General features: G+C 43.4%; 50 protein-coding genes, 1 pseudogene and 1 other annotated feature (1 of these 52 running past the window's edge). Of the genes and pseudogenes, 15 read left to right on the plus strand and 36 right to left on the minus strand.

The genetic code is table 11. The features are described 5' to 3' along the window. Nucleotides 1-1,741: 1,741 nt before the first annotated feature. Nucleotides 1,742-2,230, minus strand: a complete 489-nt coding sequence (locus tag ACTQ45_RS12105) for an LURP-one-related/scramblase family protein (protein WP_441763897.1) — start codon at nucleotides 2,228-2,230, stop codon at nucleotides 1,742-1,744. 221 nt (nucleotides 2,231-2,451) lie between these two features. Between ACTQ45_RS12105 and ACTQ45_RS12110 the strand changes: the two genes are divergently transcribed. Then, nucleotides 2,452-3,003, plus strand: coding sequence for a DUF924 family protein (locus ACTQ45_RS12110; RefSeq protein WP_441763898.1), 552 nt, complete (start codon nucleotides 2,452-2,454; stop codon nucleotides 3,001-3,003). A 91-nt stretch (nucleotides 3,004-3,094) separates the two neighbouring features. Here the strand turns inward: ACTQ45_RS12110 and ACTQ45_RS12115 are convergent, their stop codons facing one another. Both ACTQ45_RS12115 and ACTQ45_RS12120 read right to left on the minus strand, forming a co-directional pair. Then, on the minus strand, nucleotides 3,095-3,517 hold the full coding sequence (locus ACTQ45_RS12115) for a VOC family protein (protein WP_441763899.1): 423 nt from the start codon (nucleotides 3,515-3,517) through the stop codon (nucleotides 3,095-3,097). 100 nt (nucleotides 3,518-3,617) lie between these two features. Next, entirely contained in the window at nucleotides 3,618-5,012 is a 1,395-nt protein-coding gene (locus tag ACTQ45_RS12120; protein ID WP_441763900.1) for a metallophosphoesterase family protein, read from the minus strand. A gap of 366 nt (nucleotides 5,013-5,378) precedes the next feature. Here ACTQ45_RS12120 and ACTQ45_RS12125 point away from each other — a divergent pair, with 366 nt between their 5' ends. Continuing rightward, nucleotides 5,379-6,548, plus strand: coding sequence for an ABC transporter substrate-binding protein (locus ACTQ45_RS12125; RefSeq protein WP_441750974.1), 1,170 nt, complete (start codon nucleotides 5,379-5,381; stop codon nucleotides 6,546-6,548). Nucleotides 6,549-7,741: 1,193 nt separating this feature from the next. On the opposite strand, the gene gloB is transcribed toward ACTQ45_RS12125, so the two are convergent. From gloB to ACTQ45_RS12150, 5 genes are all read right to left on the minus strand, one after another. Next, nucleotides 7,742-8,455 carry a hydroxyacylglutathione hydrolase gene (gene gloB / locus ACTQ45_RS12130; RefSeq protein WP_441750976.1) on the minus strand — a complete coding sequence of 238 codons (714 nt, stop codon included), beginning with the start codon at nucleotides 8,453-8,455 and terminating at the stop codon, nucleotides 7,742-7,744. A 126-nt stretch (nucleotides 8,456-8,581) separates the two neighbouring features. Beyond that, nucleotides 8,582-9,157, minus strand: coding sequence for a TetR/AcrR family transcriptional regulator (locus tag ACTQ45_RS12135; RefSeq protein ID WP_441763901.1), 576 nt, complete (start codon nucleotides 9,155-9,157; stop codon nucleotides 8,582-8,584). Between the two features lie 77 nt (nucleotides 9,158-9,234). Next, complete coding sequence (locus ACTQ45_RS12140; RefSeq protein WP_441763902.1) at nucleotides 9,235-9,621, minus strand: hypothetical protein; 387 nt, start codon at nucleotides 9,619-9,621, stop codon at nucleotides 9,235-9,237. Nucleotides 9,622-9,628: 7 nt separating this feature from the next. Further along, complete coding sequence (locus ACTQ45_RS12145; RefSeq protein ID WP_441750982.1) at nucleotides 9,629-10,162, minus strand: hypothetical protein; 534 nt, start codon at nucleotides 10,160-10,162, stop codon at nucleotides 9,629-9,631. Then, complete coding sequence (locus ACTQ45_RS12150) at nucleotides 10,152-10,709, minus strand: MotA/TolQ/ExbB proton channel family protein (RefSeq protein ID WP_441763903.1); 558 nt, start codon at nucleotides 10,707-10,709, stop codon at nucleotides 10,152-10,154. Before ACTQ45_RS12150 ends, ACTQ45_RS12145 begins: the two co-directional genes overlap by 11 nt. Before the next feature lie 246 nt (nucleotides 10,710-10,955). Between ACTQ45_RS12150 and ACTQ45_RS12155 the strand changes: the two genes are divergently transcribed. The 6 genes and pseudogenes from ACTQ45_RS12155 to ACTQ45_RS12180 all read left to right on the plus strand — a co-directional run bounded on the left by ACTQ45_RS12155 (nucleotide 10,956) and on the right by ACTQ45_RS12180 (nucleotide 15,363). Further along, complete coding sequence (locus tag ACTQ45_RS12155; protein ID WP_441763904.1) at nucleotides 10,956-11,753, plus strand: hypothetical protein; 798 nt, start codon at nucleotides 10,956-10,958, stop codon at nucleotides 11,751-11,753. 16 nt (nucleotides 11,754-11,769) lie between these two features. Then, the gene (locus ACTQ45_RS12160) at nucleotides 11,770-12,477 is read left to right on the plus strand and encodes a hypothetical protein (RefSeq protein WP_441763905.1); all 708 of its coding nucleotides are present in this window, start codon (nucleotides 11,770-11,772) and stop codon (nucleotides 12,475-12,477) included. A gap of 15 nt (nucleotides 12,478-12,492) precedes the next feature. After that, entirely contained in the window at nucleotides 12,493-12,879 is a 387-nt protein-coding gene (locus ACTQ45_RS12165) for a HEAT repeat domain-containing protein (RefSeq protein WP_441763906.1), read from the plus strand. A 70-nt stretch (nucleotides 12,880-12,949) separates the two neighbouring features. Next, the gene (locus ACTQ45_RS12170) at nucleotides 12,950-13,633 is read left to right on the plus strand and encodes a glycosyltransferase family 2 protein (protein ID WP_441763907.1); all 684 of its coding nucleotides are present in this window, start codon (nucleotides 12,950-12,952) and stop codon (nucleotides 13,631-13,633) included. Nucleotides 13,634-13,651: 18 nt separating this feature from the next. Continuing rightward, nucleotides 13,652-14,269: pseudogene (locus tag ACTQ45_RS12175) on the plus strand (glycosyltransferase); the annotation flags it as partial. Between the two features lie 410 nt (nucleotides 14,270-14,679). Next, a complete protein-coding gene (locus ACTQ45_RS12180; RefSeq protein ID WP_441763943.1) occupies nucleotides 14,680-15,363 on the plus strand; it encodes an MIP/aquaporin family protein in 684 nt (227 codons plus the stop codon). A 20-nt stretch (nucleotides 15,364-15,383) separates the two neighbouring features. Here the strand turns inward: ACTQ45_RS12180 and ACTQ45_RS12185 are convergent, their stop codons facing one another. Together ACTQ45_RS12185 and ACTQ45_RS12190 are read right to left on the minus strand one after the other, a co-directional pair. Continuing rightward, nucleotides 15,384-17,414 (minus strand): ABC transporter ATP-binding protein, encoded by a 2,031-nt coding sequence (locus tag ACTQ45_RS12185; protein WP_441763908.1) that lies wholly within the window; start codon nucleotides 17,412-17,414, stop codon nucleotides 15,384-15,386. A 20-nt stretch (nucleotides 17,415-17,434) separates the two neighbouring features. After that, the gene (locus ACTQ45_RS12190; RefSeq protein WP_441763909.1) at nucleotides 17,435-17,866 is read right to left on the minus strand and encodes a MarR family winged helix-turn-helix transcriptional regulator; all 432 of its coding nucleotides are present in this window, start codon (nucleotides 17,864-17,866) and stop codon (nucleotides 17,435-17,437) included. A 161-nt stretch (nucleotides 17,867-18,027) separates the two neighbouring features. Here ACTQ45_RS12190 and ACTQ45_RS12195 point away from each other — a divergent pair, with 161 nt between their 5' ends. Then, entirely contained in the window at nucleotides 18,028-18,957 is a 930-nt protein-coding gene (locus ACTQ45_RS12195; protein ID WP_441763910.1) for an ATP-binding cassette domain-containing protein, read from the plus strand. A gap of 1 nt (nucleotide 18,958) precedes the next feature. Then, nucleotides 18,959-19,747 carry an ABC transporter permease subunit gene (locus tag ACTQ45_RS12200; protein ID WP_441763911.1) on the plus strand — a complete coding sequence of 263 codons (789 nt, stop codon included), beginning with the start codon at nucleotides 18,959-18,961 and terminating at the stop codon, nucleotides 19,745-19,747. Nucleotides 19,748-20,994: 1,247 nt separating this feature from the next. Here the strand turns inward: ACTQ45_RS12200 and ACTQ45_RS12205 are convergent. The 12 genes from ACTQ45_RS12205 to ACTQ45_RS12260 all read right to left on the minus strand — a co-directional run bounded on the left by ACTQ45_RS12205 (nucleotide 20,995) and on the right by ACTQ45_RS12260 (nucleotide 35,777). Beyond that, nucleotides 20,995-21,927, minus strand: a complete 933-nt coding sequence (locus ACTQ45_RS12205; protein ID WP_441751003.1) for a 2-keto-3-deoxygluconate permease — start codon at nucleotides 21,925-21,927, stop codon at nucleotides 20,995-20,997. A gap of 258 nt (nucleotides 21,928-22,185) precedes the next feature. Further along, a complete protein-coding gene (locus ACTQ45_RS12210) occupies nucleotides 22,186-22,512 on the minus strand; it encodes a PTS sugar transporter subunit IIB (protein ID WP_441763944.1) in 327 nt (108 codons plus the stop codon). A 9-nt stretch (nucleotides 22,513-22,521) separates the two neighbouring features. Further along, nucleotides 22,522-23,697: a multiple monosaccharide ABC transporter permease gene (gene mmsB, locus ACTQ45_RS12215; protein ID WP_441751005.1), complete on the minus strand. Its 1,176-nt coding sequence runs from the start codon at nucleotides 23,695-23,697 to the stop codon at nucleotides 22,522-22,524. After that, a complete protein-coding gene (gene mmsA, locus ACTQ45_RS12220) occupies nucleotides 23,690-25,231 on the minus strand; it encodes a multiple monosaccharide ABC transporter ATP-binding protein (RefSeq protein ID WP_441763912.1) in 1,542 nt (513 codons plus the stop codon). Before mmsA ends, mmsB begins: the two co-directional genes overlap by 8 nt. 61 nt (nucleotides 25,232-25,292) lie before the next feature. Further along, nucleotides 25,293-26,387, minus strand: coding sequence for a multiple monosaccharide ABC transporter substrate-binding protein (gene chvE, locus ACTQ45_RS12225; RefSeq protein ID WP_441751009.1), 1,095 nt, complete (start codon nucleotides 26,385-26,387; stop codon nucleotides 25,293-25,295). 219 nt (nucleotides 26,388-26,606) lie between these two features. Beyond that, nucleotides 26,607-28,025, minus strand: a complete 1,419-nt coding sequence (araA, locus tag ACTQ45_RS12230; RefSeq protein WP_441763945.1) for an L-arabinose isomerase — start codon at nucleotides 28,023-28,025, stop codon at nucleotides 26,607-26,609. Nucleotides 28,026-28,031: 6 nt separating this feature from the next. Next, entirely contained in the window at nucleotides 28,032-28,730 is a 699-nt protein-coding gene (locus ACTQ45_RS12235; RefSeq protein WP_441763913.1) for an L-ribulose-5-phosphate 4-epimerase, read from the minus strand. 9 nt (nucleotides 28,731-28,739) lie between these two features. Continuing rightward, a complete protein-coding gene (locus tag ACTQ45_RS12240; RefSeq protein ID WP_441763914.1) occupies nucleotides 28,740-30,338 on the minus strand; it encodes a xylulokinase in 1,599 nt (532 codons plus the stop codon). A 294-nt stretch (nucleotides 30,339-30,632) separates the two neighbouring features. After that, nucleotides 30,633-31,733 (minus strand): GntR family transcriptional regulator, encoded by a 1,101-nt coding sequence (locus ACTQ45_RS12245; protein WP_441763915.1) that lies wholly within the window; start codon nucleotides 31,731-31,733, stop codon nucleotides 30,633-30,635. A gap of 1,405 nt (nucleotides 31,734-33,138) precedes the next feature. Next, nucleotides 33,139-33,453, minus strand: a complete 315-nt coding sequence (locus ACTQ45_RS12250) for a PTS lactose/cellobiose transporter subunit IIA (protein ID WP_441751016.1) — start codon at nucleotides 33,451-33,453, stop codon at nucleotides 33,139-33,141. A 44-nt stretch (nucleotides 33,454-33,497) separates the two neighbouring features. Beyond that, complete coding sequence (locus tag ACTQ45_RS12255) at nucleotides 33,498-34,937, minus strand: glycoside hydrolase family 1 protein (RefSeq protein WP_441763916.1); 1,440 nt, start codon at nucleotides 34,935-34,937, stop codon at nucleotides 33,498-33,500. A gap of 135 nt (nucleotides 34,938-35,072) precedes the next feature. Further along, nucleotides 35,073-35,777: a GntR family transcriptional regulator gene (locus ACTQ45_RS12260; RefSeq protein ID WP_441763917.1), complete on the minus strand. Its 705-nt coding sequence runs from the start codon at nucleotides 35,775-35,777 to the stop codon at nucleotides 35,073-35,075. A 332-nt stretch (nucleotides 35,778-36,109) separates the two neighbouring features. Between ACTQ45_RS12260 and ACTQ45_RS12265 the strand changes: the two genes are divergently transcribed. Continuing rightward, nucleotides 36,110-39,217, plus strand: coding sequence for a G5 domain-containing protein (locus ACTQ45_RS12265; protein ID WP_441763918.1), 3,108 nt, complete (start codon nucleotides 36,110-36,112; stop codon nucleotides 39,215-39,217). A gap of 85 nt (nucleotides 39,218-39,302) precedes the next feature. Here ACTQ45_RS12265 and ACTQ45_RS12270 read toward each other — a convergent pair whose 3' ends face one another. The 9 genes from ACTQ45_RS12270 to ACTQ45_RS12310 all read right to left on the minus strand — a co-directional run bounded on the left by ACTQ45_RS12270 (nucleotide 39,303) and on the right by ACTQ45_RS12310 (nucleotide 46,395). Next, entirely contained in the window at nucleotides 39,303-40,676 is a 1,374-nt protein-coding gene (locus ACTQ45_RS12270; RefSeq protein WP_441763919.1) for an FGGY family carbohydrate kinase, read from the minus strand. 32 nt (nucleotides 40,677-40,708) lie between these two features. Continuing rightward, the gene (locus tag ACTQ45_RS12275) at nucleotides 40,709-42,127 is read right to left on the minus strand and encodes a 6-phospho-beta-glucosidase (protein ID WP_441763920.1); all 1,419 of its coding nucleotides are present in this window, start codon (nucleotides 42,125-42,127) and stop codon (nucleotides 40,709-40,711) included. Then, nucleotides 42,128-42,466: a PTS lactose/cellobiose transporter subunit IIA gene (locus ACTQ45_RS12280; protein ID WP_441763921.1), complete on the minus strand. Its 339-nt coding sequence runs from the start codon at nucleotides 42,464-42,466 to the stop codon at nucleotides 42,128-42,130. A gap of 9 nt (nucleotides 42,467-42,475) precedes the next feature. Beyond that, nucleotides 42,476-42,616 (minus strand): hypothetical protein, encoded by a 141-nt coding sequence (locus ACTQ45_RS12285; RefSeq protein ID WP_441763922.1) that lies wholly within the window; start codon nucleotides 42,614-42,616, stop codon nucleotides 42,476-42,478. 407 nt (nucleotides 42,617-43,023) lie between these two features. Beyond that, complete coding sequence (locus tag ACTQ45_RS12290; RefSeq protein WP_441763923.1) at nucleotides 43,024-43,494, minus strand: SixA phosphatase family protein; 471 nt, start codon at nucleotides 43,492-43,494, stop codon at nucleotides 43,024-43,026. A gap of 109 nt (nucleotides 43,495-43,603) precedes the next feature. Then, nucleotides 43,604-44,110 (minus strand): pyridoxamine 5'-phosphate oxidase family protein, encoded by a 507-nt coding sequence (locus ACTQ45_RS12295; RefSeq protein ID WP_441763924.1) that lies wholly within the window; start codon nucleotides 44,108-44,110, stop codon nucleotides 43,604-43,606. A 51-nt stretch (nucleotides 44,111-44,161) separates the two neighbouring features. Continuing rightward, complete coding sequence (locus ACTQ45_RS12300; protein ID WP_441763925.1) at nucleotides 44,162-44,491, minus strand: four-helix bundle copper-binding protein; 330 nt, start codon at nucleotides 44,489-44,491, stop codon at nucleotides 44,162-44,164. Nucleotides 44,492-44,767: 276 nt separating this feature from the next. Beyond that, nucleotides 44,768-46,039 carry a competence/damage-inducible protein A gene (locus tag ACTQ45_RS12305; RefSeq protein WP_441763926.1) on the minus strand — a complete coding sequence of 424 codons (1,272 nt, stop codon included), beginning with the start codon at nucleotides 46,037-46,039 and terminating at the stop codon, nucleotides 44,768-44,770. A 137-nt stretch (nucleotides 46,040-46,176) separates the two neighbouring features. Then, a complete protein-coding gene (locus ACTQ45_RS12310; protein ID WP_441763927.1) occupies nucleotides 46,177-46,395 on the minus strand; it encodes a hypothetical protein in 219 nt (72 codons plus the stop codon). A gap of 169 nt (nucleotides 46,396-46,564) precedes the next feature. Between ACTQ45_RS12310 and ACTQ45_RS12315 the strand changes: the two genes are divergently transcribed. Beyond that, nucleotides 46,565-47,215 (plus strand): hypothetical protein, encoded by a 651-nt coding sequence (locus tag ACTQ45_RS12315; protein WP_441751037.1) that lies wholly within the window; start codon nucleotides 46,565-46,567, stop codon nucleotides 47,213-47,215. A 157-nt stretch (nucleotides 47,216-47,372) separates the two neighbouring features. Here ACTQ45_RS12315 and ACTQ45_RS12320 read toward each other — a convergent pair whose 3' ends face one another. The 5 genes from ACTQ45_RS12320 to ACTQ45_RS12340 form a co-directional block, all read right to left on the minus strand. Continuing rightward, nucleotides 47,373-48,788 (minus strand): LysM peptidoglycan-binding domain-containing protein, encoded by a 1,416-nt coding sequence (locus tag ACTQ45_RS12320; RefSeq protein ID WP_441763928.1) that lies wholly within the window; start codon nucleotides 48,786-48,788, stop codon nucleotides 47,373-47,375. A 1,306-nt stretch (nucleotides 48,789-50,094) separates the two neighbouring features. Beyond that, nucleotides 50,095-51,549, minus strand: coding sequence for a glycoside hydrolase family 32 protein (locus ACTQ45_RS12325; protein WP_441763929.1), 1,455 nt, complete (start codon nucleotides 51,547-51,549; stop codon nucleotides 50,095-50,097). Nucleotides 51,550-51,599: 50 nt separating this feature from the next. Further along, the gene (locus ACTQ45_RS12330) at nucleotides 51,600-52,970 is read right to left on the minus strand and encodes a PTS transporter subunit EIIC (protein ID WP_441763930.1); all 1,371 of its coding nucleotides are present in this window, start codon (nucleotides 52,968-52,970) and stop codon (nucleotides 51,600-51,602) included. A gap of 99 nt (nucleotides 52,971-53,069) precedes the next feature. After that, a complete protein-coding gene (locus ACTQ45_RS12335) occupies nucleotides 53,070-54,059 on the minus strand; it encodes a LacI family DNA-binding transcriptional regulator (RefSeq protein WP_441763931.1) in 990 nt (329 codons plus the stop codon). Between the two features lie 67 nt (nucleotides 54,060-54,126). After that, a complete protein-coding gene (locus ACTQ45_RS12340) occupies nucleotides 54,127-54,627 on the minus strand; it encodes a DNA-deoxyinosine glycosylase (protein WP_441751047.1) in 501 nt (166 codons plus the stop codon). Nucleotides 54,628-54,864: 237 nt separating this feature from the next. Then, nucleotides 54,865-55,090, plus strand: a binding site (T-box leader). A gap of 94 nt (nucleotides 55,091-55,184) precedes the next feature. Here ACTQ45_RS12340 and ACTQ45_RS12345 point away from each other — a divergent pair. The 3 genes from ACTQ45_RS12345 to fabV form a co-directional block, all read left to right on the plus strand. Then, nucleotides 55,185-56,015, plus strand: a complete 831-nt coding sequence (locus ACTQ45_RS12345) for a MetQ/NlpA family ABC transporter substrate-binding protein (RefSeq protein ID WP_441751049.1) — start codon at nucleotides 55,185-55,187, stop codon at nucleotides 56,013-56,015. A gap of 105 nt (nucleotides 56,016-56,120) precedes the next feature. After that, a complete protein-coding gene (locus ACTQ45_RS12350) occupies nucleotides 56,121-56,705 on the plus strand; it encodes a rhodanese-like domain-containing protein (protein ID WP_441763932.1) in 585 nt (194 codons plus the stop codon). A 509-nt stretch (nucleotides 56,706-57,214) separates the two neighbouring features. Continuing rightward, nucleotides 57,215-57,671: the beginning of an enoyl-ACP reductase FabV gene (fabV, locus tag ACTQ45_RS12355; RefSeq protein WP_441751053.1), read on the plus strand. 740 nt of this gene lie beyond the right edge of the window; the window shows 457 of its 1,197 coding nt (coding positions 1-457); its start codon is at nucleotides 57,215-57,217; its stop codon lies beyond the right edge, outside the window.

Raw genomic sequence — 57,671 nt, forward strand, 5'->3', positions numbered from 1 at the left:
AACAAGCTAGCCTTTTTATTAGTGTACAGATAATATATCTATCTTATTCCACGCTGTCTATATTTTTATGAGGCCGTAAAAATCACTGTCCATTCTATAGGGTCCATTTTATCTGGCAGAAGGTCGGCACTATCTAGGCGAGAGACTGACGACCCTGGCAGAAGGTCGGCACTATCTAGGCGAGAGACTGACGACCCTGGCGAATGGTCGGCACTATCTAGGCGAGAGACTGACGACTCTGGCAGAAGGTCGGCACTATATAGGCGAGAGACTGACGACTCTGGCAGAAGGTCGGCACTATCTAGGCGAAAGACTGACGACTCTAGCGGAAGGTCGGCTCTATCTAAGCGAGAGACTGACGACTCTAGCGAATGGTCGGCACTATCTAGGCGAGAGACTGACGACCCTGGCGAATGGTCGGCACTATCTAGGCGAGAGACTGACGACTCTGGCGAATGGTCGGCACTATCTAGGCGAGAGACTGACGACTCTAGCAGAAGGTCGGCACTAAACAAGCGAGAGACTGACGACTCTAGCGGAAGGTCGGCACTAAACAAGCGAGAGACTGACGACTCTAGCGAATGGTCGGCACTATCTAGGTGAGAGACTGACGACTCTGGCAGAAGGTCGGCACTATCTAGGCAAGAGACTGACGACTCTGGCGAATGGTCGGCACTATCTAGGCGAGAGACTGACGACTCTAGCGGAAGGTCGGCACTAAACAAGCGAGAGACTGACGACTCTGGCAGAAGGTCGGCACTAAACAAGCGAGAGACTGACGACCCTGGCGAATGGTCGGCACTATCTAGGCGAGAGACTGACGACTCTAGCGGAAGGTCGGCACTAAACAAGCGAGAGACTGACGACTCTAGCGAATGGTCGGCACTATCTAGGCGAGAGACTGACGACTCTGGCAGAAGGTCGGCTCTATCTAGGCGAGAGACTGACGACCCTGGCAGAAGGTCTGCACTAGACAGGCGAGAGACTGACGACCCTGGCGAATGGTCGGCACTAAACAAGCGAGAGACTGACGCCCCTGGCGAATGGTCGGCTCTATCTAGGCGAGAGACTGACGACTCTGGCGAATGGTCGGCACTAAACAAGCGAGAGACTGACGACTCTGGCAGAAGGTCGGCACTAAACAAGCGAGAGACTGACGACTCTAGCGGAAGGTCGGCACTAAACAAGCGAGAGACTGACGACTCTAGCGGAAGGTCGGCTCTATCTAAGCGAGAGACTGACGACTCTGCCGAATGGTCGGCACTATCTAGGCGAGAGACTGACGACTCTGGCAGAAGGTCGGCACTATCTAGGCGAGAGACTGACGACCCTGGCGAATGGTCGGCACTAAACAAGCGAGAGACTGACGACTCTAGCGGAAGGTCGGCTCTATCTAAGCGAGAGACTGACGACTCTGGCAGAAGGTCGGCACTAAACAGGCGAGAGAGAGCCGCCCCTGGCGAATGGTCGGCACTAAACAAGCGAGAGACTCCCCTCCAGAAACACTCAAGCTAAGTTCCCCCCCACTTCTACCTGGATTAGCCCTTTCTCGCTAGAAAAACCAAAGGTGTCCTTCACTGGCGTTCAGGACGATTTCAAAAGAAGCAGTGGTTTTATATAATCGTCGCGATGCGTAGTGAGCGACACCGACTGGCTTTTAAGGTTTAGAGTTTCTGGGCGAAAGTATCTAGATAAAAGAAAAACAGCTCCCACGATTTTGGGGAGCTGTTTGTGTGATTGCTTAGCTTTTGTTTTGTGACGCATCCATTGCGGCATCGATAGCTAGAACAATCGCGATAACCATTGCTGGATCGATATCATCTTGAACGATATTGACTTCAAAGGTATCAGACCAGGAGAATATTTTCTTGTTTAAGTCGGCGACTACTTGGCCGTTTGCGTCGTAAACTGTATAGTCATGAGCCCAGAAGTCGCCTTCAATTGACCAGCCGATTTCGCTAATTTCGTAAGTGGGTTTCATGAAAGTAAACTTCTTAGAAATTGTCGCAATGTGCTCGCCCTGGTAAGAGACATTCATTTTTGGCATGAAGGTTAAGAGTTGTTGCTTAACAAATGCTAATTCTTCTCCAGACGCAATATCAAACAAACGCAATTGGCGTCCTAATGAGATTAGTTTTCCTTCTACTCGGTAAACGGGGGTTTCGTTTTCATCGTAGATATTGAAATCTCCACGTAATGAAAACATCTTTTGTTTTAAATATAGTTTCATAATAAAGCCTCTTTTCTCATAATATAGCAACTGCGCGTGTCCAGTCCAAAGTCTTTACGAGTGGCTATCCACACCTAATTGAGTTATTTAATATTCCATAAAAAAATACGAGTTGTCAATTGTGACGACCGTTTGACCGAAAGTTTCTTTCGAATATTTTGAATAAAACACTTTAAAGTGCTAAGATTGATGCATCTAAACGATTGAATGGAGGAAATAATATGATGCCGCATTCACCGAAATCTGTTCTCGATTTCTGGTTTGATCCTGCCAATGAGGCCTTACTTTTTGAGAAGAATGACGCCTTTGATAAAGCAATCCGAGACCAGTTTGAAGATACTTGGCACGCAGCCTGTCAGGGTTTGTTGTATCCTTGGCGCTCGACTATTTATGGTCGACTGGCTGAAATCATTGTACTCGACCAATTTTCGCGCAATTTGATGCGTGATGACGCCCGCGCTTTTGCTCAAGATCCGATGGCTGTGGTTTTGTCACAAGAAATCATTAAGCACCCGGATTTTAGATACCTAACACCTAACGAAAAAGCATTCGCCCTCTTACCTTTAGAACACTCTGAGTCGGCAGAGATTCATGAGAAATTAGCCGAACCTTTATTCAAAATCTATACCGATGATTACACTTATCAATACGAAGTTGCCCATAAGGAAATCATAGACCGCTTTGGTCGTTATCCGCATCGTAATGCGATCTTAGGTCGCACATCGACACAGGAAGAAATAGACTTTTTGGAACAGCCAGGCAGTCGTTTCTAACAATCTGAGTCCGTGTAAGATGTAAAGCCGTCTAAAGTTCAGTCCTATTTTGTCCAAAAGAAAGTCAGCGTAATTTGCTGACTCTCTTTTTTTATTCGCCAGATAAAAGCCAGCTGACACCGAAGGGATCAGTGAACATGCCGAAAAGGTCGGTCCATTCAGATTTTCCGAGTGGCATGCTGATTTGGCAGCCGTTGGCATCGGCCTTAGCGAATAGATTGTGAATTTGTTCCACGTCGTCTGGGTCGTGTTGGTCAAAAGTGAAGCAAAGACTTGAGCCGGCATGGTCGACGGGCTGATTGCCCCATGAGTCCGAGCAGTAAATTTTCTGGTCGAAGATTGTGAAACTGGCGTTCATAACGAAGTCCGGATTCATCTTTTCTTCTTCGGGCATGTCGGCAAAGATAGGGTCCGACATCTTGGTGATATCTGTAGTCTTAGCGCCGAGTGTTTCATAGAAAGCAAGTGCCTCTAGAGTTTGTTGGAAATTGAGATAAGGAACGCTTTTAATCATGGTGTTTCCCTCTTTCATTTGCTTGACTTGTGCGGCGTGATTCATCATCAGTTTATCACGATTGCTGTAAGGAGCGTTAATGAAATGGGATGTGAAGAGCCTAATGCGCCCACTCAACCGTCAGCTCTGTTTGTGAATAGTCTTTAGTCGACAATAATAATTCGAGATAACCATTGAAAAAACGGTAATCCGTGCCTTCAATATAAGGCTGGATATTGGCCAAGGCGACTTCCAATGCCGGCCAATCTTCACGAATACTGCCCATAAAGAAGCTGAGATTTAACTGTTGGAAGACGTTTGAAATCTCTTGAGTATGGGGTTTCAAAGCCGTGTCATTATATAAGGTGTCAAATATTTTCACATGCGTAGAATTAGTTTGCAGGGCCTTCAGGTGTGCCAGATAGTCTGGGTATTTTTCAGAGCCGAGCCAATTTTCCATCTCCAAGTCAATTTGTTCATAAGTTACTTGCTCATTATCAAAGGTGATGGCACCGATCTTGCCTGGATAAATCGAAAAGGACGTCGTAACCACCTCATGTAAAGCTGTATCGTCGACCATCAGTGTCGTAATATGTTGAGAATGTAAATGGCCAGTCAAAGTCAGAGGGAGCTGATGTTGAGCAAGCAGCTTTTGTAGATTGCTGGCTTCGGCCGCCGTCGTTTGTTGAAACTCCCCTTGAAAATGTGATAGAGCACCATGATGCATCACCGGCAACACCAGCGCCTCCTCAAGCGTTTGGTCCAACAACGTGCCCGCCCATTCAAGCGTCTCAGCCTTGGTCTGCCCGCGGCTTTCGGACTGGCCTTTGCCTGGTTTGTCAGAATAGACATTCGTATCTAACATCAAGACTTGCCAATTAGGCGAAAGCTGCGCCAAATAACTCAAACTGTTGCTATCGCGCGACAAGGCCTCATTGTAGCCAAAGTCTGCAAAGATTTCTGCAAAATCTTCAGGACTCGTCTGCTTTTCCTTCACTGTTTTCTCACCCTCAAAGCGCACCGCCCAGCCATTATGAATATCATGGTTGCCTGGAATCACGAAGACTTGCGTTCCTATTTTTTCCATTTGGGCAAAATAGTCCGCCAAATCTAACATCGATTGGTATTCACCATTCGACGTTAAATCTCCCGCCACAATAACGGCCTCAGGTTTGTCACGTTCGATTTGAACAAGCAAAGCCTCCAGTCGCTCAGGGCCAAAATCATAATCTATGCCAGCTGCCTGCTTTTGAAAAATTTCATAACGCTTGCCATGATCACTGAGTGACGGCGACATATAGTGAATATCCGTAATTAACCAAATTTGTTGAGCGGCTTGTTCAGTTTGGTCTGCGGTTTGCGCGTGTGTGTGTGCCAGCCCAGAATGTAAAGGGAAAATAACTGTCAGTAATAGGATAAGACTCGTCACAAAGGCAGTGCGTTTATTAAAAGTTGGCGAGTTTAGGCAGTCTTCTGCTTCAAAACTCTTTAGTTTCGTCGATCGTTTAATTGTCATTCGCTCATCCCTTCTTTCTTATTCTTAGGCTTTAAAGTTACCAATAATGAGATTTAATCGCAAGTGATGATTTTACTTGCAATTGCTTTTCAAGTCTGTTAAATTAGATTTACATTAGAAAGACTAAATTTTAAGGAGAATCCCTATGCATCTGTTTACTCAAACGAAATTAAACAACGTCGTCGTCGACATTGTCAGGACTTAGCGTACTCGATTTTAATCGAAGATATGCTCAGTCCTATTCGTCATGAGTGACAGAATGGGATTTTTCTTTTTTAAAGCCCCATTCTATTTTACACAAAATAGAATGAGGCTTTTTGTTATTGTTAGGACTTTTTAATAGTAAAAAAAATTGGAGTGATAAAAATGAAGATTAGAAAATTCGCATATGGTTTATTAGCAACGTTAGCCTTAGGAACACACACAACAGGTGGCGCAGCTGTCGTCCATGCACAAGAGAATGAACCTATTCGAATTGGCGCTAACTTGGAACTTTCAGGTTACGGATCGGCATACGGCATTCCAATTCTCGACAATTTACGTTTAGCGGCTGATGAAATCAACGAAGCAGGTGGCCTTTTAGATGGACGCCCGATTGAAATTATTGAATACGATAATACCTCAAATAAAACTGAAGCTGCGGCCATTGCGACACGACTAGCAGGTGAAGATATCTCAACCATCATTGGACCAGCCACTTCTGATATGATTTTCGCCTCAAGGCCGACAGCCATCGAAAGTTTGATTCCGACGATGTATCCAGTAGGAACGTCTGATGAATTGACCTTGGATGACACGGGCGCGGTACTCGACAATATCTTCCGCCTAGCTTTTACTTATTCTTTCCAAGGGAATGCGGCCGCCAGATTTGCGACTGAGCACCTGAGCGCGACAAAGGCCGTGACCATCATTGATCAATCGAACGACTACTCAGTTGGTCTGGGCGACCCCTTTATTGCTGAATTCGAGGCTCTTGGCGGGACAGTTGTTGACCAACAATTTTACAATAGTGGGGATCAAGACTTTATGGGCATATTAACAGCTTTACAAGCACAAGAATTTGACGTGATTTACCTACCAGGCTTCTTTACAGAAGGTGGCAGCATCATCCGACAAGCACGTGAGATGGGCATTATGCAGCCAATTCTAAGTGGGCACGGTCTAGCCAGCGATACGCTAATTGACATCGCGGGTGCTCACAATATCAACGACCTTTACATCACATCAATGTTCTATACCGGCAGCGAAACCCCGGGCGCTCAAGATTACATCGCCCGCTTTACAAAGCGTTACGGCGAAGCGCCAGATACTTTCGACGCCCTAAGTTACGACGCGGCTCACCTGATTTTCTCGGCCATCGAAGCGGCTGACTCTGACGAACCTGAAGCGATTCGCCAAGCCCTTGAAGGCATCGAATACCAAGGTGTGGCCGGAAACTTCAAGTACGACGAATTCCACAGTGCCGTTAACAAGGCCCCAATGTTGAAATACCAGAACGGTGAAGTAACCGAAGTCTTCGAAGTAGAAGGTAATTAATCTCCTGACAAAATAGGACTGCCAGCCCTCACCGGGCTGGCTTTTCTTGTGCTCTGAACCTTAGACTGTGTTCAATTTTTACGGTTATTTCAAAAGCATCAGGTGTCGCTCTCTCTGGTTCGCAACGATCCTATTAAAGCCACCTGCCTCTTTAACTGTCGTGAAGTATACATTTGTTATTATCTTGTATTGACGCTTCTGTCAATAGTACATGCTAGAGAATCACTACACGCTCATCTCATCGTGCCAGCCGAGCCGGTTGGCACTCCTTTTGCTCTTGCATTTTCTAGGCGAAATTTCTTTTTAGGATTATTTGGCACGTTCTTCACTATTATTGACTGCCACGTCAAGATTGTCTATTTTATCGGAGACCCTCGTCATAAAGTGTCCATTCTATAAGGTCCACTTTTCTCACGACTGAAGAAATCTTCGCTCGTCACACCCACGACTGAAGAAATCTTCGCTCGTCACGCCCACGACTGAAGAAATCTTCGTTCGTCACGCTCACGACTGAAGAAATCTTCGCTCGTCAAGCCCACGACTGAAGAAATCTTCGCTCGTCACACTCACGACTGAAGAAATCTTCGCTCGTCAAGCCCACGACTGAAGAAATCTTCGCTCGTCACGCTCACGACTGAAGAAATCTTCGCTCGTCACGCTCACGACTGAAGAAATCTTCGCTCGTCACACTCACGACTGAAGAAATCTTCGCTCGTCACACTCACGACTGAAGAAATCTTCGCTCGTCACACTCACGACTGAAGAAATCTTCGATCGTCACGCTCACGACTGAAGAAATCTTCGCTCGTCAAGCTCACGACTGAAGAAATCTTCGCTCGTCAAGCCCACGACTGAAGATATCTTCGTTCGTCACGCCCACGACTGAAGATATCTTCGCTCGTCACACTCACGACTGAAGAAATCTTCGCTCGTCAAGCTCACGACTGAAGAAATCTTCGCTCGTCACGCCCACGACTGAAGAAATCTTCGTTCGTCACGCCCACGACTGAAGAAATCTTCGTTCGTCACGCCCACGACTGAAGAAATCTTCGCTCGTCACACTCACGACTGAAGATATCTTCGCTCGTCACGCCCAATCCAACAAAAATAGGCTCGCAACTCGCACGAACCTACCTTTCACCCTATTTATCGCCAAACCGTCGCCAACTATTGCCAGACAGCCAGACACCAACCTAAAACTGGTCGCGGGCTTGTCTTAATTCAATAAATTCTTCTAATGAGTCGGCCATCATAAATAGGTTGATGCCTCTCTCACGACTGATTGTTGTTGGCAAGCTTGCTTGACCTTCGTTTCTTAAGTCTTGTACGGTTCTAAGCGTTGCTTGCAATAATCGGTAGACACCATCACTTAAGCCGTCGACTGACAAGCCAAACTTTAAGTTAGTCTGTGTATATTCATGACCGGCAAAGACCACGACTTCGTCATCCAATGCTCGCAATTTGCGCAAACCGTCATAAGCTGCTGCGTAATCACCCGTAAAGACGCGACCGCAACCACCTGAGAATAAAGCATCTCCACAGAATAACATGCCGTCCGTTAAGAAGCTGACGTGTTCTTCTGTGTGCCCAGCTGTTTTTAAGACGCTGAATTTTTGACCTAATAATTCAAACTGATCGCCTTGTGCTACTTCAACCGTCACTAAAGACGCCACTTCAGATGGTCCATAGATTGCCACATCAGGAAATTGTGCGATCATTTCAGCCACTCCGCCGACATGATCGTCATGCTTGTGCGTCAATAATAGACCGACTAATTCTAACGCTTCAGCCGCCAAGTAAGCCAAGACACCGGCAGATTCACCTGGATCAACGACAACAGCTTGTCCGTCTGCTTCCAAGACCCAAATGTAATTGTCACTGAATGCTTTTACGTAATTCACTTTCACAAGCAACACCCCTTTTGTTTTCTAACTTTATTCTACCATTTTAGCGGCTAAAAAACTTCCTAAACACAAGAAAAATCTGCCGCTATGACAGCCACAGACTTTCTCGCCAAAACGTCTAATCCCAGGCTACTTGCGACTGGCAATTCCGTCAAACAACATTTTCTTCAAATAATGCACACGCTCGTTTGCACTCAAGCCTGAGCGATTCGGCAGCGTAATACTGTGAAAAATACTCTCGACCATAATCATTGGCGGAATCGTTTGGTCAAGAAAACCATCTGCTTGCCCTTCTTCAATCATCCCCTGAATAAAAGTAAAAAATTGAATGTGCAATTCCTTCGACCGTTGGACATCAGGACTGTCTTCGGTAGCCTTTGTCCATTTTTGTGCCGGCACCATATTAGAAATTCGGTGCGTATCCGCATAGTCAAAGACGATATCCAATAAATGCGATAATTTCGCTTGATATTCGAGTGGCCATTCAGCCGTTGAAAGGCGTTCGACAATTTCTTCCATTTGTTGGTTCAAATAGTCACGCAACAAGTCGGCCTTATTGCCATAATATTTATAGAGTGCGGTCCGCGAAACATCCAATTCCTTCGACAGCAATTGAAAAGAAAAACTATCGTAGCCAACCGCCAACATTAAATCGTGAGTCGCCTGATACAACTCATCCTGCGTAAATGTCTTTTTTCGTGCCATATCCTCACTCCGTTCGCCTCTATTATACCATTAACAAAATAGGGCCGTCAGACTTATCGTCCTATTTTGACCGGGAATTAAAGGGCTTCTGTTTCTTGGTAATCCAATTCATTGTGTTCCAAGACTCTGAGGACATCCTCGTATGTCGCCTTAATCGCTTGATTGTCAGTAACCGTGAACGTCACGTCCTCCTCGAGTTTGGCCACGCGGTTGACTAGCTCGTCGTACGAAATGCTCTCGCCGTTCCAGGAAATCTCGTTGCCGCTGATTGTCAAATTGACGACACCGGTCTCGCCGATAATATCGACCGCCTCATCGCCGCCCATAATATTCAGCCAATCGTCGCCAATCACACCGGCTTCATAGAGGCCAAAGCCGCCACCACCGATTAATAACAAGAGAGCCGCCCCCCAACCTAAAAGGCCGAAACGACCGCCACGCTTTTTACGCTTGTTTCTTTTCATAACTCATTCATCTCCTTATTAACTCTGGACTGACACTTTCCCCGTCAGACCTCAATTTTAAATCTGCCAGTACCTCTTGATAGACCACCGTTTTATCCAATTCCTGGTCAAGTCGCGTCACAGCGGCCAGGATGTTGCGGTAATCGCGTACGTAAATCGCGTTGTTATCGTAGGTAAATGACACAATAATCACTGCCTCGCTCATGCTGGTGACTTGGCCGTGTAGCCAACTAAATAAATCGAGCGTTTCGGGTTTCTCAACTTGCGAGCCATCCTCCAAAATCAAATACATCGGTTGGCCATCGAGACTTGATGGAAAGACAATATTCAATTTGCCAATCGATTCTTGAAAGGTCCGATACCAAGCCTGTTCAGACGGCGTGCCGGGCACTTGCGTCATTTCAAGTTGAGCCACTTGCGTTTCCAAGGCCACGATTTTCTCATCGGACGCTTGCGACTGACTGGCCAGCACCATAAATAATAAAATCAAGATGACGTCCAACAAAGGCGTCAAATCCACAATCATTTCTTTAATTTTCATGTGGCTGCTCCCTAAATGTTGCCTGGGCGCGCCTTTCCATGAAAGCATCCTTGCGCAGTAAATACGTCTGGACTAACTCATTATTCTCCTCGACGCGTGCTTGCAGAAATCCATTAAAGACCTTGAAAACAATCGCAAAGACAATTCCCCAGAAAGTCGACGTCAACGCCATGAAAAACAGATCCGTATCCATCTCGCCCACCATCGGAATCAGGGAAATCACGGTCCCCAATAGACCCATCAAAGGAAAAATTGCGACAACATTCGTGAAACCAACATACAGACTATTACTGTTGGCCCGCTTCGTCAGCAAGACATCCTCACCTTCTGGTGCGAAATAACGCTCATAATGTTGATTCATCTGCGCCTGATTTTGCTTACCGAGCGCCATATTGCCCTTAGGCTGCAAAATCTGACTCAGCTCCTTGCAGCTAGCCAGGCACCTCAAGTATAAAACCCAAGCACCCACCGCAATCAGTATAATCAGAAAATCAAATTTAAAAAAGTTATCAATAATCGGTGTTAACAACTGTTGGAAAAACTCCATAGGCTCCCCCTCCATTCTTGTGCTTCTATCATAACATTTCACTCCCAAGAAACGCAGTAATAACAATTTAATTTTACCTTTTCCTAACAAAATAAGACTAAAGACTGCCTCAAGTGTTGTAGACGGAAATGATACTGCCTCTCTCCTCAATGCTTAGTATAATGTGATATACACATTGTTCAAACAAGGAGATATATCAGGAAAAACAAGGGTACCAAATGGCGTTTATTGGGAGGTGTATTATTATTGGTTAGTCTTTTCGCATTAAATCGTTCACATCTGCAGAAGAAGCCTGCATCCTCTGTGTTCTCATGGTTTGCTTCTGAATTACTACATCCTGATCGTACTTTTAAGCAGTTAGATGAGTGGGACATCCAAACGATCTATCAATTTATTCCCTATCAAGCAAATGATGATGAAGTGATTCATCACTTTCTCCAGACTGCAGAACATTATAAAAAAGAGGTCTACTTTTTAACGGGAGAACCGGAGTGGGCTCTAGACGCCGAGGCTACTGAACTAATCGCTTATATTGAACGTGTCCAAACTTTCCAATATGAGAATGGCCCCTTACAAGGTGTCGTGATTGATGTCGAACCTCAATCTTTAGCTGAATTCCAGGAAAATCCGTCACGCGTACTGGAAACGTTTGTCAAGGGGATGACAAACGCCTCTCAAGTTGCTAAGCAAGCTAGATTAACCGTCATACTGTGCCTGCCTAATTCCTATGATACTTTAGGCTTTGAATATGAACTTGAACAACTTATAAGCGAGGCAACTGACCAAGTAGCAATCATGAATTACCATCGCGGACAAGAGATCGTTCGGATAGAAACAGAAGCAAAGCTTAGCTTGCGTCACAATCAGCCACTGATTAACATCTATGAAATGCAAGCTGCTGGTCAATTTGGTTTGCATGAAGCAAACACATACGACGGACATGGTTTTAAAGCTGTTATTGATAATTTCAAACAATTAGAGCGTGCATATCCAAAACATAATTTATCACTTTCATTCCATGAGTTTCGCTCATTAAAAGAATAAAAAGGAGTTTGTTTTAATGAACTATTTCAGTTTGATTTATTTTCTTCTGATTTTGTATACACTTATCAGTTTAGGTCTGATAAGTTTCGTCATCATTTACCAAGTTTATTTGAAGCACCAGAATAATAATCAGCAAGCAAATAAGATAAAATGGATGCTTTATTTTCAGAACAGTATTCTTCATCCCAAAGAGGGGCATTCGTTAAAAATAGAAGCGCGTGTTTGGCGAAAGTTACGCAACATAAAAACTTTAATTCATTTTCCAGATGCTTTCGCTGCATACTTAAATGGTTCACATCGAGACAAATTTATTCAAGTGGTTGAATTTAATTTACACGAGTGGATCAAATTAGGTGCTTACTATTCAAGAAAACCGTCCCTTGAGAAGGCTTATTATGCCTCTGTGTGTAATCGAATGCCTGTATCAAAGCATGAAAACTATCACGTCCTAGCCGATTTATTACTTACATATATAGATGACCCTTCTATATATTGTAAGGAGAATGTTTTAAAGGCGCTTTACCACTTTGGTCTTGCGAAACCAATCGTGAGTGCGCTTCATCATCTATCAGGCACTCGTCAGTTACATGATCCAAAACTCATTTCTGATGGCTTACTCACTTACTCAGGAGACAAAACAGAATTGATTGAACAGTTATATGATGAATTGCCATACTTTCAGACAGACTACCAAATTGCGCTTATTAATTTCTTTCGCTTGTAACCAGCTGCTGAAATATTGAAGGATCGTTTAATCACTCTAATCAATGACCATCAGACAAACATTGATCTTACATGTGCTGTATTGAGGTATTACACCAAGTTTCCAGTCACCGCTTACCAGTCCATTATCATTGCTTGCTTAGAGGGGGACGAGTATGAACTAACTGATTGGGAACCTCGTTCAGTAGCAGCTAGCGCTCTGGTTAGTTATCCAAGTCCTGAAACGGAGGAAGCTTTAATACGATCGATTTACTCTAAACACTGGTATGTTAGAAGAAATTCTGCGCAAGCACTTGCGGTCTTGAAAGTGCCTTTAGAAGAATTATCTGAAGTGTTTGAAGGCGATGATAGCTATGCAAAGAATCAACTAAATTACTTTTATAGAAAACAGGTGAGCGTATGACGGTCGAGCTTATTTTTGATATCGCTGGTGTTTTTTTGCCATCTATTTATTCTTTTACGCAACTTTCATATTGATTGGTAATGCGTCGGCAGTTGTAAACTTATTTAAAGCTCGACGCCGTAAATTATTAGACAATATTCTTAAACACCCATACTATTTCCCAGTCTCAATTATAGTACCTGCTTTTAATGAATCGTTCACCATACTCGGGACTGTTGATCATTTACTCCACCTGGATTATGAAATTTATGAAATCATTATTGTCGACGACGGATCAACTGACGATACCGCCACCAAAATCATCGACACATACCATATGGAAAAGCAAGAAGGTCCTTTACGAGTTCAAGTCCCATCTAAACCGATCCAAGAAATCTATACGTCACAATTTCAGAAACATCGCATTACATTAGTCCGCAAGGAAAATGGTCGAAGTAAAGCAGATGCAGTGAATGCTGGTATCAATGTCGCAACGTATCCCTACTTCATTACTATGGATGCTGATGAAATTTTACAGACTGATGCATTAAAAAACTCTGCACGTCTCGTATTGGAAGATGAAAATGTTGTCGCTGTGGGAGGCTTATTAAATATCTCAAATGGTGTTACGTTCAAAAATGCCCGTGCTGTAGATACGCCTTTAACTCGTAACCCTGTTGCGGCCATGCAATCACTAGAATACACCCGTGCCTTTATGGGGTCTCGAGTGTTCAATGATTCATTTAATGGAAATCTAAATGTATCAGGTGGTTAGGGTCTTTTCCAGAAAAAAGCAGTCATCGAAATTGGCGGCTATGATCCCAAAAGTGTTGGAGAGGATATGGACTTGGCCTTGCGTTTACATAAACACTTTGCTGGTAAAAACATACCTTATAGCATCAAGTTTGCTGCAGACGCAGTTTGTTGGACACAGGCACCTTTCACTTTAAAAGATTTAGCTAATCAAAGATCCAGATGGCATCGCGGACTAATCCAGTCTATGTGGAACCATCGTGATTTTTTTATGAATCGTCAATACGGACATATTAGTCTAATATCTTATACTTACTTCCTATTATACGAATTGCTTGCTCCTTTTGTTGAGTTAGCCGGAGTACTACTCATTGCTTTAGCGATCTATACCAACTATATCAATTGGCCTTTCACAATTGCTGTTACTATCTTGTATTCATTTTTTAGTGTGCTCCAAAGTTTAATTTTCTTTGCCGGGCGCTACTTTATACAAGATTATACCTATTACTCAAGTGATTTTGTCTGGGCAATACTCATTTCTTTAGCTGATTTGTTTTTCTTTCGACCATACTTATTGTTAATTCGACTTTTCGCTACATTAACTTATAAGAAGTACTTGCATTCTTGGAACAAAATTGCCCGAAAATCATTTGATTAAAAGATCAGTCACCATTATTTTTCCAAATAGCACAAGCCTTCGTTGCCTTTACGGTAAGGATGACGAAGTGGGTTTGTCTTTAGTGTTCATGAAGAACATTTGCATGTCACGCGTGCCTAGTATAGCTTTGGCTGTTTTTGGGTTTGTTGGGCGTTGACTAAAGTGTTGTGGTGCAGTGACGGCTGATGGGGCTAATTTTCTATATGACTTTCTAATGGTTGGCATTAGAAGAGTCGATTCTTATGGGGGTTCAAATAGCGGGGCTTGGTCTTATGGCCTTTAGCGTTCGGGGGAGGTAGAGCGCCGGAGGAATTGGGTGAGTGTTAATAGTTTGGCTATTTCTTTTGAAAGTGGTATTCTTAAAAAGGAATTTTAAATAAAAATTTATGAATGGAAGTGGTTTTTTTATGTTGAAAAAAGCATTGGCTGAAGTTATTGGGACTTTTGCGTTGGTGTTTATTGGGACTGGTGCAATTGTGTCTGATAGCGGCGATACGGGTTTATTAGCCATCGGTTTGGCTTTTGGTTTAACGTTGATGGCGATGGCTTTTAGCGTTGGGACTGTTTCGGGTGCTCATTTAAATCCAGCGGTTAGCTTGGCGATGTTAATTAACAAGCGTTTGCCAGTGACGGATTTTGTGGTGTATGTTGTGTCTCAATTAGTGGGTGCTTTAGCAGCATCAGCGGTTTTACGTTTCGTTTTATCTGCTGCTGGTCGTGAGATTGTTGGCTTAGGTGAAACTGTTTTATCTGAGGGTGTGTCTGTTGCAGGTGGTTTCGTGATCGAAATGCTGTTAACATTCTTATTCGTTTTAGTGATTGTAACGGTTACTGGACGTAACGGGAATGGTCAAATGGCTGGTTTAGTTATCGGTTTAACATTGACTGCTATGATTTTCATGGGTGGTACGTTGACTGGCGCTTCATTAAACGCAGCGCGTAGCTTTGGCCCAGCGGTCTTCATGGGTGGTGCTGCTTTATCTCAATTATGGTTATATGTTGCCTCAACTTTAGTGGGGGGTGCCTTGGCTGCGGTTGTCGCAAACTTTGTGCTAGACACTGAAGCTGGCGATTTAGGCGCTGAAAAAGCATAATCTTTTATAATAAAAACGAGCTAGCTCGCTGAATGTTCTTCAGCAGCCGGCTCGTTTTTTTCTTGTTTAAATTGCGTTTCGTATAGTTCGGTGTAAAGTGCGTTTGAATTCAAAAGGTCTTGATGACTGCCTTGAGCCACAAGCTGTCCTTGGTCCATCACCACAATTTTATCCGCCGACAAAATCGTCGACAGGCGGTGAGCAATCATCAAGCTCGTGCGTGATTGAATCAATGGCTCGATGGCCGCTTGAATCAGCGATTCAGAAATCGAGTCAAGTGATGACGTGGCTTCATCAAAAATCAGGATAGCTGGATTTTTTAGAAGCACGCGAGCAATCGACAGACGCTGCTTCTCGCCACCTGAAAGCTTCAGACCACGGTTGCCAACGAGGCTGTCGTAGCCTTGTGGCAGGCTGGCAATCAGGTCGTGAATATTGGCGAGGCGACAGGCTTCTTTCAGCTCGGCATCAGTCGCATCGGCTTTGGCATACAACAAATTGTCTCGAATTGTTCCATTAAATAGATAGGTATCTTGCGTCACGATGCCGATGGTTTCACGTAGATAATGTAAGTCGAGGTCGCGTAAATCGACACCATTCAGACGGATACTACCCGCGTCAACATCATGCAAACGCGGTAAGAGATTAATCAGCGAGCTTTTACCGGCACCGGACGGGCCAACAATGGCGACCGTTTCACCTGGTTGGACGGTGAAGCTGATGTCTTTCAAGATGGGTCGCTCAGAATCGTAGGCGAAGGCGACTTGGTCAAATATCAAGTCGGCCGAGGCGCTTGGCTTGCTGGTTGTGGTTGAGTTAATTGAGGCGCTTGGCTTGCTGGTTGTGGTTACGGCGGCGGTGGAAGTCTCGGCGGCGGCGGTGGAAGTCTCGGCGGCGGCGGTGGTTACGCCGGTGGTGGTTTCGCTTGGCGCCACACCAGCGGTTTCATTCCCCTCGCCCATTCCCGCCGGCCAAATCGCTTGTTGCGGACTTTCAATCTCAACGTCGCGGTCGAAGTAATCGAAGATACGCGTGAACAAGGCCATTGAACGAATCCAATCAATTTGAATGTTCAATAAAGAGTTAACCGGCCCATACATTTTACCAAGGAATACCACCATCACGGTAATATCTCCGACAGATAACGTCGCATCATAATGCATCATCAAACTACCACCCACTAAATACAGTAACAGCGGACCGACACTTGAGAAGGTACTCATAGCCACTCTAAACCAACGTCCGGCCATGCGCTCCTTCATATTCAAGGCCAACAAGTCACGGCTAAAGCTTTCGTAGCGATCGGCTTCTTGCTTTTCTTGGTTGAACAATTTGACCAACAACTGGCCACTGACCGACAAGGTTTCATTTAGAATCCCGTTGACTTGGTCTTCGGTGGCCTGAGCTCGGCTTGTTAGTTGCCAGCGCAATTTACCCATTTTCTTGGTCGGAATAATAAACAAGGGAATAATTATGAGGCCGACCAGAGCTAGCGGTACACTCTTTTGTAACATCGCTAGCAGCGCAAGCCCCAAGGTCAGGCTATTCGAGAGAATACTGGTAACCGTACTAGTCATCACTTGTTGCACGCCTGAGATATCACTCGTCATCCGCGTGATTATATCACCTTGATTATTGCTTGTGTAAAAATGATGCGGCATTTTCAAGAGATGCTTAAACATTGCATTGCGCATATCAAGTGTCATATGTTGAGCAATCCAATTGCTCAGGAAACTTTCGGCGACACCAATTAAATTGGCCGTTAAGATCACGACAAAAGACTGACCAATTAGCCACAATAAACGATTGAAATCTTGACCAATTAAACCTTCATCAATAATTCGCCCCGTTAGAATGGCCGGCAGTAGATTCAGCCAGGCACTCAGGCCAATCGCTGTTAACATCAAAACAAGTTGTTTCCAATAAGGTGCCATGTAACTCATCACGCGGCTAAAAAATGCCCATGTGATGACCGGACGATTGGCTTTTTCCTCACGGCTCATATAGCCGCGACCCTGTTTCCCATTAGGACGTGCGATTCGTAATTCCAATAAGCATCACCTTTCTCTTGTTAGGGCGTTTCGCCCAAGTTCTTCAAGCCACTACTCAATTTGTCTGCTAATTCAGTCAATGTATCGATTTCTGCTTCAGTTAATATCCCTTCAATGACGCGGCCCATTTTTTGTCTTTCGCCGCGTAAAGCTTCCAAAACTGCTTCACCTGCTGGCGAAATGTTCACCACAAATACGCGTTGGTCTTTTTCGTCACGCTCTCTTGTGATCACGCCTTCGGCTTCCATCCGCACTAGGCGTTCGTTCAATGATGACGTGCGCATGCCCAATCGATCTGCGATGACTCGCGTTGGTGTGTTCGGTTGTTCTGAGATAATTTTCAATAAGCGGTAGCCCCCGCGCCCTAATTTTTGCTTACCAGCCGGGCGTCTTCGCAAGGTCCGCATGACACGGTCCAAGGATGCTAACATCATTTCTTCTTTATTATTCACTTAAAACCCTCCTTCAACAGGTACCTGCTACAATTATACAACAGGTACCTGTTTATGTCAAGTAGAGGATTATTTTTCCTATTTTGGACAAAATAGGGTACTTAATCTTCTGCTTGATGGTAAACTGAAGCTAGAAGTAAAATGCAAAGGAGCTTATGAAAATGACTCAACCATTTGTTATTGAAACTATTGATTTGACGAAGCGTTTCGGCACTCATCGAGGTATTGAAGATGTGAATATTCGCGTAGCCGAAGGTGATTTTTACGGTTTTATCGGTCCCAATGGCTCTGGTAAAAGTACGACCATTCGTTTATTACTCGGTTTGATTAGTCCTTCTGCTGGGAAGGCGCGCTTATTTAGTGAGCTGGCTGGCCCTAATCAAACGGACGTACTCGCTCGGATTGGTTACATGCCGTCAGAGGCTGTCTTTTACAAAGGCATGAGCGTGCGCGAGGTGATTCGTTTGTCTGCTGATTTGCGCGGGAAGGCTGTGCGTGAGGCCTGTCAATTAGAAGCAAAGCGCCTGTGTGACTTGTTCCAAGTGGATACGCATAAGAAAGTTGAAGAGTTGTCCTTGGGAAACCGCAAGAAAGTCAGCATCATTTGCGCCCTCCAACATCGACCAGAGTTATATATATTGGACGAACCGACTAGCGGTCTCGATCCCTTTATGCAGAAACTCTTCTGGCAAGAGTTGACCGAACGTAACCGTCAAGGGGCGACGGTCTTTGTGTCTTCGCACATCCTGTCCGAAGTTCAACGTTATTGCCAACGTGCTGCCATTATTCAAGATGGTCGTATTGTGATTGATGATACCGTTCAACGCTTGATTCAAACAACTGCCAAGCGAGTGACGATTCACGGCCGAGGCCCTGTGGATTTGGATTTAGCCGATATGAAAGACGTGTTGCAAGCGGAGGATTCGCTTAGTTTCCTATATAATGGCGACATTCAATTGTTGTTAGAAGCTTTGTATCAGCAGCGAGGCGAGATGTTGGACGTCTCGATCGTTGATCCGGATATGGATGAAGTCTTTATGCATTACTACGAGAATGTCGCAAACAGCCCGCAAGTTAAAGGAGGTCATTAGTATGTTTATCATGAAACATGAAATCAAACGTCAATGGCTACCTTTGGGCATTTTCGCTTTAGCCTTGAGTTTCATTCTGGCAGTCGTCGTCCTAATGTATCCTTCGATGGCTGAAGACATGGGCGGCTTGATAAGTTTAGTTGACGGCCTGGGAGTGTTCACCGATGCCTTGAATTTAGATATTAGCCAACTAAATTCCTTAATCGGTTTCTACGGTATGGAGATGGAAAGTATGGTCGGCATCGCAGGCGCCTTGTACGCTGCTTATCTAGGAATTTCCTTACTATCTAAAGAAGAAAGCCGCCACACGGCTGAATTCCTATTAAGCCACCCTATTAAACGTTCACGCGTTTACTTAGAAAAAGCAGCCGCCTTGATCCTTATGTTGACTCTGTTCAATCTGATTATCTATGTGATTGCTTTAGTGACAATAATCGTTTCGGGACAGTCCGTTCCACTGCTTGGCTTTAGCTTATTACATGTCGCAAGCCTCTTGGTGCAGTTGAATATCGGCTTATTATGCTTCGGACTTTCCGCTTTCTTGAAGAATGAATCAATTGGTTTAGGCATGGGCGTGGCTTTGCTATTATATTTCTTCAGCCTGTTTGCGAATATTTGGCAGGAACTGGCATGGCTACGTTTCATCACGCCCTTCCAGTACGCCTTTGCTTCCGACATTCTGAAGGCCGAACAACTCGACCTAAGCTTGATTGCGATTGTCTTCGGGACCAGTTTGTTGGTGAGTGCGGCTGGACTTGTGCATTACGATAGACGAGATATTGCGAGTTAGCTTGATGGGCTAGTGGGTTTAAAAAAAGCATCCAGATTTACGCGGCTATTGGAGCCATGCAGATTTGGATGCTTTTATTTGTGATGGTTGGTGAAATTCGGCAAGAAAATTTCGACTCTCGCCAGCATGGGTGGCGAATGGCTAACGCACGCCGACCAACGCTGACAGACGGCAGGTGAGCTAACGCCAAGTGACGACCCTCGCTGACAATCGGCAAGAAAGCCAACGCCGAATGACGACTCTCGCTGACAGTCGGCAAGAAAGCCAACGCCAAGTGCCGACCAACGCTAACAGTCGGCAGGAAAGCCAACGCCGAATGACGACTCTCGCTGACAGTCGGCTGGAAAACTGACGCCAAGTGCCGATCCTCGCTGACAGTCGAAAGGTGAGCTAACGCCGAATGACGACTCTCGCTGACAGTCGACAGGAGGACTAACGCCGAGTGCCGACTCTCGCTGACGGTCGGCAGGTGGACTAACGCCGAATGACGACTCTCACTGACAGTCGGCAGGTGGACTAACGCCGAATGACGACTCTCGCTGACAGTCGGCTGGAAAACCAACACCGAATGACGACTCTCACTGACAGTCGGCAGGTGGACTAACGCCGAATGACGACTCTCGCTGACAGTCGGCAAGAAAGCCAACGCCGAATGACGACTCTCGCTGACAGTCGGCTGTAAAACTGACGCCAAGTGCCGACTCTCACTGACAGTCGGCAGGTGAACTAACGCCATATGCCGATCCTCGCTAACAATCGGCAGGTGAACCACCACCGAATGACGACTCTCGCTAACAATCGGCAGGAAAACCACCACCGAATGACGACTCTCAACAACAGTTGGCAGAGAAACTAGCACCGAATGACGACTCTCGCTAACAGTCGGCAGGAGATCCACCGCCGAATGACGACTCTAGCTAACAGTCGGCAGGGAATCCACCGCCGAATGACGACTCTCAACAACAGTCGGCAGGGAAACCACCACCGAATGACGACTCTTTTATCTAATCGTCGCGACACGCAGTGAGCGACACCTTTATCTTTTGGCACATGGCGCATCGCCACACGTCATCCCCCTAATACATTCTCCAGAACGATGCCACCCAGACCATCGCTAACCCCCACAAAAAAACAGAAAGCCCATCTCGCGATGACTCCCTGGCATTATATAAACTCTATCCAATTAAACCTTAGGCTTGCACTCTGAGTGCAAGCCTAAGATCCAAGCCTAAAACCAAACCAAGAACTTAAATATCGTTTTTAATCGTTGACAACTTCGCTACGATAAACGGCGTAATCATGCTTGTAATCACCACTGCCATCAACGTTTGAGACGCAGCTGAAACAACATACTCACTCAACATATCTGGATAAATTGCGCCAAGAATACCGGCAGTAGACACTGATAAACCAGCTACAGTGATAAATGACGCGCCAACTGATCCATCATTCTTCAGAATATTTTTGTCGATGAAAATCATCGACAAGTTCACAATGAAGAACACAACTGTCACAATCACACCACCAACACCAGCCTTCAACGCCTCAACTAAATTCAAACCGTAACCTAAGTTCCACCCCATCAAAACGGTCAAAGCAGGTAAAGCGGGCATAAATAACCCTCTGAAGTTTGGATCAAGGTTACCAAACACCACACCCGCAGCCATAGGAATAACCGTACTAATCGTTGGCATCCAATCCATACCGCCTCCACCAGCGATACCATAAACAATCATCGGAACAGCAGCAATACTGAACAAACCAGTCAAACCATAGACAGCAGTATCATCCTCCGTACCATATTGTTGCATCAGCGATAAATAAACCGCCGGATTAATCGAACAAATAACAATTGTGAACGCCAAAGCACTCACACCGAAAATACCAACTTGCCCGAAAAAATGAATAAATAATAAGCTCAAAATCACACCCGTAATAAATTTAACAAGCAACAACACACCTTGACGCTTCAACGCATAACTAATCTTACTCAAGTCAATCCCAGTCCCCGAACAGAAACAAATCGCACCAATAATGCCATTCGTCCCTAGCCCACCAAAAATGTGCTGAGTCAAACCACCAATCTCAAAAAAATTAGGCGCAATCGTATAAATCAACGCACTCATCAACATCGGCACCAAAAACGTCCCCGCCGGCACACGCTTAATCGCATTCAACATCTTACAAAACCTCAACTTTCAAATCAATTTACCCTATCATAGCATAATCACGCCCAGACAACTAACACCCCTTTGGCCAAAATATAACCTTACATTTGTGAGAAAAAGCTAATTGACAGCGTTTCCGGCCAACTTCGCACGAAAACAACGCCCCTGAAACCGCCAGTCACTCTCTATCTCCTCCTCCACCACGCAAAAAATCCTGCTCATTTTTTCTAATAGAAAAATCAAGCAGGTCCAAAAATATTTAATTCTAAACTATTTCTTCAACAAGACCATCGCTTGTTCTAAAACTTTCTTGCCATCCAAATTGGCATAGTTGTCTTTGTCGATTAACTTATATGGAACACGATTGTAATTTAAGTAGTCTTTTAAACGATGAATCTCATATTCGGACTGGGGTCCGATTAAAAGGGCATCAATCATCTCACGCTTTAGAATATCTTCTGCAGTAATCGCTGGGGCGGAATAAATATGCACATCCAACTCTTGCTCTAGAGCAGCATCTTTCATATTCTTGACTAACAAACCGGTCGAAATCCCCGCAGAACAGATCAGTAAAATCGTTTTAGCTTCCTTATTCATCAACTTTCACTATCCTTTTTTACGTTTATTATATTGATCAATCACGACTGCAAGTAATAGAATTAAACCACGAATCGCTTGTTGTAAGTCGATCCCTACACCAAGAATAGACATTCCGTTGTTCAAGACCCCAATAATTAAACCACCAACTAGTGCACCAACAATCGTACCAATACCACCAGAAGTTGAGGCACCACCAAAGTAAACAGCTGATAAAGCATCTAGTTCAATCCCATTACCCGCTTGAGGTGTTGCTGCATTTAATCTTGCTGCCAAAATCATACCAGCTAACGCTGCGAGCACACCCATGTTAACAAATACCCAGAAAGTTACTTTCTTCGTTTTAACTCCAGATAATTCAGCAGATTTATAATTACCACCTGTCGCATAAATATGGCGTCCCATTACTGTACGGTTGGTTACGAACGTATAACCTCCAGCTAATATAGCGATTAAAATCATCACAAATGGAAATCCATTATGTTGCGAGAAGATATAAGTAACCCCTAAAATCGTTACAACTAAAACTGCTAACTTCCCAAAGAAAGAAGTGGTTGTTTCAACCTTTAATAAGTTAGCTTTCTTTTTATTTCTTGACGTCACCATAATTGCCACTAATAAGATAGCTACCGCACCACCAATTAATAATGAGGTCATATGTAACTCGCCCTCACCCATACTTGGTAAATAACCTGAGCTCAAGAAATTAAACATTTCAGGATAATTCGCAATCGATGTTCCCTTTAATGTATATTGAGTTAAGCCACGGAACAATAGTAAACCAGCCAACGTTACAATAAAGGCTGGAATCTTCACATAGGCAATCCAGAAACCTTGCCAAGCTCCGATTAATCCACCAATCAGTAAACAAATTGGTACAACTAGCCAAGGGCTTAACTCTTGTTGAATCATCAAGATAGCTGAAATCGCACCGACAAAAGCCATCACGGATCCTACCGAAAGGTCAACATGCCCCAGAAGAACCACCATCAACATCCCAATTGCTAAGACAAGTATGTGACTATTTTGTAAAACTAAGTTTGTTACGTTAACAGGTCTCAAAAGAATTCCGTTGGTTAGGTATTGAAAAATTAACAATGTGACAATTAAAATAATGATCATACTGTATTTCTCAAAGATTTTCCTTAACATTTCGCTCGCTTTATTCGTGTTTTTTTCACTCATTATTTCCACCTCTTAAACTAGTCATCTTGGCCATTAATATCTCTTGATTGGCGTCCTCGCGTAATACTTCGCCCGTGATTTTACCTTCGTTCATTGTATAAATTCGATCACACATGCCCAATATTTCAGGTAACTCCGATGAAATAATACATACCGCTTTCCCTTCTTGTGACATTTCTTCAATAATTGAATAAATTTCATACTTTGCCCCAACGTCGATACCACGTGTTGGCTCATCTAAAAATAAAACCTCAGGTTCAGTGAACAGCCATTTACTAATAACAACCTTCTGTTGGTTACCTCCACTTAGACTGGTTACTCTGTTTTCAACATCGTTGGTTTTAATGTTCACGCGCTTACGGTAACTTTCAGCCACCTGAACTTCTTTATCAAAATCAATCACGCCATTTTTAGCCGTTGCTTTTAAATTCGATAGACTAATGTTATTTTTAATCGACATTAATAAATCTAATCCCAAATCCTTACGGTCTTCTGATACATAAGCTAAGCCATTATCTATCGCTTCACTCACATCATTAGCTGTGATGACATTGCCGTTCATGTACATTGAGCCTGTAATATTTGAGCCATAACTTTTTCCAAACATACTCATCGCAAATTCTGTACGCCCTGCACCCATTAGACCAGCAATCCCGACAATTTCACCTTTACGGATATTGAAATTAGCCGAATCAATCATTACTTTCGATTTATCACTGGGATGATGAACCGTCCAATCCTTAACTTCAAATAACATATCACCTATATTGGGATTTCTATCTGGGTAACGGTTGGTTAATTCACGCCCAACCATGCCCTTTACAATAATATTTTCATCAATGTTTTTGTCTTTATTATCTAAGGTTTGAATCGTTTTACCATCACGTAAAATCGTGATCGAATCCGCAATTTGTGTGACTTCATTTAATTTATGCGAAATAATAATCGATGTAATCCCTTGATGTCTAAATTCTTCAAGTAAGCTGAGTAAGTTTTGACTTTCGGTTTCGTTTAACGAGGCTGTTGGTTCATCTAAAATTAATAATTTAACCGTTTTCGAGAAGGCTTTCGCAATCTCTACTAATTGTTGTTGCCCTACACTAATATCTGAAATAATCGTGTTAGGATCAATATGTAAGCCGACTGTTTTTAATAAGTTAACCGCTTTCAAGTCGGTCGCATTCCAATCAATAATGCCGCGATTGGCTTGTTCATTACCTAGGAATATGTTCTCTTTAATAGATAAATAAGGACTTAAAGCTAATTCTTGGTGAATGATGACGATACCTTCAGCCTCGCTATCATTCATGTTCTTAAATTTCATTTCTTCATTATTATAATAAATATTGCCATCATAATTGCCATAGGCGTATAAGCCACTCAAGACTTTCATTAGAGTTGATTTACCAGCCCCATTTTCACCACAAATACTATGAATTTCCCCACGCTTCACTCTCAAATTAACATCATCAAGTGCTTTTACTCCAGAGAAGTCTTTTGTAATATTCTTCATCTCTAAGATATAATCTGCCATAACTGCCTCCTTATAAAAAAAGGTATCCTAATAAATATTTTATTAGGATACCGAAAATGTTCTAGCGTGCTTCAATACCTAAATCTTCTGGCGTGTAGTAACCTGTTTTTTCAATTAATTCATCATAGTAGTTTTCTAAGTCTACCGAGATTGGTTCTGCCATATAAGTCGGCACAACTTTAGATCCGTTATCATACGTTTCAGTATCATTCACTTCAACTTCGTTACCATTTTCTAAGGCTTCAATCATACCTGCAGTGATAATACCTAACTCTTGAGTATTCTTGAAGATTGTTTGCGTTTGTTCACCTTTGATAATTGATTGTAAACCGGCCACAGTAGCATCTTGACCAGTAATTACTGGAAGAGGTAGTTCATCTGAACCGTAACCGATGCCTTTAAGTGATGAAATTACCCCTAAACTAATTGGATCATATGGTGATAAAACGGCGTCTAATTGTTGATCTGTATAGTTAGCACTTAGTAAGTTATCCATACGCGTTTGCGCTGTTGAACCATCCCAACGTAATGTGGCGATTTGGTTAAACTCAGTTTGTCCTGATGGAATTACAAGTTGTCCGCTATCGATATATTGCTGAAACACTGACATTACACCTTCAAAGTTGATAACTGCATTGTTATCATCTGGTGATCCACCAAACAACTCAATGTTGAAAGGTCCATTACCATCTTGCAAGCCTAAAGCATTTTCAATATAACTTGCCCCGATTACCCCAACTTGAAAGTTATCAAACGTTACATAGTAATCGACATGCTCAGTGTTCATTAACAAACGGTCATAAGCGATTACTGTGATCCCTTGCTCTCCTGCTTGTTTCAACACTTCCGTTAAAGCTGACCCATCGATAGACGCAATAACAAGGTAGTCTACGCCTAAAGTAATCATGTTTTCAATTTGTGCTACCTGGTTCGACACATTGTCTTCACCATATTGTAGTGTTGATTCATAACCTAACTCTTCTAATTTCTCAACTAAGAAATTACCATCTCCAATCCAACGTTCAGCGGATTGTGTTGGCATCGAAATGCCAACAAATGGCGCATCATCTTGTGCATAGGCTGTAGGTAACACAATAGTTGTAGCTGCTAATGCTGCTAAAGTAAATTTGACTAATTTTTTCATTGTTTTTTTCATGATTTTCCTCCTGAATGTTAGCCTAAAGGCTAATGTACTTAATTAACTGAACCACTACTGACACCTTTTTTAACAATTTGACTCACAATCACACGCGGTGATTACTCACTTGCGTCTCCTTCAAGCATCAATCGGCATACCACCGGTAAGTTAGTCTACCAACCTTTGATGCAACTTTCCTACACTTGAAGCATAAATGACAGTAACAACCATTGTTTACTAATTAATTAACACATATTCTAAATTGAACATTTTAGCTAAATCAATCATTTGACGACTGTCTGCATCTAAGGATACTACCGTGTGATGTCCACCGCCTTCCTCGATCCATTTGGTAACACCGGTATGGAAATCAGGTTTAACTTTCCACATAACGCGCGCCACTGGTAACTTCGGTGCTGGCGTTTCTGGTGTGAACAATTCGACATCATTAATTAACAGTTTATAGTGAGTGCCGAAATCTGCCATAGAAATAACCACGCCTTCGCCTGCTTTACCATCAAACACTAAGCGCGCTGGGTCTTCTTTACCACCGATACCTAAAGGCTCTACCTTAACGACTGGTTTATTGACCGCTAGACATGGATCCACTTCTAACATATGCGATTGTAGAATCGATTCGTGGCCTGCTGCTAGCTCGTAAGTATAATCTTCCATGAAACCAGTATTTTTGTTTAAAGTCATCACCTTTACTAAACGATCAAGGGCAGCGGTTTTCCAGTCACCTTCACCGGCAAAGCCATAACCTTTAGCCATTAAACGTTGGACCGCTAGACCTGGCAATTGTTTCATTCCATGTAAGTCTTCAAAGTTTGACGTGAAGGCATTATAGCCCCCAGCTTCTAAGAAGCGCTCTAAGCCGATTTCAATTTTCAGTTGCTCTTTGACGCTGGCTGTAAAATGCTCTTCGCTGTTTTGGCCCATGTCAAAGTCGTATAGGTCTTTGATTTCTGCGTATAGGCTGTCGATTTCATCTGTTGTGACTTTCGCCATTTCAGCGACTAAATCTCCGATACCAAAGTAGTCGACTGTCCAACCAAATTGAATGGCTGCTTCAACTTTATCTCCTTCAGTTACCGCAACATTACGCATATTATCGCCGAAACGTGCTACTTTAATTGAATGGCTGGCAATATAAGCATTGGCCACTTTCATCCATTTAGCTAATTCCGTTTTCGTGCGTTCTGTCTCCCAGTAACCTACGAGTACTTTATTGTTTTTCTTCAAACGCGCATTGATAAAACCATATTCACGGTCACCATGCGCTGCTTGGTTTAAGTTCATAAAGTCCATGTCCATTGTGTCCCATGGAATACTTTGATTAAATTGCGTTGCCAAATGTAGTAATGGCTTATGCAATAACTTCATTCCTTGAATCCACATTTTAGCAGGTGAGAAAGTATGCATCCAAGTGATGACACCTGAAACGTCATCTTGGTAGTTCGCTTCCTTCATTAACGTTGTGATTTCATCGGCTGTTTTCACCGTGTCTTTCAACACAATCTCGAAAGGTGCTGATTGATTTAACCCTTCTACAATTGCTTTGGCGTTATCGCTTACTTGCTTCAGCGTTTCTTCACCATATAAATGCTGGCTGCCGACAACAAACCAGAATACTTTTTTAGATTCCTGCATAATAGCCTCCTATTTTCCTTGCCCGTAATAGGCATTTTTTCCATGCTTACGTAAGTAGTGCTTGTCGAGTACGGCTTGTGGAAGCACGCTTGATAATGGATTAATTGACTTAGCGTAGTAGTTCATACGACAAACCTCTTCTAAGACGACCGAATTCATGACGGCCTCTTCTGGCGTTTTGCCCCACGTGAAGGGACCGTGCCCTTTTAATAATACCGCTGGTATGGCCATCGGGTCGATGTCACGTGCTTTAAATGTTTCGACAATGACATGACCTGTTTCTTTTTCATATGCGCGATCAACTTCTTCTTCTGTTAAAAAGCGAGCGCAAGGTATATCTCCGTAAAAGGTATCCGCATGTGTTGTTCCTAAAGCCGGCACATCCACACCGGCTTGAGCCCAACTAGTCGCCCAAGGTGAATGCGTATGAACAATGCCTCCGATTTCTGGAAAGGCTTTGTATAATGCCACGTGGGTGGCTGTATCCGATGAAGGGTTCATGTCGCCTTCGACTTTATTGCCGTCGAAATCAATCACAACCATATCTTCGTAAGTCATTGTTTTATAATCAACGCCACTGGGTTTAATGACAATCAATTCTTTTGCGCGATCGACTGCACTGACATTGCCCCAAGTAAATTTAACGAGGCCATGTTTTGGCAATTCGAGGTTCGCATCAAACACTTGTTTTTTTAGTTTCTCTAACATAATGTCTCCTTATAAATACTTGGCTGCCGTTTGTTGTAAAGGCAAAGCTTTCTCAAAGGCATCAATATAATCAACATAAGCTTTTGTGTCGGCTATATCGACTGCGACGGTGACTGACTGAGCGGTTTGGAAGACTTCTTGATTTAAGTAAGCGGCTAAGTCTAACTTGCCGTTTGCGTGCAGGTAAGCAGCTAGAACTGCCATTCCCCAAGCGCCCCCTTCACCAGCTGTTTCCATAACGGTTACCGACGACTGCATAACTGAGGCGAGGACTTTCTGGGCGATCAATGGGGTTTTGAAAATCCCACCATGAGCGACCGTATTTGAAATTTGAATGTTTTCTTTTTCTAGTAGAATGTTCATGCCAAATTTCATACTTGCGAAAGCTGAGTTTAAATTGGCTTGCATAAAGTTCGCAAGATTAAACCGTCCGTTTGGATTTCTGACTAACATTGGACGTCCATGTTCAACTTGGACACTGTTTTCACCTGAGTGGAAACCATAAATGACCATTTGACCGGCATCTGCGTCGGCTTCTTGTGACTTGTTGAATAGTTTTTCGTAAAGATCGTTCGTTGAGACTTCGACGCCCATCGTTTCGAAAACTTCCTCAAACATCGACAACCAATAATTGATTTCTGACGTACAGTTGTTAATGTGGACCATCGCGACATCTGCACCGGCTGGTGTGGTCACGATATCTATCTCTGGGTAAACCGCTTTCAGTTCTTTGTCTAGAACAACCATCGCGAAAGCCGATGTACCCGCAGACACATTGGCAGTGCCTTCTTCTACTGCATTCGTTGCGACCATGCCTGTCCCTGCATCTCCTTCAGGAGGTGCCAGTGGAATACCTGCTTCTAATTGACCACTTGGATCCAATAGACGAGCCCCGCTTGAGGTTAACTGGCCAGCGGCTTCCCCTGCGACAAGAACTTTTGGCAAAATAGCTTCGATATTTAGGGTATAACCCAGTTGAGAGATAGTTTGATTAAAAGCTGTTAACATATCGCGTTTGTATTGCTTGCTTTGACTGTCGATTGGGAACATGCCTGAAGCATCACCTATTCCGAGAACACGTTTGCCCGTTAGCTTCCAATGAACGTAACCTGCTAGGGTAGTTAATTGGTCGATGTCTACGACATGCCTTTCCTTATCTAGCATGGCTTGATAAAGATGGGCCACGCTCCAACGGTGTGGAATATTAAAGCTAAATAATTCTGATAAGACTTTCGTTGCTTGATCCGTGTTACCATTACGCCAAGTTCTAAAAGGTACTAGTAACTCGCCTGATTTATCTAAGGCAATGTAACCATGCATCATGGCACTAAAGCCTAATGAACCAAAGCCAGTTAAGTCATGTTGGTATTGTTCTTTGACTGCTGCTTTAAGTTGAGCGTAGGCTTCTTGAAGTTTTTGCCAAATCAAGTCTTCGCCGTATGTCCAAAAACCTGCGTCACTTAATTCGTTTTCCCATTGAGACTCACCACTTGCTATGACCTGAAACTTCTTATTAATCAGTACTGCTTTCACTCGTGTCGAGCCTAGTTCAATCCCTAAACTAGTTTCTCGATTAGCGAGTATTTGTTTCATTGCTTCTTTCGTCATCTTCTCACCTCGTGTATAGCGCTTTCATTTACAATTAGAATATACCATACACATCTCTTGTTAGCAAGAGAATTCATACGGACATCTTCAGATTGATTTTAGGTTTAGCGTTCGGCTAGCCAAGTGGTAAATAGCGATAAACAGGATGATACCAACTGTTGTCGGGTTATTAACCCAGAAACTTGTTCGCCTTATTTTGTCCGAAGGGTTGGTCCTTTGTTTACTTTGACCTAACAAGTTTCGTAGACTTGTCGTTTAACGCAGCGTACAAGTTGCATAAAAAAACACCTCTTGTTATAGAGGTGTGGGGGAATTGTCGCGAACCGATTCTTTCTCGACGATGCGGGGGGCAAAGAGCATCTGGTTACTTTCTTTGACTTTGCCGCGAATGGCTGCGACGATCCAGCGGGCGGCTTCGATGCCGAGTTTTTCTTTGGGGTGGCTGACGCTCGTGATCGGCGGGTTGAAGTTATCGCTGAGGGTCGAGTCGTCGTGGCTGACCAAGGAAATGTCGTCGGGTATTTGAATGCCTTTAGCGTTCAGGTAGTTGCCGACTTCCAGCGCAATTTCGTCGTTATAAGTCAGCACAGCGGTGTATTGCGCGAAGTCCGTCTGGTCCAGTTTGGCCTTTAGGTTAGCTTTGTCTTCGGTTTCGTAGGTAATTATCGCATCATTGGCGAAGCTCAGCTGGTGTTTGGCGAAAGCCTTCACGTAGCCTTTCAGACGGTATTTGCCTTGTTTGTCGTCAATTTTCATGATTGCTAGTATTTTATGGTGGCCTCTTTCAATTAGGTAGTCCGTCGCGATATATCCAGCGCGTTCGTCATTGACGCCGACCGAGTTGGTGTCGAATTCGCTATAAGTCGAGTTGAGCATCACAAAGGGAATTCCTTTGGCATTCAAGTCCAGATACAAGTTCGTATTAGGGTTGAAGTAGCTGCTTTTGGTCGGCTCGATAATTAGGCCGTCAACGTTATTGCTGATCATTTTCTTCAGTGCGCTTTCCTCATCTGCATAATTGTTATGAGTGCTGGCTATCAATAGGCCAATATTTTCTTTGTTCAGTTCTTTTTCAATCCCGCGGATAATCGACGGGAAGATGTAGTCTGATAAATAGGTTGTGATAACCCCCACTAGTAGTGGTTTGGCGTCCGGGCCTTGGTGCTGCGTTTCGTCATAGGCCACATAGGTGCCAGAGCCCTTTTCTTTTCTCACGTATCGCTCCTTCACCAGTAGTGAGATCGCTTCGCGTATCGTGTGACGGCTGACGTCATACAGTTTGGTCAGCTCGTTTTCCGAGGGGATGGCTTCGCCATATTTATAGTGTCCCTCTTCGATTTGTTTTTTCAGTTTATTCGCAATAAATACATATTTTATTACGCCATCTTCAAACATAACACACCTCCTAACTCTTAGTATCTTGGGATTGAGTAAATGAGTTCGCATACTTTAGATGATAATTGAAGCTTTAATAAAACTCAAACGAAAGTTCAGGCTTTTATGCCCGATATGCCAATAATCATAGCACACGCCAACCCTCCTGACAAAATATTTCTTTTCGGTAGCTGGCGAAAAGTCCCGATGGTGCTTGTCATGTTGTGCGTAAACGTGGCGTAGACGTGGCGTAGGGTAATCGAACCTCGCCGGTTAGAATGGTTTTAAGTGTAATTGTTCTATTCAGATTTTGAGTGGACACGTTAAACTTTTAATGGTCCCACTCATGTCGCGCGTGGCGAGTGGGATAATTAGAATCTTGCATAAGACCACAAGCCCATAAGGTGTCACTTCACTATCGTTGCGTGACAATTTTACAAGACCAAGGCTCTTTATTTAATCGTCCGAAGAGTAACTTCGGACACCTTTATCTTGTCATGCAAGAACTGGTTGATCACAAGCTTGTGAATGGAACATACGCTGGGCTTACAATCCTGTCATATAGCTTAAGTTGTGCTGGTTGAATCAAGATATCTTGGTTCGTTTGACGCAGGAATACAGAAATCTTCAGCCGTGCGTGTGGCGAACAAAGATTTCTTCAGTCGTCAGGGTCACGAGCAAAGTTTTCTTCGCTCGTCAGAGTCACGACCAAAGTTTTCTTCGCTCGTCAGAGTCACGACCAACGTTTTCTTCGCTCGTCAGAGTCACGAACAAAGATTTCTTCGCTCGTGCGAGTCACGAACAAAGTTTTCTTCGCTCGTCAATGCCACGAACAAAGTTTTCTTCGCTCGTCAGGGCCACGAACAAAGTTTTCTTCGCTCGTCAGGGCCACGAACAAAGATTTCTTCGCTCGTCAGAGTCACGAGCAAAGTTTTCTTTGCTCGTCAGGGCCACGACCAAAGTTTTCTTCGCTCGTCAGAGTCACGAGCAAAGTTTTCTTCGCTCGTCAAAGTCACGAACAAAGTTTTCTTCGCTCGTCAAAGTCACGACCAAAGTTTTCTTCGCTCGTCAGAGCCACGACCAAAGTTTTCTTCGCTCGTCAAAGCCACGAACAAAGTTTTCTTCGCTCGTCAGAGCCACGACCAAAGTTTTCTTCGCTCGTCAAAGTCACGACCAAAGTTTTCTTCGCTCGTCAAAGTCACGACCAAAGTTTTCTTCAGTCGTGACTAGGTATGAGCGAGAAAACTGTCTAATTCTTCCATATTATGCCTTTCAACTAGACATTCTTTAGTTAAATCGTCGCGAATATCATGAGCGACACCTTTATGTTTTATGAAGAAAAAGAGTGACCCTGCAGAATATGCGCGCGCCCCCTGATAGACAGAAAGACTTCGCTCGGATAAGGAGCGGAGTCTTTCTGTTGGGTTTAGTCTAGCCTTTTGTAGAGTTCCATCATTTCTATGGCCACTTCACGCATCGCCATGCCGGTCATCAAGTGGTCTTGGGCGTGAACCATGAGAATGTCCATGGTGATGTCCTCGCCAGCCGCAAAGGCCTGCAAGAACTCGGTTTGCGCTTGGTGAGCAGACACGAAGCTGTCACTGGCTGCGGTGAGTTTGGCTTGGGCCGCTTCAAAGTCACCATTGCGCATTAAGCCATAAGCTTCCTGGGTCAAGGCGCGACCTTCTCCACTGGATAGTATAATTTGAAAGGCAGCTTCTTGTAGTTTCTTAGCATCCATATCATTGACACTCCTTTTTTAGTTTAAGCCTGACTGTTTATTAATCATATTTTGACAGGGGCATTGTTCTCGATTACTTTCTTGTACCAGTAGAAACTGTCTTTCTTGTAACGCGCCAGTTCCTTTTGGTCGGTTTCATCGCGGTCGACGTAAACAAAACCGTAACGTTTCTGGTAGCCGTTCAACCAGCTCAAGAGGTCCGTGAAACTCCATGTACAGTAGCCGATGACGTCAACGCCGTCAGTAATCGCTTCTTGGATCGCGATCAAGTGGGTGTTGATGTAACGAATGCGGTAGTCGTCGTGAATCGCCAGGTCGTCTTCCAGTGTGTCGTACTCGCCTAGGCCGTTTTCTGTAATCAGGATGGGTAGGTCATAACGCGATTGAATACGACGCAAGGCAATACGCAGTCCCGTTGGGTCGATGTCCCAGTCCCAGTTCGTTTGTTCAACTTTAGCATTGTGGACCTGTTTGTACATGCCAGGAATACCACTTTCAGAAGATGAGCCTTTCTCACCACTATAGTTGGCTTTACCTGCACCAACACCGTCGTGCGGGTTGTGGGCAACTGTATTCGTTTGATAATAGTTTAAGCCCATAAAGTCAGGCGTCCCCTCTTTTAACAGAGCTGTATCAGCTTCAGTCATTTCAGGTAAGGCGTCAATCGATGCTAAGAATTTGAGGGCAACTTTTGGATATTCTCCCCGCGTGTAAACGTCCATCCATAGGTGCTCGTTCATTTCGCGGTTGTTTTCCGCGGCCAATTGATTCAATGGATCAGAGTCGAGCGCGTAAGTAGGTGAGTAAGCATAGCTTGGCCCAATTTTCCCTTCGATACCTAATTCACGGAAACGTTTGATGGTCGCCGCATTGGCTAGGAATGCATGGTGGTTGGCCGTATACATGCGTTTTGGATCCGACACATTTGGTGGATGGACCGCCATCATGTAGCCGTGTGAAGTAAAGACGTTCTGCTCGTTTAAGCTGACCCAATATTTGACACGTCCGTTGAAACGTTTAAATAAGACTTCTGAATAGTCAGTAAAGTCTTCAACAATTTGGCGGTCTTCCCAGCCTTGGTATTTCTCTTGCAAGGCTGCTGGTAAATCCCAGTGATAAATTGTCACAACAGGTTCGATGTCGTGAGCAAGCAATTCATCAATCAGGTCATCGTAAAATTGTAGACCAGCTTCGTTGACTTCGCCCGTTCCCTTAGGCAAAACACGGCTCCAAGCCACTGAGAAACGGTAAGCTTTCAAGCCAGCTTCTGCCATCAAAGCAACGTCTTCTTTATAACGATTGTAGTGATCCACTGCCACTTCTCCATTTGAGCCTTTAAATGTTTTCCCTGGAATTTTTACGTAATCATCCCATACGGATGGACCTTTGCCGTCGGCGTCCCAGGCTCCTTCAATTTGGTAGGCAGCCGAAGCGGATCCCCACAGGAAATCCTGTGGAAATTCTGATAATTTTTTATGATACATAGTGACACTCCTTATGATAGTAGTCGTTTTCAAGTAGTTAGATAATCCTTAGGCAAAATAGAGCTTTATTTTGACCCCTGTTTGACCGGGCCCGTCTGAGCGATTTTATTGAACTCAGCGCTTTGTAAAGTCGCCCTAATACCTCAGACTTGGCACGAAAAATTGCGCCTGATCTTTGTGATAACGTAGAACTGAATAGTTAAACGGTTCGCCATTATGCAAGTAGTAAATACTCTCCGTCAATAAAGTCGCATCATTCTCATGTTGATTCAACAATGGTGCGTGTTCCTTCGATAAATTACTGATACGAAAATAAATATCCGCGAAACCAAATGACAACTTCAAATCTTCCTGCAAATAAGTAAACACCGACGCCCGCCCGATTTCTTCATTCAAGTACAAGACATGACGCTTGCTGTAATAGGATTCTTCCAAGCAGTAAGGCAAGCCCTGAATCAATCGCTGACGCTTCAAACAGTACACATCCTCTTCCGGCGACAACTTCAACAGTTCCTGCAACTTCTCGTCAGCCTTCAGCGTTTCTAACGACAAGACTTCCGCCTGCAAATCAAAACCAGCCAAATCGTTCGCAAAGCCTTCAGCACCGGTCAAATTAATGAAACCTGGCCTTTGTGATTGCCTAACGAAAATCCCACTGCCACGTACTTGATAAATTAAACCCTTGATCTCCAATACCTCAAGCGCCTTAATGATTGTCGTCTTACTAACCTCAAATTGCTCAGTCAACCGATCAAGAATCGGTAGCTTATCCCCTTGTTGCAGTTGTTCATCCTTAATAAAGACCTCAATCTGCTTCGCCACTTGCTCGTATTTCAACATAATTCCACCCCCTACACAATATGATTTCTATACTTATGGTGATCGCTTGTGGCGTTTGTTAACTTACCATTTTATTATACACATACAATAATAGTTTGTACATATAACTTTAACAAGGGGAGATAATGCAAAAAAATGTTCGCTTCTTTTAAAGGGCTTGCGCTTTTAAAGGGCTTGCGCTTTACCAAAGTTAAACTGAGCCGGTTGACGTGCTTATTTTCCCCTTTGTGTGAAAATTTCATCAATTTTCGTGCGTTTATGCACTACTCATAAATATCCAATTAAATAGATGCCACACTGAATGTAAATAACATTTATTAAAGGAGTCAGATATGAGAAGAAGTATTTCTCGTAGAGATTATCATTCGACTGGTGCTAAAATCATGCGAAAGCTAAAAGGTAAAGGTTGGGTCGCCGCTTCAACTGGTTTAGCGGTGTTAACGGGTCTTTCTGTAGCAGTTTCACCCATCCAGGCTGCAAGTCCTCAAGCCGTTGAAAGCGTACTAAAGTCAGTATTGTCCTCAGACTTTGAAGAAAAGTCGGCCTTAGTAGAAAATGAGGCCATCAAGGAAGAAAGTAGTAAAGCCTTAGACAAGGTTACTAACAAATGGACGGCTAATTCTGTGGAGGATATTAGATCAGAAATCCAACGTCAAAAAGATGCCGGCTTAGATGCTTATGTCATTCAATGGGGAGACACTTTAAGTATACTTGCTGCCGCAACGGATCAGGATACTGTCCTTCTTGGAAATTTAAATGGCATCACCAATCGAGATTTTATTATTACGGGTGATATTCTAAGTGGTATTCTAGAAGTGGAAATCCTACCAACAGCTAGTCAGACACCCGTTCAAAATGTCGTAGTTGCTCCAAAGGCGCCGAATCAAGTTGAACAACCAGCTAAACCTGTTGTTCCAACAACACCGGTGACACCTGAAACTCCTGTCGTGCCTGAGAAACCAACTGTTCCAAGTGAACCAGCGGAACCTGACACTCCAGAAGTGCTTGCAGAACCAAGTGTACCTGAAGCTCAGGTATACGTGGATGAGGTTATTCAGGAACATACTGTAGAAGACGCCACACACACAGTCCTTTCTGAAGAAATTCTTTACGGCGGTGAGTCTGGTGAAGAAATCACCACAGTTGCTGGCGAACGTTACATTCTCTCAACTGATACAGTAGAAATCAGTCGAGACATCAAAGAAGAAGAAACTACAACAGAAACCTATACAGAAGAAATACCGGAAATCTTCGAAGGTGAAACAGAAGTTCAAGTTGGTGATGATGAAAACGGTGAGCCAATTTATGAACAACAATTCGTAAAAGAAGCAACTGGAAACATGCTTACAATTGAACACACTAGAGAAGTGGTTGTTTCCCCTGCATCAACTACCGTTGTATCACAAACAACGACTATTTACGGACTTCCTTTCAATGTCATCACTCAATACGACAACACTTTAGAAGTTGGAACGCAAGAAGTGATACAAGAAGGCATTGAGGGTCAACTATCATCACTCTCCACCAAGACAACAGTCAATGATGTAGTAACTGAAACTTCATCAGCAACTGAAACAACTTTAGTCTCCCCTCAAGATAAAATCATTAAAGTTGGTACGAAAGAAGTTATTGGAAGCAAAAAAATCGTTCTAAATAGTACGGTGACTACACGAGGATTAATCCATCGAACAGATCCTACTCTTTATGAAGATGAAGGTTCGACAATCGAAGGTCAAGATGGCTTTGTTAAGACAACCGTTGAAATTGTAACGATAGGTGAAGAAACGACTGAAACGATTATAGATGAAGAAACACAAGAAGCAGTTTCTGATATTAAAATTATCGGAACTAAACCAATTGTTACAACAGAAAAAATAACCGTTGAGCGCCCGATTGCTTTCGAAACTGAATACAAAGAATTCCCAGGTTCAGATAAAACGGAAACGATTCTTCAAAAAGGTGTCAACGGATTAGCTATTGATACTTATTTAGTCACTTATACTAAAGGCATCGAAGATAAACGTGAGCTACTTAATAGTGAAGTTTCTCTGAAACCGATTACTGAAATTATCCAAATCGGTTCGGTTACTTCTGAGGTATACCGTAAAGAACTGGCTGTAGAAGAAAAAGTCATCGCACCTGAAGTGTATTATAATTACAATCCAGATTTAACTAGTGATGTTCCTGTAACTACACGCGAAGGTGTTGATGGTTTAGTAAACTATCACTACGAAATTTCTTATAATAATGCAGGCGAAGAAATTGGACGAATTCTAATTGGCGAAGAGAAGATAACTGAGGCTTTACCAAAATTAGTTGAAGTAGGAAGTAATCTAGTTGAAATAAAAACTAGCGTTAGACCTACTCAAACCACTGATGCCTATAATATCTTGTTCCATAGAAGGTTAAGTTTAACGGAAAGCTTTAAAATTACCCCTGACATGATGAGTGACTTCATTGAAATTATCGAAGATTCATCATTGTCAACGGGAGAAATTGTGGTAGTTGATGAGGGGTCTCTCGGGTTGACTCAGTTTAGTGTAGCTTACTACAATGGACAACCTTTATTCATAGAAGATAATCATGCAACTGAAATTGAACAACCAAGGAAAAAAATTATAAGAGTCGGAACGAATGCCAATTCTTTTGCAGAAGATGTGGTTAATCCAAATTCTATTAAATGGATGGGAGTCGAGATTAAAGATTATCAATATGATCAAGACGGCAATACGGTATATGATGAGACTGGCGAGCCAGTATTACAAACAATCACTGTTGACATTCCCGATTTAAATCTTTATTTTAAGGAAAACGCTCGTAAATTTAGTGCAATTGACTTAACTCAAGATCAATTGAAAGCAATTGATAAGATTCTAAATGCAGGAGATTCTTCTTACAAACTTGACGAAGAATACTTGTATGGCACACATAGGTTAAAAGGAGAATATTACTCTAGTTTATTTAACAAAACATCTCATTACTTAGAATTATTTAATGTAAAACACTCCTATACCGATTTCCAAGACCAGTTTCATAACGTGAGGTTCAACGAAGATGATTTTGAACTTGAATTGGATTTAAAACCAGAGTTAATTACCACTGTATACAATCCGACAGTTAATTTTGCTTATGCTGAACCAACTTTAACTCTAATAGACAGCAAGTATGAAAAAGGGTCATTAATTGAAACATTCACGATGATTGAAGAAACTAGTATCGACCCAGGTTATACATCAATTTTAGACCCTACAAAATTTTACGAAGAGCTAACTGAATGGATTGACGGTGAATTTGGAAAACTAACTCGGACATTCGAAGTGGTTAAAAAAGATGGCATAGCATCTAGCCGTAAACTCATTGACTATGATTTAAATCCTGCTACAAATCATACTTTACTCCAAGGTATTCGAGGTGGCTTCGGACATGTCCCTAGTAAGTAACCCCTCAATTTATGCCTAAAATCTCCAAAAGAGCTGACGCCCAATGCGTCAGCTCTTTTTATTGTCATGCCAGCCCTAGTTCCTACTAAACAGACACTTTTTTAATCATTTCTAAATAACCTGCATATAAGTCACTGAAATCCGCTGCTGGATCAGGTGTCACTACACGGTAATCACCTTGGAACGTTATATTTTTTGACACCGCGATACTACCTAAAGTTTCAGCGTTTGGCAGTTTAGGCACATACAAAGTGTAGCCCAAGACATCGGCCAATAGTTGCGGCATGGCCTCGAGGCTCATGACACCACCTACAACACCTAAGGCTTCAAAGTCGACCAGTTCAGCCAACAAAGAAACGTTGTGCTTAATATTAAACATCATGCCCAGTATCACAGAATAAAGAATCGACTCGCGGCTACTGGTCCGGGTTAACTTAAACAAGTGCCCAACGGCAGACTCATCCCAAAGCGGTGCACGCTCACCGTTCAAGTAAGGTAAAAAGACCTCACGAGTATCCGGTCTTAACTCAGCAACCTGATCTAACTCTTTAAAACTACTGTTAAATATCCGATTAAGCCAGGCTAAGACATCGGCGCCGTTATTACTCGGCAAGCCCACCAAATACCTCTCGGGTTTAATATAATAAGCAAAGTTTTGATAGTCCGGGTTCAATTGGGCACTCGTATGTACCACTCGTACCGCATGGCTGGTTCCAATTGACAAGACCGCAACGTTCTTTAAATCATCGAAGACATAATTTGACGAAATGCCATCCGATGTCCCAATCGTCACAGATACCTTAACACCAGCTTCAGTAGCCCCAGCAAAAATATCCAATGCCTCACAGTTATAATCCACTTCAACCAATCTCGGTAACAAATCAGCTGTCAAATCGGTTGCCTCTAAAGATGCCTCATCCCAGGTCAAACTGTCTACATTCAATAATCCACTCGCCGCCGCATTACTCTTATCAAGTACCCACTCGCCGGTCAAACGCTGAAACAATAAGTCCTTAACCGACGCCACTTTCAAGCCCCGCACATACAATTCACGCAACTTATAATAAGGATTCATCGTATGGATTGGCGTACCAGTACGTAAATACTGCGCTCGCTTCAAGGCATCAGTCTCCGCGTGAATCACCTGAGATCCACGCTTATCGGCCCAAGTCACCAGGCCACCTGACAATTCAAAATCCACAGTCATCAGTTGCACACTGTGCATGGCTGTTGTCAGGACTATCTCCAACTCTGACATCTTAACCTTCTCCAACAACTCAGACACCGCCGCCACAATATTGCGCCAGATTTCTTCAAAGGATAACTCAAACACATCATCGGTACTCACAATATCCAAATGCGGATAGCTGAGCGTAGAATGTAATTGATACGTCTCATCAAATAAATTCACCTTAATATTTGTCGTGCCAACATCGATACTCGCAATAAAAGCTGTCAAATCCACTCACCCCTTCTGTCTTCCAATAAGTATTACTTAGCTTTCAAACCCTTTTCTTCCAAATAAGTCTTAAACCAGTGGAAAGAATCCTTCTTCAAGCGGCGCATACTTCCCTGCCCAGCATCATCACGGTCAACATAAATAAAACCATAACGCTTCGACATCTGCCCGCTCGACGAAGACACCAAATCAATCACCGACCACATCGTATAACCCAAGAGCGGAATCCCGTCCTCAGCCATCGTCTCTTCAATCACATCCAAATGTTCCTGCAAATAGGCAATTCGGTAATCATCATGAATTTTACCATCCACCGTCACCAGATCCTTGGCCCCCAGCCCATTCTCCACCAACATCAATGGCTTTTGATACCGATCCCAAATCGAATTCATCACAATTCGCAAACCTAAAGGATCAATCATCCAACCCCACTCGGAACGCTTGAGATAAGGGTTCACCACCCCACCAGCCGCATTCCCCGTATTCGTATCAACCCCCGTCGTATCCGCCTTCGACGCCCGCGACGCATAATAAGAAAAAGAAATGAAATCACACGTATACTCTTTCAACAAGTTGAAATCTGCCTCGCTACGATCCAAGACAATCCCTTCACTGGCAAAATAGTGCTCTGTCCAGCGTGGGTATTCACCGCGACCTTGGATATCTAGGAAAAAGTTATTTTCTTGGTTAGCGCGTTGGGCCACGCGAACGTCCTCAGGATTGGCACTGTATGGGTAATAGTCTCCCGCAGCCAACATCGCGCCTAATTTGGCCTGAGGGTCAATGGCGTGAAGGCGCTTCGTGATCAGCGCGCTAGCCACCATTTCATAATGAGCCGCTTGATAGATGACTTGCATGCGATTTTCATCGTCCGCAATCGTCAGCCCCGCGCCAGTGAATGGCTTATGTAGAATCATATTGATTTCATTAAAACTAATCCAGTATTTAACCTTACTTTTGAAGCGTTCGAATAAGGTCACCGCATATTTTTCATATTGGGCAATCATCTCACGACTTCTCCATGAACCAAAGGCATCCATTAAGCCCTTGGGCACATCGAAATGACAAATCGTGACAATTGGTTCAATCCCATAGTTCAATAATTCATCAATTAATTGCTCGTAAAATGCTAAACCTGCTTCATTCGGTTCGTTCTCTAAACCCGTTGGGTAAATACGTGACCAAGCAATTGAAAAGCGGTAAGCATTCAAGCCCAATTCTGCCATCAAAGCCACATCTTCTTTGTAGTGATTATAAAAATCAATTGCTTCATGCGACGGATAAAAAGCGTCTGGGCCCGCCTCTTGATAAGGCATACGACCCGATGCGATTGCGAGACGGTCTTCGCCGTGAGGTAATAAATCGATATTCGATAAGCCACGACCATCGGTTAAATAGGCCCCTTCGACTTGGTTAGCCGCACTGGCTCCTCCCCATAAAAAGTCTGTCATTTAGTTGGTCGCCTCGCTTTTCAAAGTCATATTTTGCATGAGGTCGTAAACGTCGACGAGTTCTTTGGCTAGGTCTAGAAAAGTTAAGGCCGTCATCAAGTGGTCTTGGGCATGAATCATCAAAAGCGAAATCTGCGTATGATTACCGCTGGTCTCCGCCGTTAATAGTTCGGTTTGAGAATTATGCGCTTTGTTGATTTTCAGATTGGCCTCTTTGATTTTCTCACGAGCGCCGTCGATATCTTGTTTCTTAGCCGCGTAGATGGCTTCCATCGCGCTACTTTTTGCGTCACCTGCGTTAATTTTTAAGTTCATTACTGCTAAATTGTTATCTTCCATCTGGGTCACCTATCCTTTAATTAAGTTTAATGCTTGCTGTAAAACTTTTTCACCATTCATTGTGCCATAGTCGCGTGGGTTGATGACTGCCATCGGTATTTGACGAGCACCTAGCGAATTTGATAATTTGTCTAAAAATCCATTTTTCATTTTTTTCCTCCTAATGAGTCACTCAGGAAACTTTGCACAAAATATATATATAACTTAAGTCCGACACCCAATAGTATAAATAACCACGCAAGTACTTGTATACGACGTCTGAAACAGTCATTTTCCACTTCGAAGTAAAAACCTTTGTAGGCAACTCGCATTGCCCTTACCACTTGATATTCATATTAGGCCTTGTCAGCAACCTTGTAAAGGATTTCATGAACGATTATTTTCCAATTTAAAGCGGAACATAAAGAGCACAGCTATTTAAACGCCCATTTTTTTGCCCCAATATGACTGATATTTGCCTGGTTGAATTTATGAGCGTCTGCAGGAACTAATAAGTGTCTGCAAAAAAAAAAGCAGCTCCTAAAAATCAAAGCTGCTCTTTGGGCGCGTTTTGCTCCCTAAATTTTCCCTTGATATATCCCGGCTATGGCTTGCCCCTCTTGTTTAGTTAAGGTGACGCTTGCCATGGCACCTTTTTTCATTTTGACCGTTTCACCGGTCAGTTTGTGAATCCAATTGGACAGAGTCGGTTCGTGGCCGACCACTAACAATGTCTCAGTCGCTTGAGGCAATTCTTCCAAAGCCACTGTCAGTTTTTCAAATTCACCCGTGTAAATGAATTCTTGTAGTTGCGTTCCGGATAACTTTAAGACGTCAGCTAGAGGCTGTGCCGTTTCTTGTGCCCTTAAAGCCGGGCTCGACCAAATGTGTGGCTTTTGCTTTTTCGTCGCTTGCTTCAAGTGCTCGGCCAATTTCGCTGCAGCTGCTTGACTTCGCTCCTGGCCTACTTGTGTCAAGCGACGCTCAAGATCAGGTAAATTCTCTAGTCCTGCTTCCGCAACTTCGTGACGAATAAATATAATTTCCATTGTTCTCTCATCCTTTCGATAGCTTTTTGATTTGACTCTTTAGCTTAAATCCATCTTGCGAAAAAAAGAGCGGTCCTAAATTGGACGGCTCTTAAGTAGACTTTGCATGTTAAACGTCAAGTTCGACCGTGGCATTGGTGCCTAAGTCAGTTTCAGCATCATCGATCAACAGTTTGCGAGCGATGTTAAAGGCACTCTTCACAATGCTACCCGACTCCCAATACTCAACCGATTGAACAAGCACTTTCAGTAGAATCAGCGACGGATCTTTAGCGTCGACATCGAAAATCGCCTCATATGCCTTATTCCAAAGCTCTTCTTTCTTCTCGGTGTCCTCCACCACTTCGGCGACACCTCGAATCGAAACGAAGGACTTGTTCTTGTGAACATAGCCGACGTTGACCGCCGGGTTCTCAGTGATTTCAGTCACTTTTGCTGTATCCTTCAATGTGAAAAACCATAAATCTCCGTCAAATTCGACTTCTTGAGTCATCATCGGACGTGTCTCTAAACCATCCGGTGTCACCGTTGTTAATAATGCAATATCACTATCTTTAATCAATTGACGAACTTTCTCAACATGTTCTTCACGTGTTAACTTCTTTTCTTCACTCATTTGATTGCCTCCTCAGATAATCTTGCTTTTATGTAACATTATTGCAGTTGCTTAAGCGACTGTCGCTAAAAACTCATGGCAAGCAGCTTCACATTCACGACAAGCACGGGCACACTCTTGACAGTGATCGTGATCATGCTGTTCACATTCGTCAGCACATATCTGACATGCTTTGGCGCAAGCCGCCACAATTTCAGGCAAGACTTTCGAATCTCTTTGCACGAAATCTAAAACGACACCACATAAATCGGCGCATTCTCGGTCCGAGCGAATACACTCCGCCATCATCTGTACATGATCTTCCTTCAAACAGGCATCGAAACAAAAATTACAAGCTTTCTGACATGCGGCGACTTTACTTATCAAAGTTTCTACACTCATTAACGATCGCTCCTTTTGTTTACTTTCTATCCCAAGTTTAAACCTCACACGAAGTCATTGCAAACAATACACTTTATACTATGTAAGCTTTACTGGCGAAGTTGCTTGCGTTTTCAAGAAACTCACGCAAGTCTTTTGTCCCTTATGACTAGTCAGCTCAACTAGCACCTTCATTACAAAATATTCGCATACTAGCGGTGGCGCACAAGCAAGATTTCTTACGGTCAGCGATGCTTTTACAGAACAAAGGAACCACCCAAACTCGGGTGGCTTGTCTTACTTACTTTTATAAACGCGGTCTTCAACCTCTTCTTTTAGGATGACTTTTCGAACCAGGTCGAAGGCACTCCAGACTGAATGGCGGCGGTTTAAGTTGCGCTTGTAGCCGAAGTGATATTTGCGAGCAAAAGTTTCTTGATTTTTGACTGCGATTCCTAGCCAGACGGTACCCGGTATCTCACCTTCAAGTGAACTTGGTCCTGCCACACCTGATAAAGAGACAGCAATATCAGCATTAAACAGCTTGAGTGCCTTCTCCGCCATCTCAAAGGCACATTCTGCACTAACGACACCGTAAGTTTCGATGGTTTTTTTGGTAACGCCAAGAGCAACGTGTTTGGTCGCCTCACTATAGGTCACAATTCCGCCATCTAAAATCAGACCCGCTTCAAATAAACTGGAAACTTCACTGAGGAAGGCTCCCCCTGTTAAACTTTCAGCGGCCGTTAATTTGAGCTCATTTTCTTTGAGGAGTTGGCGAACAATATTAGGCAAATTGTCCGTACCATAGCCAATAATATAATCACCAACTTGGTCTTCCACTTGCTTTTCGGCTTTCGCAATCAGCTGGTGACAAGCTTCTTGGCTGTCGGCCCGTGCTGTCAATTGGACTTCAATTTCGACATCAGATGGGTAGAGTTGAATGATTGGATTGTCCACCGTCGTGATGAGCTCACCTAGATCCTGGTGCGCTTGAGCCATCGTGAGGCCATACAGTCTGATGATTCGACTGGAGATGCATGGCTTGTCGGTTAATTTTTCGATTAATAGAGGCCGGGTGTTTTCAGTAAACATGGGTTCTAATTCGTCTGCTGGACCAGGTAATAATAAATAATTGTGCGTGTCCGTTTGATAAAACATCCCGAGCGCCAAGCCCGTCACATTGACTAAAGGAATTGAATCTAAGAGAGTTAAGGCTTGAAGTTGATTATTCTTCGGCATAATGAGACTCGAGTTTTTATGATAAGTCATGATTCGATTTTGCGTCTCTTCATCTAAAACTAAATCTTGATCCAAATGTTTGGCGATCGTCGTTTTAACGATATCGTCATCATCGGGTCCAAGACCACCGACCAAGACGATCAGTTCGGCTTGAGCTTGTGCTTCTTTAACTACTTGAAGTAGCTTGGCTTCGTCATCATGGATCATAACACTTTCTGTGATTTCAAAACCTAAAGCGGTTAATTCACGTGCGAGAAAAGCCGCATTCGTATTGGTAGCGGCACCTTCTAACAAGGCTGAACTGACTGCTATAATGATAGCTTTCATTGAGCCTCCTCCTTTCGATTGCTTTGTTGTATTTTATCATATTGCTGGAAACTAGGATAATTTGGTGCTTCAAGTGGACGATTCCCGGTCATATTCGGTCCGACGCCCCCCTTTATAAATCGCAAAGGGTTGGTGTTTTAATAAAACGAGATGTGGACGTGGTCATAATGATCGGTACCATCACCGGAGCGGAGGTCATAAGCCGTCACTCCGTAGTTATTGACGTCGTCGTCTCGGAAGACAGCGTTGTAGGCCAAACCGTTTAAGTCTGGAGCTAGCGCTACCGGTTCTTCGTATACTGCCTCGTCATATGCAGGTTCTTCGTACATTTCATCTTCCATCAATAGACTAGCCATCGTGATTAAAGGTGTAGTTTAATGGTTTTCTGCTGAAGTAAATTGCTTGAAAACTTAAATAAATACTAAATTTGTTGACAAGGTCTCCCATAGGCGGAAAACGCTTTCTAAACGGAGTCTTAGAGAGGTATAATGAGGTAACAACAGCTATTTCGAAAGGAGTCTCACAATGATAAAACGATTGATGTTGCTAGTTACTTTATCTAGCTTGATGACGTTGCCTCCCGTTTACGCTCAATCACCCGATCCGACGACCGATTTAATCAATGAAATCACTGAACTTGAACTTAACTTGAATCAAAAGAAAGCTGAATTGCGTGAGTTGCAGGCCACGACCGAAGGACTTTATACGATTGAAACGAACACAGCCACGCTCGTTTTTAGTAATTTACGGATTGATTCGGATCGCATTCTGATTGATTTGGATTATACAAATGACACGAAGGGCGTACTCGATATTATGAATGATATGTGGATGATTACGTTCGCCCGCGAAGATGACACGTCCATTAAGCAGTTGTGGATTGATAACGACATGCTACCTGATATTGAAGGCCGCGAAACGACAATCAGCAACTTGCGCCTTAAGAGTGGCGCCACCATCAAATTGACGATTGGTTTAACCGAAGAGAGTATGTACTATTATGCGGAAGATTATTTAGAAGACGAAATTATTAGTGATGAAGAAGTGGTTAGTGACGAAGTTGCCCAAAGTGTGCCGATGATTACCGACACGACCTCCCCACTCTATATCCGAGTTGATGCCTACTATAGCCCTAGCGGGAAATCTGAAGAAATCCTGATACCTTTTTCTGACTAACTCATTTTTGCCACAATAAAAAGCAGTCCCAAGCAGGCCTTTCGTTCAGGCTTTCTAAGGATTGCTTTTTTATTTTTCAGCTTGTAGCAGTGGGATTCTCCCCCTGATTATTCAGTCCGACGAACCCCCCTTTACAAATCGTAAAGGGGTGAGTGTTTTAATAAAATGAAACGTGGACGTGGTCATAATGGTTGGCAGTCACGCTTCCTCGGTCTTCCATCCATTCCCAGCCGCCAGTCCATCCACCGTAAATTTGTTGTTCCCAAATCACGTATGAGATGTTGTGAGCGCCCATGTTGTTGATGGCGTAGTTAGCGATTGCGTCACCGATATCTGAGCCGACCGGCACCATAAAGTCAACGGCAAGTCCATTACCATGGTCACCACCATCGCCGGGGCGAATACCATAAGCCGTCACGCCGTACATGTTCACGACTTCATCGCGGAAGACAGCGGCGTTGTATGCCAAACCGTTTAGGTCTGGAGCTGGTGCTGCAGGTTCCTCAATAATTGGTTCCTCGTATTCAGGTTCTTCGTATGCAGGTTCTTCGTATGCAGGATCTTCCGGGATGATTTCCTCTGGATCTTCTTCCGTTGGAAGTTCTTCCTCTGGCACTTCTTCAACTGGTAAGTCTTCCGTTGGAAGTTCTTCCTCTGCCACTTCTTCAACCGGTAAGTTTTCTGTTGGAAGTTCTTCCTCTGGTGTTTCTTCAACTGGTAACTCTTCCGTTGGAAGTTCTTCTTCTGGTGTTTCTTCAGCTGGTAAGTCTTCTGTTGGAAGTTCTGCTTCTGGCACTTCTTCAACTGGCAAGTCTTCCGTTGGAAGTTCTGCTTCTGGCACTTCTTCAACTGGCAAGTCTTCTGTTGGAAGTTCTTCCTCTGGTGTTTCTTCAACAGGTAAGTCTTCTGCTGGAAGTTCCTCTACAGGCACTTCTTCAACTGGCAAGTCTTCTGTTGGAAGCTCTTCTTCTGGTGTTTCTTCAACTGGCAAGTTTTCTGTTGGAAGCTCTGTTTCTGGTGTTGGTGCGCCAAGTTCTGCTTCTGGTGAATCTGCAATCGGATCGTTATTCCCAAATTCAGCCGGAACGTCTATTAGTTCTTCTTTCACTTGCTCTTCTTCTACAACTGGCTCTAAGGCAACTGGCGTATTCGCCACTACTTCCACTGCTACCGCTTCTTCGATGGTTTCAATTGGCGATAAGTTTACAGGGATATTGACCGCAATGCTTTCTGCATCGGGGGCCTCAACTGTTAAACTATTCGCTTGATTATTATCATCAAATTGCGCAGTCAATACTGTTTCAGGGAAAATTAAATCGACGTTATCTATATTATTTATACTTGCTAAATATCTGACATCAATATTCATTGCTTCCGAAATAACACCTAATGTATCTCCATATTGAACACTATAGGATACAGCATTATCTTCCGTAACAACCACATCTGCCATTACTTCATGCAACTGACGCGCTTGCCAAGTCTCAGCTGTAACCACTGCCGGCATTGCTACCGCGTGACCAGCCAAAGCAAGCACTGAACAACCTAGCCATAATTTCTTTTTATAATTCATTCAATGTTACCTCTCTCAATTGGTTTTCTGACAATGCCTACATTAGCACGTCAATCAGAATAAGCCAATAGCCTGACAGCTAACTTAAAGAAAATGAATTTCTCCTGTAACAATTCTTTCACACATGTCTCTTGTCGTAATAATTGTCATAGAATCTGACTGAAAATTTCTAGTCACTAAGATACTTGCCCATAAACACTCGAAGGCCTTGCAAGTTTCATGCTGGTACATTATTAAATTGAAACGTAAGGTTTCACTCAACTGATAGCTAGTTCAATACATCCGTTGCAACATACAGTATGTACTTATCTTTTCAACCGCTACTGTGCCAGCCAAAAACCGTGCTTGAATAAATGATAATGCTGTCGTTCCCTTCGAGCCGTGACAATTATATAAAAGGGCAGGTGTCAAATCGTGTTGACTTTGTCAGCATACTGCATGGAAGAAAGGAGCTGATTGTATCGTGCGCCGTTCTTATATAGTGCAGCTCGATCTAACGCAATTAAGCTGAATTTTCGTAGATGCAGAAGCGACTTTGACTGTCGCAATTCCCACGACCGAACTAACTCACTTCATCACCAGTAAATAGATAGCCTTAACCCCGTACTCCTAATGAGGCGGGATTTTAGGTTTAATCGTTAGGAGTACGGGGAATTTAGGCTATAGGATAATATGAAGCCAGAATCATTCAATCGATTATATATATTTTCCCCCAAAAAAAAGAGGCCCAATTGGGCCCCCTTCTAACTTAGTGTGTGATTTCCTTTCGAAAATTATCTTCAGAATAAATGAATCGTTTCAAGACTCATTTTTCTATTTTTTGGTAATTCGACTTCTCTTCTACTTATTAATGATAGAAATCACAGCACTATTTTGTGTATGCTTCATTCTCCGTCTGTACTGCAAATTTATTGATACTTACAACACGCCACTTAAAACAACTTTCTGCCCTAAATGTATCCCAGTCTTCGCTGTGCCTTTACACAGTTACCTCTGTTTGACTTTTTTCTTACTAAAATCTACGGAGCGAACATCATACACTTGAACCACAAAGATGGTTCTGTCGTAAAGAGTGAAACGCCATTCTTTTGACAGTGCATCTCTCTCTTAACTTATCTATAGCTTATCAAGAAAGCGCTTACTTGTCAAGCGTTATTCCTGTTTTTTCGAAATTAATTATTTCTTTAATTAAGATTACCTAAACGTTCAATGCACAACAGTCTTTAGCTAGAAAAAAAAGAACCCTATTTTACATAGGATTCCGCTTTCTTATTAGTATTTTGGTAGTGGATAGTGGCTTTGGTGACTAAATTTTTAAGTCCCAATAACTGATTTGGCCTTGAGCGTCGCCGGTGACGTGAATCATCTGCTGATCTGGGCTTGGATAAACACGACTTGTCATGACGAATTCCCCATCGTTGACGAAAATTTCCAACGACGATGTATCCGAAAAGATTTGTAGTTGCGATAAATCAGTTAATGGAATCATCCGTTTGCGTCGTCCGAAGCCACTCTCACCGTGTTTTAAAGTTAGTAGGCCATCTTGATAACTCAATTTACTATCTTGGCGCAACGTCAATTCAAAAGAGCGAGGCGTTTCGTCAAACTCCACCAACAATTCGTAAATTTCGCCTTTTAAGGTCGACTCCTCTATTTCACACAAGCGGTGGGTTTGCGTATGCTGTCTCAAGCTCTGATACTCAGGTAAAGGACGTTGTTTCAAACGCCCATTTTCCAAGGTCAACTGGCGCGGTAAAGCCATCGCATGTTGCCAGCCTCTGGCAACCGTAGGGTTACCGTACTCAGGTTCTGTATCACCAATGCCCATCCATGCCCATAAGATACGGCGGCCACTTTCGTCTTCAAACGTTTGGGGCGCATAGAAATCGAAGCCGTGATCCAGTTCAACAAAATCCGTTTCTGGTTCAAAGGCATATTCATCCCAATTGATGGCACCGGTCAAATAGCCGACCGTATGTGGGTTGTGATAGTTATAAGTGGTGGGTAACAGACCTTGGGGCGAGAATAACACTACCTGACTATCATCCAACTCGAAATAATCAGGACATTCCCACATGAAACCTTGTTCTTCATTACCGGCTAGAAAGACCCCTTGGTATGACCAGTCATATAAATCATCTGAACGATATAAAAGAATATGTCCTAAGTTATCACGTGTGCGTGCACCGAGAATCATATAATAGACTCCTTCATGCTCAAAGACTTTAGGGTCACGAATATGATCGGTGTAACCTGCAGGATAGTCAGCATGGGCAATCACCACCTCGCGTGATTCCACTGTGAAGCCGTCAGCCGAGACAACATGGATCGTATTTTGTTCGCGTCCGCTGTAAGTGTAGTCGTGGTCGCCCTCGTGTTTAACATTGCCCGTGTAAAAGAAGTGAATCTTGTCATCGTGGACAAAGGCGCTCCCAGAATAGACACCGTCTTCGTCGAAGAGCTGGTCAGGTGACAGAAAAATATCCTCTTCTTTAAAATGCACCATATCCTGGGACGTCTTATGGCCCCAATGCGTCGCGCCTCCATTGGGCGTTTCAGGCACATACTGGTGATACAAATGATAAGTCCCTTTAAATTGGACGGCACCATTCGGATCATTCAACCAACCTGTCGCCGGCATTTGATGGTAAGTCAAACGCCAAGGATCGGCGGCAATTTTTTCCATTAAAGCTGCTTGAAGTTCTGGCAAGGACTGCCAATAAGCTTGCATATCTTTCTTCATCTTCACATTCTTAGTCATACTCTTTATCTGCTCCTTTTTTATCGCTGCTATTTCACCTATCAAACCGTCTAAATTTCAGAACGAATTTGCTTAGCTTGAAGGCGAACGCATAAGAAACCAACACCGAAAGCTACTAAAATGACGGCAATATATTGTAATAACGCTGCTACACTTCCAGTATACAATAGTAAACCTGGAATGAAAGTGATGCCCATGCCGGTCGCTTTTAAGCCGAAGAGGTAAGTTAAGAAGCCACCTGTGGCTCCTCCCACAATTCCTGCCGCAAAAATTCTTAGCGAACGTAAGTTAACACCGAATAATAAAGGTTCTGTGATTCCGAATAAAGTCGGTACGGCCGCACTGATCATATTTGAACGCTTCAATTGGTCGCGCATTAAGAAAGCTGTTCCAATAGCCGCTCCGAATTGGCCTGCCATACTGGCGGTTCCCAGTGGTTGAAGCACATTATAACCCGTGTCACTCAATAAGCTAATTTCGATTAAACTCAAGGAATGGTGTAAGCCGGTTACCACGATTAATTGTTGGAAACCAGCATATAGAATATAGCCAATCCCTAATGGTGCATTAATCAAACCAACAATACTGTTGATTACCGCATTTTCAGCTATTTGAATAATAGGACCTAATAAGAATAAGACAATAGAAATTGAAATAGTGATCGTTAGGAATGGTGTCACAATTAAGTCGACCACTTGAGGCACCCAAGTACGTAACCAGGTTTCCAACTTGCTGACTAACCAACCGGCGATAATCGCTGGGAAAATCGAGCCTTGGTAGCCATAAACATCAATTCCGAAAATCGATAATGGATCGGCCGTCTCACCGCGCACCGCATAGGCATTCGGTAATTGAGGCGCCACCATCATTAAACCGACGACAATCCCGATTAAAGGATTCCCACCGAATTTACGTGTGGCACTATAAGCAATAAGAACGGGTAAGAAACCAAAGGCCGTATCCGTCAACATCGCAAACAAAGCCGTTACATCGTCTGTCATGGTCATACCTAACTCCACCAATAAGCCACGGATTCCCATTAACAAACCGGTCGTGACTAAGGCTGGAATTAGAGGGACTAAGATGTCTGCTAGAATACGCACAAATTTTTGAACGGGATTCAAATTCGCGTAGACATCTTCTTTCATACTGGCATCATTTGTGGTTCCTTCACCTAAATACTCGCGTAACTCTGCAGTGACTTCATTGACTTTGCCTGTTCCAAAAATAAATTGGTGTTGCCCTGTTGAAAAGAAATACCCTTTACTTTCTGGAATGGCATCTGCTTTTGCTTTATCTACTTTGCTGTCGTCTTTAAGAATCATCCGTAAACGTGTGGCACAATGTTCAAAGTTTTTAATATTCTCTTTGCCGCCTATAACATCCAATAATTGCTCAATTGACTGATCGTATTTACCCATTTTTACAGCCTCCATAATTAGAATTAAACCGCTCGGAAGGAACCGGTTCCATTACAGTCTAAGACAAACGCTTGCAAAATGCAAGCGTTTTATTTAATTTTATTCTTTTGCTTTAATTTTCTGAGTGGATCGCTTAACGTGCAACTCATTCGCCATCGTATGGACTAAGGGAATTGGTGACTCGCGAATCAACTCTTCCAATAAAATTAAAGACTGCTGACCCATCTCGTAAAATGGATAGTCGACCGTCGTAATCCTTGGATAAGCATACTCTGACTCACTATAGCCACCAAAACCTGACAGCGAAAAATCAGTCGGAATCGATAACTTCAAATCCTGAGCGGCATTAGAAATTCCAATCGCAATCTGATCCGTCGCCGCCGCAATATAAGTCGCTCGAACCTCAGGCAGATAAATCAAAGCCTGCTCATAAGCCAACTTACGCGAAAAGTCCGTTTCAATAACAGTCACCCTTGCTCCAGCTTGGCGCGCCGTATCAATAAACCCATCACGGCGCAAGACTCCAACCGCATTATCATCTTGGGTGACCCCAACATACAATAAGTCGCGGTGACCCAAGGCCAAGGCATGCTTGGCAATTTGCACCCCCGCTTCATAATCTTGATGCACCAAACAAGGCACACCCTCAATTCGCTGACCGATTACAAGAACAGGCACCTGTAAATTCTTCACCTGCTTCAGCATCGAATCATCAAAGAAACTCGCAATCCAAATAATCCCGCTAACCTTTTGACGTTCCAATAAAGCTAAATTCTCTTTCTCACGTTGACTGTCTAAATTCGAATTGGTCAAGACCAACTGGTAACCATTCTCGTAAGCTAACTCGTCAATCCCCTTCAAGACCTGATTCGTCGAGGGAGAGTCAAAACGCGGCAACACAACTCCGACCATATTCGAACGCTGTGCTTTTAAACTTTGCGCAAACTGATTCGGCACATAGCCCGTCTCATCGATAATTTTCTGAATTTTGGCCCGCGTCTTTTCACTGACCGGACCATTATTCAAGAAACGCGACACCGTACTTTTGGCAACTCCTGCACGCTGGGCGATTTCATTTAAAGTAACCACTCCACTCCCCCTCTCTTTACTAGTATTCTATCACATTCTATCATACAAACCACTGGTAGAAATTTGTCTATTCAGTTTTATCGAGGCTCAGACCCCGACGAATCAACTGAGTCCACTGAGCCATCCGTTGGGCTTCACGCCCATTGTTCAAGCCACTTGTCGACAAAGCGCTGGCCACCTCATAACCGTTGAAAACCGCGTGCTTCTGCGTTTCCTTGTAAGCCGTTTGCCCATTTGCAATGACTAATTTGATATCAGCTACCTTTAACACCCGATCGAAATCATTCAACACCTGCTGGGAAATCGTGTGATCATAACTACCCTCACGCTCCACTTGCGCATACACATCCCACAATCCAATCCCATGCGCCTTTAAAACAGCCAAACGCAGGGCATAATCCACCGGATCCTCGACCCTTAAAGCCGCAAACACCACCCGCCAAAAAGCATTACCCGGATTGCCATAATACTGCTGCTTCTTCAAGGACGGCACCCCAGGATGACTCCCCAGAATCAACAAACGCGCCCCCTCATCAAACACCGGCTCAAAACCCTGCGACCACTCCATCCCCCTCAACTCCTCATCATTATTTCTCTATCATAACCGCCAATCGGCAGGATTTCCACTTTTAGAAAATAAGACCACTCTTTGCTAGCACAAAAATTTTTCTCGCTGCGTCTATCAGCCTTTTATAAAATTGAATAGTCATCCGAACTCGTGTGCTACAAAGCTCGAAATCCACTTGACAAGTCAGTAAAAGCCCAGTATACTCTCATTAATATCTAATCTAAAATTTATTTTAGTGAGAAAACAATGACGAGTGAGTAACCTGATAAAACTGCCAAGAGAGCCCGCAATGCTGTGAACGGGTCAGTTTAGTTAGGTGAACATGAGCTCCGAGTTATCAACTAGTTCACGCTGCTTGATCGGTCGCAACCGTTACTTTGCACGTTTCATTAGAATCGATAGAGGTGGCTTCCATAAGGAGACTACGAACTAGGGTGGTAACACGGATCAGTCCGTCCCTATGCTGTACAAACGTATGGCATTGGGGCGGACTTTTTTTGCACTTATAAATGAGAAACAGACAGATAAATAACTTATTTGGAACAGGAGATTATTCAATGAAAAGAATTTTTAAAGCTTTGTTACTCGCCGTTTTATTTCTAAGTCCTCAAACAATTTTTGCACAAGATAAGGTAACCGTTGGTGTTGTAGGCGAAGATTATGAAGCAATTTGGCTCCATGTGGCTGAAAAAGCCAAAGCCGAAGGCATCGAAATTGACGTGGTGTTACTGACTGACTACAATATTCCTAATATTGCTTTGAGTGATGGGACGCTTGACTTGAATGCCTTTCAACATGATGTGTTTCTCGAGAACTGGAACGCTGAAAACCAGGGCGATTTGGTAACCATCGGTTATACAGTTGCCGTGCCTACGCGTATTTATTCAGAAAAACACGCATCACTAGATGATTTACCAGATGGCGCCAAAATTGCCGTCAACAACGCCCCAACCAGTCTAAGTTATAACTTACAGACACTTGAGCGCGCTGGTTTAATCAAGCTGGATGAAACGGGCGAACTACTACCAACACCAGATGATGTGGTCGAAAATCCTAAAAACCTTGAGTTCATCGAAGTCGATGGTGCCAATATTCCCTCCATCGTTCCAGATGTAGACGCGGCCTTCATCGATAATTCATTTCTAGAAGCGACTGACTTCAAACCTTCTGACGCTATTTATGTGTTTGGTGACACACCAGACACGATTAATATTTCGCGTGTCAATAATATTGTGGCCCGTGCCGAGGATGCCGACAACGAACTTTACTTGAAGATTGTTGAGCTCTTCCAACAAGACGATACTGTGGCAGTCATCGAAGAAGTCACCAAAGGCGGCAGCATCGCAGCTTGGGACATCGTTGCCGAAGCGCAAGCAGCCCAAGAATAAACGCACCCATGTAAACACTCGCTCGGCCTTCAATTTCTAAAGGCTTTGGATAGGTCTTTAGACAAACAAGCTGTATAATTGAAGTATCACTTATAGGAGGTTACCATGAATAAAATTAGCAGCACTCAAACAATCCATTCAACTTTAGTTGATGTACGCTCTCAATTTGATTTCCAAGTAGCTCACGCCAAAGGCTCTCTTAACTTAAGCCCTTCAAATCTCAGCAAATATGCTTTGAATTTTCTAGCTACTGACCAAGCCATCACTTTTGTAGTCGAAGATGACAGTCCAGAAACTCTTTCTGAATTAACAGACAAGGCCAATGCAATCGGCTTAACAAATGTCCAAGGCTACGTCTTGTTTGCGGAGTTACCAGCAGATAGTTTACAAAGCATCGATACCATTTCAGCCGAAGATTTTTTATCTTTACCAATAGATGATAGCTTTACCTTATTAGATTTACGTCAAGCGGCCGAGATTACTCGTCCTGCACCTGATAGAAACTTAAGCAATATCCCAATTGAAGAATTGGCAAAAGAGTATACAAAGCTTGAAGAAAAACAGAAAATCTACACACTTTGTGGTTCTGGAGGCCGTGCTACAGCAGCCGCTTCTTTTCTAAGTGACAAAGGTTACAAGCCCATCGTCATCACAGGCGGCATGAAGGCCGTTCAAGCCTTAAATAAATAATTTTAACATCCCACACCCCTCGCCTAAAACCTTGAGGGATGTGGGATGTTTTTTTAAAAAGACAAAAACCAGCAGTGTCGTTCGCTTAATGCTCACGACGATTAAAGTTTTTGTCTGACTTTATAACTCTTCCGTAAAGAAGAGACGGAATCCTTATGGTCTGCTTGCCAGATAGCTCTTTAACTTCGTTCAGAAAACGACACAAGCTTCATTGCTTCGTGCTGGCTACGAAACTACTTTTTATGCGCCTGCCTCCCACGATACAAATTTTTACGTGTGGTTCAAGAAACGTCATAAGATTTATTAATTGCTTGCTAGATGAGTGACTAATAATTTTCACAAACTTCACTAGAAAACACGCTTGAAAGACTATCTCGGCAGCGATTGCACCCCAAACTACTTTGTAATACGAACTATTCGAATTTGAAGTATTACCTGTGTGCTTTTACTCTATCCATCTAAAGAATATTTTGGTATCTTTAAGTTACTAAATATAATTGGAGGTAACTATGCTAAATTTTGAACATAAAATGCGTGGCAATGTGTCGTTTGGTGTCAACCCAATTGGCCTTAAACAAGAAGTTACTAATCAAATTAACTATGTTAAAGAACAAGGATCATATGAAGGTCCAAAGAAAGTCTTAATCATCGGCGCATCATCAAGCTATGGCTTGGCTACACGAATTACTCTGGCTTTTGGAGCAGGAGCTGATACAATCGGTGTGTCCTTCGAGAAGGAACCTAAGTCTGAAAAAAACTTAGGAACAGCCGGCTGGTACAACAATATTTACTTCAAACAGGCTGCTGAAGCAGAAGGTTTAGTTGCTAAAAACTTTGTCCAGGATGCTTTTAGTCATGAATCAAAGCAAGACGTGATTAACTATATTAAAGAAGAGTTCGACGGAAAAATCGACCTCGTTGTTTATAGTTTAGCATCGGGTGTCCGCGTGGATCCTAATACCGGCG

This window comes from Fundicoccus sp. Sow4_D5 (assembly GCF_052116365.1).
Lineage (GTDB): Bacteria > Bacillota > Bacilli > Lactobacillales > Aerococcaceae > Fundicoccus.

What these genes read in the sequence shown, in the direction of transcription:
- ACTQ45_RS12125 (WP_441750974.1), top strand. Translation starts at nt 5,379, where the DNA reads ATGAAGATTAGAAAATTCGCATATGGTTTATTAGCAACGTTAGCCTTA.
- ACTQ45_RS12295 (WP_441763924.1), bottom strand. Translation starts at nt 44,110, where the DNA reads ATGAGTGAAGAAAAGAAGTTAACACGTGAAGAACATGTTGAGAAAGTT.
- ACTQ45_RS12110 (WP_441763898.1), top strand. Translation starts at nt 2,452, where the DNA reads ATGATGCCGCATTCACCGAAATCTGTTCTCGATTTCTGGTTTGATCCT.
- ACTQ45_RS12250 (WP_441751016.1), bottom strand. Translation starts at nt 33,453, where the DNA reads ATGGATGCTAAGAAACTACAAGAAGCTGCCTTTCAAATTATACTATCC.
- ACTQ45_RS12280 (WP_441763921.1), bottom strand. Translation starts at nt 42,466, where the DNA reads ATGGAAGATAACAATTTAGCAGTAATGAACTTAAAAATTAACGCAGGT.
- ACTQ45_RS12275 (WP_441763920.1), bottom strand. Translation starts at nt 42,127, where the DNA reads ATGACAGACTTTTTATGGGGAGGAGCCAGTGCGGCTAACCAAGTCGAA.
- ACTQ45_RS12145 (WP_441750982.1), bottom strand. Translation starts at nt 10,162, where the DNA reads ATGAAAATTAAAGAAATGATTGTGGATTTGACGCCTTTGTTGGACGTC.
- chvE (WP_441751009.1), bottom strand. Translation starts at nt 26,387, where the DNA reads ATGAAAAAAACAATGAAAAAATTAGTCAAATTTACTTTAGCAGCATTA.
- ACTQ45_RS12350 (WP_441763932.1), top strand. Translation starts at nt 56,121, where the DNA reads ATGAATAAAATTAGCAGCACTCAAACAATCCATTCAACTTTAGTTGAT.
- mmsB (WP_441751005.1), bottom strand. Translation starts at nt 23,697, where the DNA reads ATGAGTGAAAAAAACACGAATAAAGCGAGCGAAATGTTAAGGAAAATC.
- ACTQ45_RS12285 (WP_441763922.1), bottom strand. Translation starts at nt 42,616, where the DNA reads ATGAAAAATGGATTTTTAGACAAATTATCAAATTCGCTAGGTGCTCGT.
- ACTQ45_RS12140 (WP_441763902.1), bottom strand. Translation starts at nt 9,621, where the DNA reads ATGAAAAGAAACAAGCGTAAAAAGCGTGGCGGTCGTTTCGGCCTTTTA.
- ACTQ45_RS12240 (WP_441763914.1), bottom strand. Translation starts at nt 30,338, where the DNA reads ATGACGAAAGAAGCAATGAAACAAATACTCGCTAATCGAGAAACTAGT.
- ACTQ45_RS12200 (WP_441763911.1), top strand. Translation starts at nt 18,959, where the DNA reads ATGTTTATCATGAAACATGAAATCAAACGTCAATGGCTACCTTTGGGC.
- ACTQ45_RS12115 (WP_441763899.1), bottom strand. Translation starts at nt 3,517, where the DNA reads ATGATTAAAAGCGTTCCTTATCTCAATTTCCAACAAACTCTAGAGGCA.
- ACTQ45_RS12105 (WP_441763897.1), bottom strand. Translation starts at nt 2,230, where the DNA reads ATGAAACTATATTTAAAACAAAAGATGTTTTCATTACGTGGAGATTTC.
- ACTQ45_RS12245 (WP_441763915.1), bottom strand. Translation starts at nt 31,733, where the DNA reads ATGTTTGAAGATGGCGTAATAAAATATGTATTTATTGCGAATAAACTG.
- ACTQ45_RS12320 (WP_441763928.1), bottom strand. Translation starts at nt 48,788, where the DNA reads ATGAATTATAAAAAGAAATTATGGCTAGGTTGTTCAGTGCTTGCTTTG.
- ACTQ45_RS12265 (WP_441763918.1), top strand. Translation starts at nt 36,110, where the DNA reads ATGAGAAGAAGTATTTCTCGTAGAGATTATCATTCGACTGGTGCTAAA.
- ACTQ45_RS12150 (WP_441763903.1), bottom strand. Translation starts at nt 10,709, where the DNA reads ATGGAGTTTTTCCAACAGTTGTTAACACCGATTATTGATAACTTTTTT.
- ACTQ45_RS12160 (WP_441763905.1), top strand. Translation starts at nt 11,770, where the DNA reads ATGAACTATTTCAGTTTGATTTATTTTCTTCTGATTTTGTATACACTT.
- ACTQ45_RS12290 (WP_441763923.1), bottom strand. Translation starts at nt 43,494, where the DNA reads ATGGAAATTATATTTATTCGTCACGAAGTTGCGGAAGCAGGACTAGAG.
- ACTQ45_RS12300 (WP_441763925.1), bottom strand. Translation starts at nt 44,491, where the DNA reads ATGAGTGTAGAAACTTTGATAAGTAAAGTCGCCGCATGTCAGAAAGCT.
- ACTQ45_RS12120 (WP_441763900.1), bottom strand. Translation starts at nt 5,012, where the DNA reads ATGACAATTAAACGATCGACGAAACTAAAGAGTTTTGAAGCAGAAGAC.
- ACTQ45_RS12340 (WP_441751047.1), bottom strand. Translation starts at nt 54,627, where the DNA reads ATGGAGTGGTCGCAGGGTTTTGAGCCGGTGTTTGATGAGGGGGCGCGT.
- ACTQ45_RS12255 (WP_441763916.1), bottom strand. Translation starts at nt 34,937, where the DNA reads ATGTATCATAAAAAATTATCAGAATTTCCACAGGATTTCCTGTGGGGA.
- ACTQ45_RS12195 (WP_441763910.1), top strand. Translation starts at nt 18,028, where the DNA reads ATGACTCAACCATTTGTTATTGAAACTATTGATTTGACGAAGCGTTTC.
- ACTQ45_RS12205 (WP_441751003.1), bottom strand. Translation starts at nt 21,927, where the DNA reads ATGTTGAATGCGATTAAGCGTGTGCCGGCGGGGACGTTTTTGGTGCCG.
- ACTQ45_RS12315 (WP_441751037.1), top strand. Translation starts at nt 46,565, where the DNA reads ATGATAAAACGATTGATGTTGCTAGTTACTTTATCTAGCTTGATGACG.
- ACTQ45_RS12135 (WP_441763901.1), bottom strand. Translation starts at nt 9,157, where the DNA reads ATGGCACGAAAAAAGACATTTACGCAGGATGAGTTGTATCAGGCGACT.
- mmsA (WP_441763912.1), bottom strand. Translation starts at nt 25,231, where the DNA reads ATGGCAGATTATATCTTAGAGATGAAGAATATTACAAAAGACTTCTCT.
- ACTQ45_RS12260 (WP_441763917.1), bottom strand. Translation starts at nt 35,777, where the DNA reads ATGTTGAAATACGAGCAAGTGGCGAAGCAGATTGAGGTCTTTATTAAG.
- ACTQ45_RS12310 (WP_441763927.1), bottom strand. Translation starts at nt 46,395, where the DNA reads ATGGCTAGTCTATTGATGGAAGATGAAATGTACGAAGAACCTGCATAT.
- ACTQ45_RS12210 (WP_441763944.1), bottom strand. Translation starts at nt 22,512, where the DNA reads ATGAATAAGGAAGCTAAAACGATTTTACTGATCTGTTCTGCGGGGATT.
- ACTQ45_RS12305 (WP_441763926.1), bottom strand. Translation starts at nt 46,039, where the DNA reads ATGAAAGCTATCATTATAGCAGTCAGTTCAGCCTTGTTAGAAGGTGCC.
- ACTQ45_RS12325 (WP_441763929.1), bottom strand. Translation starts at nt 51,549, where the DNA reads ATGACTAAGAATGTGAAGATGAAGAAAGATATGCAAGCTTATTGGCAG.
- ACTQ45_RS12235 (WP_441763913.1), bottom strand. Translation starts at nt 28,730, where the DNA reads ATGTTAGAGAAACTAAAAAAACAAGTGTTTGATGCGAACCTCGAATTG.
- ACTQ45_RS12345 (WP_441751049.1), top strand. Translation starts at nt 55,185, where the DNA reads ATGAAAAGAATTTTTAAAGCTTTGTTACTCGCCGTTTTATTTCTAAGT.
- ACTQ45_RS12330 (WP_441763930.1), bottom strand. Translation starts at nt 52,970, where the DNA reads ATGGGTAAATACGATCAGTCAATTGAGCAATTATTGGATGTTATAGGC.